This is a genomic window from Klebsiella sp. GB_Kp056 (assembly GCF_040064755.1).
Lineage (GTDB): Bacteria > Pseudomonadota > Gammaproteobacteria > Enterobacterales > Enterobacteriaceae > Klebsiella > Klebsiella quasipneumoniae.
This window is the reverse complement of the sequence record NZ_JBEAJA010000071.1, coordinates 1-56,318: the sequence shown is the minus strand read 5'-3', so window position 1 is coordinate 56,318 and position 56,318 is coordinate 1. Positions and strand designations below refer to the sequence as shown.

Annotated in this window: 51 protein-coding genes, 1 other RNA gene and 2 pseudogenes (1 of these 54 running past the window's edge); 38 read left to right on the top strand and 16 right to left on the bottom strand. The window is 61.9% G+C overall.

Annotation, left to right across the window (positions count from 1 at the left end; genetic code table 11):
• A protein-coding gene (ppsA, locus tag ABLV52_RS24395; protein ID WP_004203115.1) for a phosphoenolpyruvate synthase crosses the window boundary here: on the top strand, positions 1-762 show its 3' portion. It extends 1,617 nt beyond the left edge of the window; only the last 762 of its 2,379 coding nucleotides appear in the window; the start codon falls outside the window, past its left edge; its stop codon occupies positions 760-762.
• An 86-nt stretch (positions 763-848) separates the two neighbouring features.
• Here ppsA and rprA read toward each other — a convergent pair.
• An RNA gene (gene rprA / locus ABLV52_RS24390) (antisense sRNA RprA) lies at positions 849-956 on the bottom strand.
• Between the two features lie 189 nt (positions 957-1,145).
• A complete protein-coding gene (gene ydiK / locus ABLV52_RS24385; protein WP_023290101.1) occupies positions 1,146-2,258 on the bottom strand; it encodes an AI-2E family transporter YdiK in 1,113 nt (370 codons plus the stop codon).
• Between the two features lie 218 nt (positions 2,259-2,476).
• Between ydiK and ABLV52_RS24380 the strand changes: the two genes are divergently transcribed.
• The 3 genes from ABLV52_RS24380 (at position 2,477) to ABLV52_RS24370 (ending at position 6,392) form a co-directional block, all read left to right on the top strand.
• The gene (locus tag ABLV52_RS24380; protein ID WP_348891033.1) at positions 2,477-5,533 is read left to right on the top strand and encodes an FAD-binding and (Fe-S)-binding domain-containing protein; all 3,057 of its coding nucleotides are present in this window, start codon (positions 2,477-2,479) and stop codon (positions 5,531-5,533) included.
• The gene (gene menI / locus ABLV52_RS24375) at positions 5,530-5,940 is read left to right on the top strand and encodes a 1,4-dihydroxy-2-naphthoyl-CoA hydrolase (RefSeq protein ID WP_023290099.1); all 411 of its coding nucleotides are present in this window, start codon (positions 5,530-5,532) and stop codon (positions 5,938-5,940) included. The genes ABLV52_RS24380 and menI overlap by 4 nt, the downstream gene beginning before the upstream one ends.
• A gap of 203 nt (positions 5,941-6,143) precedes the next feature.
• A complete protein-coding gene (locus ABLV52_RS24370; RefSeq protein WP_004203110.1) occupies positions 6,144-6,392 on the top strand; it encodes a GlsB/YeaQ/YmgE family stress response membrane protein in 249 nt (82 codons plus the stop codon).
• Positions 6,393-6,490: 98 nt separating this feature from the next.
• Here the strand turns inward: ABLV52_RS24370 and ABLV52_RS24365 are convergent, their stop codons facing one another.
• On the bottom strand, positions 6,491-6,811 hold the full coding sequence (locus tag ABLV52_RS24365; protein ID WP_064154444.1) for a hypothetical protein: 321 nt from the start codon (positions 6,809-6,811) through the stop codon (positions 6,491-6,493).
• Positions 6,812-7,409: 598 nt separating this feature from the next.
• Between ABLV52_RS24365 and ABLV52_RS24360 the strand changes: the two genes are divergently transcribed.
• Entirely contained in the window at positions 7,410-8,387 is a 978-nt protein-coding gene (locus tag ABLV52_RS24360; protein WP_348891025.1) for a DUF1852 domain-containing protein, read from the top strand.
• A gap of 23 nt (positions 8,388-8,410) precedes the next feature.
• A complete protein-coding gene (locus ABLV52_RS24355) occupies positions 8,411-9,442 on the top strand; it encodes a methionine synthase (RefSeq protein WP_023290096.1) in 1,032 nt (343 codons plus the stop codon).
• Positions 9,443-9,506: 64 nt separating this feature from the next.
• On the opposite strand, the gene ABLV52_RS24350 is transcribed toward ABLV52_RS24355, so the two are convergent.
• The 5 genes from ABLV52_RS24350 to ABLV52_RS24330 form a co-directional block, all read right to left on the bottom strand.
• Positions 9,507-10,739: an MFS transporter gene (locus ABLV52_RS24350; RefSeq protein ID WP_023290095.1), complete on the bottom strand. Its 1,233-nt coding sequence runs from the start codon at positions 10,737-10,739 to the stop codon at positions 9,507-9,509.
• An 11-nt stretch (positions 10,740-10,750) separates the two neighbouring features.
• Positions 10,751-11,512: an ABC transporter ATP-binding protein gene (locus ABLV52_RS24345; RefSeq protein ID WP_023290094.1), complete on the bottom strand. Its 762-nt coding sequence runs from the start codon at positions 11,510-11,512 to the stop codon at positions 10,751-10,753.
• On the bottom strand, positions 11,512-12,549 hold the full coding sequence (locus tag ABLV52_RS24340; protein WP_261902315.1) for an iron ABC transporter permease: 1,038 nt from the start codon (positions 12,547-12,549) through the stop codon (positions 11,512-11,514). The genes ABLV52_RS24345 and ABLV52_RS24340 overlap by 1 nt, the downstream gene beginning before the upstream one ends.
• Positions 12,549-13,547, bottom strand: a complete 999-nt coding sequence (locus tag ABLV52_RS24335) for an ABC transporter substrate-binding protein (RefSeq protein ID WP_032453249.1) — start codon at positions 13,545-13,547, stop codon at positions 12,549-12,551. The genes ABLV52_RS24340 and ABLV52_RS24335 overlap by 1 nt, the downstream gene beginning before the upstream one ends.
• Before the next feature lie 157 nt (positions 13,548-13,704).
• Positions 13,705-14,616, bottom strand: a complete 912-nt coding sequence (locus tag ABLV52_RS24330; RefSeq protein WP_023290091.1) for a LysR family transcriptional regulator — start codon at positions 14,614-14,616, stop codon at positions 13,705-13,707.
• 96 nt (positions 14,617-14,712) lie between these two features.
• Here ABLV52_RS24330 and ABLV52_RS24325 point away from each other — a divergent pair, with 96 nt between their 5' ends.
• From ABLV52_RS24325 to ABLV52_RS24310, 4 genes are all read left to right on the top strand, one after another.
• The gene (locus ABLV52_RS24325; RefSeq protein ID WP_348891024.1) at positions 14,713-15,708 is read left to right on the top strand and encodes an NAD-dependent epimerase/dehydratase family protein; all 996 of its coding nucleotides are present in this window, start codon (positions 14,713-14,715) and stop codon (positions 15,706-15,708) included.
• A gap of 97 nt (positions 15,709-15,805) precedes the next feature.
• Entirely contained in the window at positions 15,806-16,420 is a 615-nt protein-coding gene (locus tag ABLV52_RS24320) for a TetR/AcrR family transcriptional regulator (protein ID WP_032453245.1), read from the top strand.
• Between the two features lie 74 nt (positions 16,421-16,494).
• Positions 16,495-17,604 (top strand): efflux RND transporter periplasmic adaptor subunit, encoded by a 1,110-nt coding sequence (locus ABLV52_RS24315; protein WP_087775599.1) that lies wholly within the window; start codon positions 16,495-16,497, stop codon positions 17,602-17,604.
• Positions 17,601-20,702 (top strand): efflux RND transporter permease subunit, encoded by a 3,102-nt coding sequence (locus tag ABLV52_RS24310; protein WP_348891023.1) that lies wholly within the window; start codon positions 17,601-17,603, stop codon positions 20,700-20,702. Before ABLV52_RS24315 ends, ABLV52_RS24310 begins: the two co-directional genes overlap by 4 nt.
• A gap of 49 nt (positions 20,703-20,751) precedes the next feature.
• Here the strand turns inward: ABLV52_RS24310 and lldD are convergent, their stop codons facing one another.
• Positions 20,752-21,936, bottom strand: coding sequence for an FMN-dependent L-lactate dehydrogenase LldD (lldD, locus tag ABLV52_RS24305; RefSeq protein ID WP_048297731.1), 1,185 nt, complete (start codon positions 21,934-21,936; stop codon positions 20,752-20,754).
• A gap of 290 nt (positions 21,937-22,226) precedes the next feature.
• Positions 22,227-22,316, bottom strand: a pseudogene (locus ABLV52_RS24300) (hypothetical protein); the annotation flags it as partial.
• Here ABLV52_RS24300 and ABLV52_RS24295 point away from each other — a divergent pair.
• The 8 genes from ABLV52_RS24295 (at position 22,315) to ABLV52_RS24260 (ending at position 29,603) form a co-directional block, all read left to right on the top strand.
• Entirely contained in the window at positions 22,315-22,512 is a 198-nt protein-coding gene (locus ABLV52_RS24295) for a hypothetical protein (RefSeq protein WP_004203090.1), read from the top strand. The pseudogene ABLV52_RS24300 and the gene ABLV52_RS24295 sit on opposite strands and share 2 nt — an antisense overlap.
• A 480-nt stretch (positions 22,513-22,992) precedes the next feature.
• Entirely contained in the window at positions 22,993-23,370 is a 378-nt protein-coding gene (sufA, locus tag ABLV52_RS24290; RefSeq protein ID WP_004143232.1) for a Fe-S cluster assembly scaffold SufA, read from the top strand.
• 2 nt (positions 23,371-23,372) lie between these two features.
• Positions 23,373-24,860: a Fe-S cluster assembly protein SufB gene (gene sufB / locus ABLV52_RS24285; protein WP_348891022.1), complete on the top strand. Its 1,488-nt coding sequence runs from the start codon at positions 23,373-23,375 to the stop codon at positions 24,858-24,860.
• 16 nt (positions 24,861-24,876) lie between these two features.
• Positions 24,877-25,623: a Fe-S cluster assembly ATPase SufC gene (sufC, locus tag ABLV52_RS24280; RefSeq protein WP_032453238.1), complete on the top strand. Its 747-nt coding sequence runs from the start codon at positions 24,877-24,879 to the stop codon at positions 25,621-25,623.
• Positions 25,598-26,872, top strand: coding sequence for a Fe-S cluster assembly protein SufD (sufD, locus tag ABLV52_RS24275; RefSeq protein ID WP_101861722.1), 1,275 nt, complete (start codon positions 25,598-25,600; stop codon positions 26,870-26,872). The genes sufC and sufD overlap by 26 nt, the downstream gene beginning before the upstream one ends.
• Positions 26,869-28,089 carry a cysteine desulfurase SufS gene (gene sufS / locus ABLV52_RS24270; protein WP_348891021.1) on the top strand — a complete coding sequence of 407 codons (1,221 nt, stop codon included), beginning with the start codon at positions 26,869-26,871 and terminating at the stop codon, positions 28,087-28,089. Before sufD ends, sufS begins: the two co-directional genes overlap by 4 nt.
• Positions 28,090-28,100: 11 nt before the next feature.
• Positions 28,101-28,517, top strand: a complete 417-nt coding sequence (sufE, locus tag ABLV52_RS24265; RefSeq protein WP_023290073.1) for a cysteine desulfuration protein SufE — start codon at positions 28,101-28,103, stop codon at positions 28,515-28,517.
• Between the two features lie 99 nt (positions 28,518-28,616).
• The gene (locus ABLV52_RS24260; protein ID WP_023290072.1) at positions 28,617-29,603 is read left to right on the top strand and encodes a L,D-transpeptidase family protein; all 987 of its coding nucleotides are present in this window, start codon (positions 28,617-28,619) and stop codon (positions 29,601-29,603) included.
• Positions 29,604-29,664: 61 nt separating this feature from the next.
• Here ABLV52_RS24260 and ABLV52_RS24255 read toward each other — a convergent pair whose 3' ends face one another.
• The gene (locus tag ABLV52_RS24255; RefSeq protein WP_002908860.1) at positions 29,665-29,901 is read right to left on the bottom strand and encodes a major outer membrane lipoprotein; all 237 of its coding nucleotides are present in this window, start codon (positions 29,899-29,901) and stop codon (positions 29,665-29,667) included.
• Positions 29,902-30,214: 313 nt separating this feature from the next.
• Positions 30,215-31,627 (bottom strand): pyruvate kinase PykF, encoded by a 1,413-nt coding sequence (gene pykF, locus ABLV52_RS24250; RefSeq protein WP_023290071.1) that lies wholly within the window; start codon positions 31,625-31,627, stop codon positions 30,215-30,217.
• Positions 31,628-31,764: 137 nt separating this feature from the next.
• On the opposite strand from pykF, the gene ABLV52_RS24245 reads away from it, so the two are divergent.
• Together ABLV52_RS24245 and fumD are read left to right on the top strand one after the other, a co-directional pair.
• On the top strand, positions 31,765-31,896 hold the full coding sequence (locus ABLV52_RS24245) for a hypothetical protein (RefSeq protein ID WP_032428887.1): 132 nt from the start codon (positions 31,765-31,767) through the stop codon (positions 31,894-31,896).
• Positions 31,897-32,132: 236 nt separating this feature from the next.
• Positions 32,133-32,345, top strand: coding sequence for a fumarate hydratase FumD (fumD, locus tag ABLV52_RS24240; RefSeq protein ID WP_004203074.1), 213 nt, complete (start codon positions 32,133-32,135; stop codon positions 32,343-32,345).
• 17 nt (positions 32,346-32,362) lie between these two features.
• Here fumD and ABLV52_RS24235 read toward each other — a convergent pair whose 3' ends face one another.
• Positions 32,363-33,001, bottom strand: coding sequence for a TetR/AcrR family transcriptional regulator (locus tag ABLV52_RS24235; protein WP_023290070.1), 639 nt, complete (start codon positions 32,999-33,001; stop codon positions 32,363-32,365).
• Positions 33,002-33,127: 126 nt separating this feature from the next.
• On the opposite strand from ABLV52_RS24235, the gene ABLV52_RS24230 reads away from it, so the two are divergent.
• From ABLV52_RS24230 to ABLV52_RS24220, 3 genes are all read left to right on the top strand, one after another.
• Entirely contained in the window at positions 33,128-34,981 is a 1,854-nt protein-coding gene (locus tag ABLV52_RS24230; protein ID WP_348891020.1) for a TIM barrel protein, read from the top strand.
• A 71-nt stretch (positions 34,982-35,052) separates the two neighbouring features.
• Positions 35,053-36,375: an MFS transporter gene (locus tag ABLV52_RS24225; protein WP_023290068.1), complete on the top strand. Its 1,323-nt coding sequence runs from the start codon at positions 35,053-35,055 to the stop codon at positions 36,373-36,375.
• A 15-nt stretch (positions 36,376-36,390) separates the two neighbouring features.
• Entirely contained in the window at positions 36,391-37,227 is an 837-nt protein-coding gene (locus ABLV52_RS24220; protein ID WP_117145466.1) for a shikimate dehydrogenase, read from the top strand.
• An 87-nt stretch (positions 37,228-37,314) separates the two neighbouring features.
• Here ABLV52_RS24220 and ABLV52_RS24215 read toward each other — a convergent pair whose 3' ends face one another.
• Complete coding sequence (locus ABLV52_RS24215) at positions 37,315-38,127, bottom strand: DNA-binding transcriptional regulator (RefSeq protein WP_348891019.1); 813 nt, start codon at positions 38,125-38,127, stop codon at positions 37,315-37,317.
• A gap of 177 nt (positions 38,128-38,304) precedes the next feature.
• Here ABLV52_RS24215 and ABLV52_RS24210 point away from each other — a divergent pair, with 177 nt between their 5' ends.
• From ABLV52_RS24210 to ABLV52_RS24175, 8 genes are all read left to right on the top strand, one after another.
• A complete protein-coding gene (locus tag ABLV52_RS24210; protein WP_049014417.1) occupies positions 38,305-39,969 on the top strand; it encodes a bifunctional 3-(3-hydroxy-phenyl)propionate/3-hydroxycinnamic acid hydroxylase in 1,665 nt (554 codons plus the stop codon).
• Position 39,970: 1 nt separating this feature from the next.
• Positions 39,971-40,915 carry a 2,3-dihydroxyphenylpropionate/2,3-dihydroxicinnamic acid 1,2-dioxygenase gene (gene mhpB, locus ABLV52_RS24205; protein WP_023290064.1) on the top strand — a complete coding sequence of 315 codons (945 nt, stop codon included), beginning with the start codon at positions 39,971-39,973 and terminating at the stop codon, positions 40,913-40,915.
• Between the two features lie 17 nt (positions 40,916-40,932).
• Positions 40,933-41,799 (top strand): 2-hydroxy-6-oxonona-2,4-dienedioate hydrolase, encoded by an 867-nt coding sequence (gene mhpC / locus ABLV52_RS24200; RefSeq protein ID WP_348891018.1) that lies wholly within the window; start codon positions 40,933-40,935, stop codon positions 41,797-41,799.
• Between the two features lie 9 nt (positions 41,800-41,808).
• A complete protein-coding gene (mhpD, locus tag ABLV52_RS24195) occupies positions 41,809-42,615 on the top strand; it encodes a 2-keto-4-pentenoate hydratase (protein ID WP_348891017.1) in 807 nt (268 codons plus the stop codon).
• Positions 42,608-43,558, top strand: a complete 951-nt coding sequence (gene mhpF / locus ABLV52_RS24190; protein ID WP_032453227.1) for an acetaldehyde dehydrogenase — start codon at positions 42,608-42,610, stop codon at positions 43,556-43,558. The genes mhpD and mhpF overlap by 8 nt, the downstream gene beginning before the upstream one ends.
• On the top strand, positions 43,555-44,571 hold the full coding sequence (mhpE, locus tag ABLV52_RS24185) for a 4-hydroxy-2-oxovalerate aldolase (RefSeq protein WP_348891016.1): 1,017 nt from the start codon (positions 43,555-43,557) through the stop codon (positions 44,569-44,571). The genes mhpF and mhpE overlap by 4 nt, the downstream gene beginning before the upstream one ends.
• A gap of 71 nt (positions 44,572-44,642) precedes the next feature.
• The gene (gene mhpT, locus ABLV52_RS24180) at positions 44,643-45,839 is read left to right on the top strand and encodes a 3-(3-hydroxy-phenyl)propionate transporter MhpT (RefSeq protein WP_048297717.1); all 1,197 of its coding nucleotides are present in this window, start codon (positions 44,643-44,645) and stop codon (positions 45,837-45,839) included.
• Positions 45,840-45,941: 102 nt separating this feature from the next.
• On the top strand, positions 45,942-46,667 hold the full coding sequence (locus ABLV52_RS24175) for a polyphenol oxidase family protein (RefSeq protein WP_023290058.1): 726 nt from the start codon (positions 45,942-45,944) through the stop codon (positions 46,665-46,667).
• A 12-nt stretch (positions 46,668-46,679) separates the two neighbouring features.
• Here ABLV52_RS24175 and ABLV52_RS24170 read toward each other — a convergent pair whose 3' ends face one another.
• The gene (locus ABLV52_RS24170; protein WP_348891015.1) at positions 46,680-48,260 is read right to left on the bottom strand and encodes a rhodanese homology domain-containing protein; all 1,581 of its coding nucleotides are present in this window, start codon (positions 48,258-48,260) and stop codon (positions 46,680-46,682) included.
• A gap of 5 nt (positions 48,261-48,265) precedes the next feature.
• On the bottom strand, positions 48,266-48,868 hold the full coding sequence (locus ABLV52_RS24165; protein WP_348891014.1) for a cysteine dioxygenase: 603 nt from the start codon (positions 48,866-48,868) through the stop codon (positions 48,266-48,268).
• A 106-nt stretch (positions 48,869-48,974) separates the two neighbouring features.
• On the opposite strand from ABLV52_RS24165, the gene ABLV52_RS24160 reads away from it, so the two are divergent.
• The 7 genes and pseudogenes from ABLV52_RS24160 to ABLV52_RS24130 all read left to right on the top strand — a co-directional run bounded on the left by ABLV52_RS24160 (position 48,975) and on the right by ABLV52_RS24130 (position 56,018).
• On the top strand, positions 48,975-49,868 hold the full coding sequence (locus ABLV52_RS24160) for a LysR family transcriptional regulator (RefSeq protein ID WP_131095977.1): 894 nt from the start codon (positions 48,975-48,977) through the stop codon (positions 49,866-49,868).
• A 144-nt stretch (positions 49,869-50,012) separates the two neighbouring features.
• Positions 50,013-51,108 (top strand): annotated as a pseudogene (locus ABLV52_RS24155) (LLM class flavin-dependent oxidoreductase).
• Positions 51,095-52,246, top strand: coding sequence for an acyl-CoA dehydrogenase family protein (locus ABLV52_RS24150; protein WP_348891013.1), 1,152 nt, complete (start codon positions 51,095-51,097; stop codon positions 52,244-52,246). The pseudogene ABLV52_RS24155 and the gene ABLV52_RS24150 overlap by 14 nt, the downstream one beginning before the upstream one ends.
• A gap of 5 nt (positions 52,247-52,251) precedes the next feature.
• Positions 52,252-53,226: an ABC transporter substrate-binding protein gene (locus ABLV52_RS24145; protein ID WP_032453217.1), complete on the top strand. Its 975-nt coding sequence runs from the start codon at positions 52,252-52,254 to the stop codon at positions 53,224-53,226.
• On the top strand, positions 53,223-54,260 hold the full coding sequence (locus tag ABLV52_RS24140; protein WP_348891012.1) for an ABC transporter substrate-binding protein: 1,038 nt from the start codon (positions 53,223-53,225) through the stop codon (positions 54,258-54,260). Before ABLV52_RS24145 ends, ABLV52_RS24140 begins: the two co-directional genes overlap by 4 nt.
• A complete protein-coding gene (locus ABLV52_RS24135; protein WP_348891011.1) occupies positions 54,241-55,236 on the top strand; it encodes an ABC transporter permease subunit in 996 nt (331 codons plus the stop codon). Before ABLV52_RS24140 ends, ABLV52_RS24135 begins: the two co-directional genes overlap by 20 nt.
• Positions 55,230-56,018 carry an ATP-binding cassette domain-containing protein gene (locus ABLV52_RS24130; RefSeq protein WP_065881373.1) on the top strand — a complete coding sequence of 263 codons (789 nt, stop codon included), beginning with the start codon at positions 55,230-55,232 and terminating at the stop codon, positions 56,016-56,018. The genes ABLV52_RS24135 and ABLV52_RS24130 overlap by 7 nt, the downstream gene beginning before the upstream one ends.
• Positions 56,019-56,318: the final 300 nt, after the last annotated feature.

The following is a 56,318-nucleotide window of genomic DNA, read 5'->3' as shown; positions in this document are numbered from 1 at the left end:
GAAATCCGCGAGCTGATGAAAGGCTACGATTCGCCGAGAGAGTTCTACGTTGGCCGCCTGACCGAAGGGATCGCCACCCTTGGCGCCGCTTTCTATCCGAAACGGGTGATTGTGCGCCTCTCTGACTTCAAGTCGAACGAATACGCCAACCTGGTGGGCGGCGAGCGCTATGAGCCGGAAGAAGAGAACCCAATGCTCGGCTTCCGCGGCGCCGGACGCTACGTTTCCGAAAGCTTCCGCGACTGCTTCGCGCTGGAATGTGAAGCGATGAAGCGCGTGCGTAACGACATGGGGCTGACCAACGTCGAAGTGATGGTGCCGTTCGTCCGTACCGTCGCCCAGGCGAAAGCGGTGGTCGAAGAGCTGGAGCGTCAGGGGCTGAAGCGCGGCGAGAACGGGCTGAAGATCATCATGATGTGCGAGATCCCGTCGAACGCGTTGCTGGCCGAGCAGTTCCTCGAGTACTTCGACGGCTTCTCCATCGGCTCGAACGACATGACCCAGCTGGCGCTCGGTCTGGACCGCGACTCCGGCGTGGTCTCTGAGCTGTTTGATGAACGCAACGACGCGGTGAAAGCGCTGCTGTCGATGGCGATCCGCGCGGCGAAGCAGCAGGGTAAATACGTCGGCATCTGCGGCCAGGGGCCGTCTGACCATGAAGATTTCGCCGCCTGGCTGATGGAGGAGGGGATTGATAGCCTGTCCCTCAACCCGGATACCGTGGTGCAAACCTGGTTAGGTCTGGCGGAACTGAATAAATAAGTTCGCCCTGACAGTACAGATCCCCGGCAGCGATGCCGGGGATTTTTTTTGTCGGTGTCAGGCCGCCCGGCGTCGCGATGCGCAGGACAAAAAAAAGCCCATCGTGGGAGATGGGCAAAGACTACACACAGCAATTCGTTGTTTCACTCAGGGGATTTCCATGCTTATAAATCAAGGTGTTGATTTATAACCGTGAGCTAATAGTAGGCAGCGGGGCCTTTGCCGTCGATCAGATTCCTCTCAATAGTTAAATTGTTGTGAAGGACCGGGAGGGTAAAAGCGGGTGAGGGGCGTACAAGGCTGGCGTTTTGCCGCCGATCAATAAATTTTGCTTAACAATTGTCCAGGGGGGAGACAGGCGGGTCCCCCCGCCTGACAGGGCATTACTTGCGCCCGGCCTCCAGCTCGCTGAGCTCTTCGAGCACGACATCGGGGTCTTTCGGCGGCGGCGGCACTTCGTGCACCCAGGCGTCATACAGGCGCCAGGAGACGGCCAGCAGCACCGGACCGATAAACAGGCCGATCATGCCGAAGGCGATCAGGCCGCCAATGACGCCGGTAAGAATGAGGATCATCGGCAGGTCGGCGCCCATACGGATAAGCACCGGACGGATAACGTTGTCCATGGTGCCGACCACGCAGCTCCACACCAGCAGCACGGTGCCCCAGGTGGTGTCCCCGCTCCAGTAAAGCCAGATAATCGACGGCACCAGAACCAGCAAAGGCCCGAGCTGGACCAGACAGGTAAAGATCATCACCACGGTCAGCAGGGCGGCGTAGGGCACGCCGGAGATGGCAAGGCCGATCCCGCCCAGCACCGCCTGAGTGAGGGCCGTCACCACCACGCCCAGCGCCACGGCGCGCACGGCCTGGCCGGCCAGCAGCACGGCGGCGTCACCGCGTTTAGCCGCCAGGCGCGTGGCGAAATAGCGAAAACCGTAGGCTACCTGCTCGCCGCGCCAGTAAAGCAGCGCGCTGAACAACAGCATCAGGCCGCAGTAGACCAGCAGCTTGCCGATGTGCGCCGCCTGACCGACAAACCAGCTGGTGGTGGTGCCAATGTAGGGGCGAACCTTGGCCATAATCGCCGAGCCGCCCATATCCAGCAGGCCATGCCAGGCGGCGTAGAGCTTATCGCCGACCAGCGGCACGCTGTTGAGCCAGGCGAAATCCGGCAGCGTCACATTTCCGCTGCTGATGAGTTTGATCAGCGGAACGCTGTTATCCACCAGGCTGTTGACCAGCAGAGCGATAGGAATCACGAATAGCAAAAACAGCAGCAGGGTCATCGCCAGCACCGCCAGCATCCGTTTGCCGAACAGCACGCGCTGCAGACGCAGCAGCACCGGCCAGGTGGCGATCACCACGGTGCCGGCCCAGGCGAAGGACAGAATAAACGGCTGCACAACCCACAGGCAGGATATGATAATCAGGGCCAGGAACAGCACCGACAGCAGTATTTGCGGTATGTCCCGAGGCTGATGGGGGTTAATCATAGAGAATTTTTACCTTTCCAGTCGCGCCAAAAAGCTGGCGCCGCGTAAATCCATGTACTGATAATAATATCAATAATTTTGCCGGGCTGATTTTGCACAGAAAACACGTGGGCGCATATGAAAAAAATGTGATAAAAAGTTGAATGCGCTACGCAAACGTTTAGTTAGCACCAACACAATATTTTCAAACACAACATAGTCAGGCAGGGTCAAGTGTGATGATCCCACAAATTTCTCAGGCGCCAGGGGTAGTTCAACTGGTGCTGAATTTTTTGCAGGTACTGGAGCAACAGGGTTTTACCGGCGATACCGCCACCAGCTATGCCGACAGGCTGACGATGGCCACCGACAACAGCGTCTATCAGCTGTTGCCGGATGCGGTCCTGTTTCCACGTTCCACGGCAGACGTAGCGTTACTGGCGCGGGTCGCCGCCGAACCACGCTTTAAATCGCTGATCTTCACCCCGCGCGGCGGCGGCACCGGCACCAACGGCCAGGCGCTGAACGGCGGAATTATCGTCGATATGTCCCGCTATATGAACCGCATTATTGAAATCAACCCCGAAGAGGGTTGGGTGCGCGTCGAAGCCGGCGTCATCAAAGATCAGCTGAACCAGTTTCTTAAACCCTATGGTTACTTCTTTGCGCCTGAGCTCTCCACCAGCAACCGCGCCACCCTGGGCGGGATGATAAACACCGACGCCTCCGGTCAGGGATCGCTGGTGTATGGTAAAACGTCGGATCACGTGCTTGGCCTGCGGGCGGTGCTGATGGGCGGGGATATCCTCGATACCCAGGCGGTGCCGGTGGCGCTGGCGGAGACGCTTGGCAATACGCCCTCGACGATAGGGCGGATTTACAACACGGTCTACCAGCGCTGCAAGGCGCAGCGCGAGCTAATCATTGATAAGTTTCCCAAACTCAACCGCTTCCTCACCGGATACGATCTGCGCCACGTCTTTAACGATGAGATGAGCGAGTTCGACCTGACGCGTATTTTAACCGGTTCGGAAGGGACGTTGGCGTTTATCACCGAAGCGCGGCTGGATATTACCCGCCTGCCGAAGGTGCGCCGGCTGGTCAACGTCAAATATGACTCCTTTGACTCTGCGCTGCGAAATGCGCCCTTTATGGTGGAGGCCAAGGCCCTGTCGGTGGAGACCGTCGACTCTAAAGTTCTCAATCTGGCGCGCGAGGATATCGTCTGGCACTCGGTGAACGAACTGATCACCGACGTACCGGATAAAGAGATGCTCGGGCTCAATATCGTCGAATTCGCCGGGGATGACGCGGCGCTGATTGACCAGCAGGTCACCACCCTGTGCCAGCGTCTGGACGAGCTGATGGCCCGCAGCGAGGCGGGGGTCATCGGCTGGCAGGTCTGTCACGATCTTGATGGCGTGGAGCGCATCTACGCCATGCGCAAGAAGGCGGTAGGCCTGTTGGGCCATGCCAAAGGCGCCGCCAAGCCGATCCCCTTTGCCGAGGATACCTGCGTCCCGCCCGAACACCTGGCGGATTATATCGTGGAGTTTCGCGCGCTGCTCGACAGCCACGGCCTGAGCTACGGCATGTTTGGCCACGTCGACGCCGGGGTGCTGCACGTGCGCCCGGCGCTGGACATGTGCGATCCGCAGCAGGAGGTGCTGATGAAGCAGATCTCCGACGATGTGGTAGCGCTGACGGCGAAGTATGGCGGTCTGCTGTGGGGGGAACATGGCAAAGGCTTTCGCGCCGAGTACAGCCCGGCATTCTTTGGCGAGGCGCTGTACGGCGAGCTGCGGAAGATCAAAGCGGTCTTCGATCCGGATAACCGCCTGAACCCGGGGAAAATTTGTCCGCCGGAAGGGATTGACGCGCCGATGATGAAAGTCGACGCGGTGAAGCGCGGCACCTGGGATCGGCAGATCCCTATCGCGGTGCGCAGCGCCTGGCGCGGGGCGATGGAGTGTAATGGCAACGGGCTGTGCTTCAACTTTGACGTAAAAAGCCCGATGTGTCCGTCGATGAAGGTGAGCAACCAGCGCATCCACTCGCCGAAAGGGCGGGCGACGCTGGTCCGCGAATGGCTGCGTCTGCTGGCGGATCGCGGCGTCGATCCCAATCAGCTGGAGAAGGCGCTGCCGGAGCAGGGCGTTAGCCTGCGCTCGCTGGTGGCGCGCACGCGCAACAGCTGGCATGCGCGCAAAGGGGAATATGATTTCTCTCACGAGGTCAAAGAGGCGATGTCCGGCTGTCTGGCCTGCAAAGCCTGTTCGACCCAGTGCCCGATCAAAATCGATGTCCCGGAGTTCCGCTCACGCTTCCTGCAGCTGTACCACAGCCGCTATCTGCGGCCGGTACGCGATCATCTGGTGGCGTCGGTGGAGTCCTATGCGCCGCTGATGGCCCAGGCGCCGAAGACTTTTAACTTCTTCATGAACCAGCCGTGGCTGAAAAAGCTGTCGGAGAAGCATATCGGGATGGTCGATCTGCCGCTGCTCTCGGCGCCGTCGCTGAAGCAGCAGATGGCCGGCCACCGCTCCGCCAACATGACCCTTGAGCAGCTCGAAGCGCTGAGCGCCGAGCAGAAAGCGAAGATGGTGCTGGTGGTACAGGATCCCTTTACCAGCTATTACGACGCCCAGGTGGTGGCTGACTTTATCCGTCTGGTTGAGGCCTTAGGCTATCAGCCGGTGCTGCTGCCGTTCTCGCCAAACGGCAAGGCGCAGCATATTAAAGGATTCCTGACCCGCTTCGCGCGCACCGCGCAGAAAACGGCAGACTTCCTTAACCGCGTGGCGCAGCTGGGTATGCCGCTGGTCGGCGTCGATCCGGCGCTGGTGCTCTGTTACCGCGATGAATATAAGCAAACGCTTGGCGACAAGCGCGGCGATTTTCAGGTGCTGTTAGTCCATGAGTGGTTGCCGAAGGTCCTGACCGCCGACGCCCGTCCCGATCCGGGCGGCGAGCCCTGGTACCTGTTCGGTCACTGTACGGAAGTGACCGCGCTGCCGGCGGCGACGAAGCAGTGGGCAGAGATTTTTGCCCACTTCGGCGCGAAGCTGGAAAACGTCAGCGTCGGGTGCTGCGGGATGGCAGGCACCTATGGTCATGAAGTGAAAAACCATGCCAACTCGCTGGCCATTTACGCGCTCTCCTGGCAGCAGGCGATGCAGCGGCTGCCGCGTAACCGCTGTCTGGTGACGGGCTACTCCTGCCGCAGCCAGGTGAAGCGCATTGAAGGCAGCGGCGTTCGCCACCCGCTGCAGGCGTTACTGGAGATAATCGGATGATTTGGAAACGTCAGGCCACGCTGGAGCAGCTCAACCGGCTCGGTGAGGGAAACATGGTAGGGCTGTTGGATATTCGTTTTGAGACCTTTACCGACGATACGCTGGAGGCCACCATGCCGGTGGATGGCCGTACACAGCAGCCGTTTGGCCTGCTGCACGGCGGGGCGTCGGTGGTGCTGGCGGAGACGCTGGGGTCGGTGGCGGGTTATCTGTGCAGCGAAGGCGAACAGAAGGTGGTGGGGCTGGAGGTTAACGCCAACCACATTCGTTCAGCGCGCGGGGGCCGGGTGCGGGGCGTGTGCAAAGCGCTGCACGTCGGGACTCGCCACCAGGTCTGGCAAATTGAAATCTTCGACGAACAGTCGCGATTATGCTGTTCATCGCGGCTAACCACCGCGGTAATATAAGTCATGACCGGGAGGCGAATAGCCTCCCTTTTTTCAGGGGAATAAGCGGGGTCGGGTCCGCCAGCGCGAAACATCAGGCCAGCTGCGCTACCGCGCGGCGGCAAGAAATTATCTAATAAATAGATTATTACCGATCCAATCTCGTTATATATGCTACTCTTTTCAATACGAAATGCTTAAAGGTAACAAGAGGACGGTTAACCATGGGTATTCTTTCCTGGATCATTTTTGGACTTATTGCCGGTATTTTAGCCAAGTGGATTATGCCGGGGAAAGACGGCGGCGGGTTTATTGTAACCATTATTCTGGGGATCATCGGCGCCGTGGTCGGCGGCTGGATCAGTACCTTCTTTGGTTTTGGCAAAGTCGACGGGTTTAATTTCGGCAGCTTCGTGGTGGCGGTAATCGGTGCGCTGGTCGTGCTGTTTATCTACCGTAAAGTGCGCAGCTAATTTTCAGCATTCTGTTTTATTCAAGCTAACAAAAGCTGCCGCGATAAGCGGCAGCTTTTTTATTATCGCAGGGCTCAGGCAGAGCGCCCACGTCAGGGCTATTTCCCGTCGGCATCCTCCGCAACCGGCACCACCTCAACGTGAACTTCGTAGTGCTTCGCCTGACCGGTGGGGATCAGGGCGGTCAGTTTGTTAATGGTTTCCGCCGGCGTATCGGTCGCGACCGTTGCTGAAAACAGCACCGGCTTGCGCGGCGGAAACGGTGGCGGGAACGGCGGTTGGGGGCCATGACCCATCTCCAGCGGAGGACGACCGCCGTTGTCGACAACGGGCGTCGGGGCGTCGGTTTTATCGGCGGCAAACGCGCTGGCGGCGGCCACGGCGGCGATAGCGAACAGGGCAAGGAGAGCTTTTTTCATCTGGTATTCCTCGATTAACAAGTACCAAAAGAGTAGAGGGCGGCGGCAGGCGGGACAATCCCGTGCGGCGCGAATCCTCTGAATCTCCTTTATTCCTCGCGAATGTGAAGGTCAGATGAGAGCGGGTGTCATTGTGTTCGGGAGCCTCTTAATTCAGCAGTACGCTCATAATCAGCAGCACGGCCATGCACATCGACATAATACTGATATCAACAATCATTCTGTACGACAAAAGCTCCAGCTAAACGGGTACGACGGCTATGTTAAAGCACGTATTATAGTGGTTAAAGATTGTACCCTGGCATACATTCACACCACAAACGTTTATTAGCCTGACGTGGCCTGAACTGCCGCCCCTGACCATGGCATCATGACGATACCTCGAGCACACCTGGCGCTTAGCGGAGCAACATGAGGATAGCTCATGTTGCAATGAATTTAAGTCGCTTTCCCTCCATCACCGACTCTGGCAAAAATAGACCCATTAACGAATCAACAACATTTACCGGTTGAAGCGCGCCAGGTCTGACTCTGCGTCGCCTGTGGAAAATACTCCGCTTATTCCGCTTTATGCCCGACACCAGGATGGACAATCGCCATGAATAACGAATTTACCTATACGATTAAGCGCAGCCGGTTTGATGAAAATTATAACCCTGCGGAAAATACGCGTATTACCACCAACTTTGCCAATTTGGCCAGAGGGGAGAGCCGTCAGGACAATCTGCGCAATACGTTAATCATGATGAATAACCGGTTTAATACCCTGGCGCACTGGGATAATCCCTACAACGATCGCTATGCGGTGGAACTGGATATTATTTCTGTCGAGATGAATATTGCTGATGCCGCCAGTTTTCCGGTGATAGAGATCCTGCAAACGCATATTGTCGATAAAAAAACCGGTGAGCGCCATGCCGGTATCGTCGGCAATAACTTCTCTTCGTATGTGCGGGATTATGATTTTAGCGTGCTGCTGCTGGAGCATAATAAAGACCAGAACCGCTTCAGCGTGCCCGAAAACTTTGGCGAGCTGCACGGCAATATCTTTAAGGATTTCGTGCAATCCACCGCCTATAAGACCAGCTTCAGCAAGGCGCCAGTGATTTGCCTGAGCATATCCAGCAAAGATGTTTACCGTCGCACTGGCAACGAACATCCGGTCCTCGGCATTGAATATGCCCAGGAAGGCGTCTCGCTGACCGAGCGCTATTTCAGCAAAATGGGGCTGCAGGTGCGCTATTTTATGCCAAAACATAGCGTCGCGCCGTTGGCCTTCTATTTTTCCGGCGATCTGCTCAGCGATTATACCAGCCTGGAGCTGATCGCGACCATCAGCACGATGGAGACGTTTCAGAAAATATACCGACCGGAGATCTACAACGCGAATTCTGCGGCGGGGCAATACTATCAGCCCAATCTCAATCACCTGGATCATTCCGTCACCAAAATTGTTTATGACCGGGAAGAGCGCAGCCTGTTGGCGATAGAGCAGGGTAAATTTACACAACAACATTTTATCAACCCGCACAAGACGTTGCTTGAGCAATGGTCTGCTAACTTCGCGCTTTGCTAAACCAAAATAAAAGGCTACTGATTATGAAAACATGGCTTCCGACATCGACCGCCGGCAGTTTACCGAAACCTTCCTGGCTGGCGCAGCCAGAGACCCTGTGGTCGCCCTGGAAACTGTCCAGCGAAGAATTACTGGCCGGCAAGCGCGACGCCCTGCGTTTGTCCCTCGACGACCAGCTGCGGGCCGGGATCGATATTGTCAGCGACGGCGAGCAAACGCGGCAGCACTTTGTCACCACCTTTATTGAGCACCTCAGCGGCGTTGATTTTGCCAAACGCGAGATCGTGAAAATTCGTAACCGCTATGAGGCCAGTGTTCCAACCGTGGTGGGCGCCGTAGAGCGCCAGAAACCGGTCTTCGTTGAGGACGCGCGCTATCTGCGTCAGCTCACCAGTCAGCCGATTAAATGGGCGCTGCCGGGCCCAATGACCATGATCGACACGCTGTATGACAACCACTATAAAAGCCGGGAAAAGCTGGCCTGGGAGTTCGCCAAAATCCTCAATCAGGAAGCGAAAGAGTTAGAGGCCGCCGGGGTCGATATTATTCAGTTCGATGAACCGGCCTTCAACGTCTTCTTCGATGAGGTGAACGACTGGGGGATCGCCGCGCTGGAACGAGCCACGGAAGGGCTGAAGTGCGAGACGGCGGTGCATATCTGCTACGGCTACGGCATCAAAGCCAATACCGACTGGAAAAAAACGCTGGGATCTGAGTGGCGTCAGTATGAGGAGGCCTTCCCACAGCTGCAGAAATCGTCCCTCGATATTATCTCTCTCGAGTGCCACAACTCGCGGGTGCCGATGGATCTGCTGGAACTGATCCGCGGTAAAAAGGTGATGGTCGGAGCCATCGATGTGGCCAGCCATGCTATCGAAACCCCGGAAGAGGTGGCCGCTACCCTGCGCAAGGCGCTGGCGTTCGTCGATGCCGACAAGCTCTATCCGTCCACCAACTGCGGTATGGCGCCGCTGCCGCGCCAGGTTGCGACCGGCAAACTGCACGCCTTAAGCGCCGGCGCCGAGATCGTTCGCCGCGAGCTGGCGGCACAATAAGACGGGCTGGCCTCCGTGCGCTTCTCCCGGTTAACTTCCTGAGCGGGCCGTTGCCCGCTCAGCGTCAGGTTGCCGCCAGCGGGCGGCAGATCGCCCGCAGGGCCACGGCGCTGCACAACGGAAACAGCGCCAGCAGAAGCCAGGGATAGACCGCCTGCGGCGAGGGGGTGAGCGCCTGGTCCAGCATATGGCCGAGCAGCAAATTCCCGGCTAACACCGCGCAACCCCCCGCCGTGGCGAGCGCCCCGTAGTGGGCGCCCAGCGTCGACTCCTCGGCGAAAAGCGGGATCAGGTCCTTGGCTGAGGGCACCAGCAGCATCTGGCCGAGGGTGAGCAGCGTGACAAAGCAGGCCGACGGCAATAATCGCAGCCAGCCTTCGGCGGGCGACGAGGCGGCGAATAACGCCACGCTGACAAAAGAAGCCGACAGCAGCAGAAAGCCCACCGGCAGAATGCGCAGGGCGCCAATACGTCGGGCGAAACGGGCGAGAGGAAGCTGCAGGGTAATAATCAATAGCGAGGCCAGCATAAAAAGCGGCGCCAGATCCTGCTCACGGCCGCCGGCGCGTTGGATCTCCACCGGCAGGGCGAGGTACAGCTGGTTATAGCTCAACAGCCATGAGCTGTAGGCGATAATAAACGCGACAAAGCGCGGCTGACGCAAAGGGGTCCACCACGGCACCCGGCTGCGCGTTTGTGTCCGCTGCCCGTCGGCGGGCAGACAGAAAAAGAGCACCAGCAGCGCCAGAAGAAACAGCCCCGCGCCGGCGAGGGCGATATGCCGAAAGCCGATCCCGCTCAGCAACCCTCCGGCCACCGGGCCGATAACCGCCCCCAGTTCACCGCACACTGCAAACAGCGCAAACCACTCGGCGCGGCTGCGTTTTCCGTTGGCCTGGCTGTGGGTACCGGTCCGCGCCAGCAGGGCCTCGATCGACGGAGAAAACAGCGCTCCGCCGACGCCGGTCAGGCAGGCGCCGAGGATAATAGGCTCCAGCGTTGTGCCGCACGCCAGCAGCAGATAGCCGGCGACGCGAACCACGCAGCCGGCGAGGATGATCGCCTTAGCGCCATAGCGGTCGGCCAGCGTCCCGCCGATGATAAACATGCCCTGCTGGGAGAAGGTGCGCAGCCCGAGGATCAGGCCGATAAGCCCGCCGGAGAGCAGCATCTCGTCGCGCAGGAAGAGGGCAAGGAAAGGGACGACCGCATAAAAGCCAATATTAAAAACGAACTGGCTTCCCAGTAAAACGGGAGGCCAGAGGGTCGCCGCAGGGCGCAGGGAGAAGAGAGGCATATACGCCAAACCTAAACGATGAAATGAATGTGCTTTTTACCGTGGTACGGGGAGATCTCGATTTTGGTTTTCACCCGGAAAACGTCCCACAGCAGCGCTTCGGACAAAATCTCCTCCGGCGTCCCGCTGGCGAGGATCTGCCCCTGCTGCATCACGATCAGCGAATCGCAGAACATCGCGGCATGATTAAGATCGTGAATGGCCACAATGCTGGTCACCGGCAGCTCGCTGATCAACTGCATCAGCTGCATTTGATGGTGAATATCCAGATGGTTGGTGGGTTCATCCAGCAGGATCTCGCTCGGGTTCTGCGCCAGGGCGCGGGCGATATGCACTCGCTGCCGCTCGCCGCCGGAGAGGCTCAGCCATCCCTGGTCGCTTTTCTCCAGCATCGCCACCCGCTGCAGCGCGGCGGTGACCGCCTCGTCATCCTGAGCGCTCCAGTTTGAGAACGGCGAGTGATGCGGAATACGCCCCAGGCGCACGACGTCGCGCACCCGCATATTGGCCTCGGTCATGCCGTGTTGCTCGACGAACGCCACCCGGCGGGCGAGCTGCTTTTTCGCCATCCTGGCGATGTCCTGGCCGTCGAGGGTGACGCGACCCGCATCCGGGCGGCGCAGGCCCGCCAGAACCCGCAGCAGCGAGGATTTGCCGCAGCCGTTGGGCCCCAGCAGTCCCACCGTTTCGCCGCGCGACACCCGCAGCGAGACCGTGTTGACGATGACCTTTTTGCCTGCCTTCCAGGTGATATTTTCAGCGCAAATACTCATCACTTATTCCTTGAGCGGTAGATAATCACGGCGAAGAAAGGCACCCCAACCAGAGCGGTCACCACCCCGACCGGCAGACTTTGCGGGGCAATCAGCAGGCGCGAGGCAATGTCCGCCAGCACCATCAGGATCGCCCCCGCCAGCGCGCAGGCGATCAGCAACGTCCGGTGCAGCGGGCCAAAGAAGAAGCGCATCACGTGGGGCACCACCAGGCCGACAAAGCCGATCGAGCCGGCCATGCTGACGATGGTGGCGGTGATCACCGCCGCGGTGGTGAAGAGGATCAGGCGCACGCGCGGCACGGCAATGCCCAGCGAAGCGGCGGCATCGTCGCCGAAGGTGAATGCGTCCAGCGCCCGGGCATACCACAGGCAGACCGCCAGGCCCGCAAGAACCACCACCAGGACCAGCTGGAATTCGGGCCAGCGGACGCCGCTGAAGCTGCCCAGCAGCCAGAACATCACATCGCGCGCCTGCTGCGCGCTGGCGGAGGTGCTGATGGTGTAGGCCGTGAGAGCGTTAAATAACTGCGAGGCGGCGACGCCCGCCAGGATGGTGCGCTCATTGCCGCCGCGCGCGCCGTTGGTCAGAAAGGCGACAAAGGCGAAGGCGGCGAAGGCTCCGGCAAACGCCCCGGCGGAGAGGGAGATCGCCCCGGCGCCAAGGCCCAGCACCACGATTGATACCGCGCCGGTGGAGGCCCCGGCGGAGACGCCGAGGACGTAGGGCTCCGCGAGGGCGTTCTTCAGGAGGCTTTGCAGCACGGCGCCGCAGATAGCCAGGCCGGCGCCGCAGCAGGCGGCGACCAGGGCGCGGCTGAGGCGGAAGTCCCAGATGACGCTCTCGTAGATACGATTGAGAGGCACCGCGGTTAAGCCGGTTTTATTGCTGATAGCGTAGAAGACGTTGTGCAGCGGGATGGGCAGTTCGCCAACGCTGACGCCTACCGCTATCACCAGCGCCAGCGCGAACACTGCCACGACGCACCAGCCGGTGAGCAGCATGCTGCGGCGCGTCTGAAGCACGGCGACGCTCATCAGTTAAGCCCCATTTTTCTCAGCTGTTCGCCCACCTGTTCCGCGCCGTAGAGGGTGCGGATGGTCGGATTCATCGCCTGGCCGTCCATCACCACGATATGGCCTTTTTTCACTGCCTCCAGCTGGCTGACGGCGGGATCGCTTTTGAGGAATTTGATCTTCTCCTCGGCCTTATCCAGCGCCCAGCGGTTACGATCCAGGCTTGAGACCACGATCACGTCCGGGTTGGCGGCAATGATGCTCTCCCAGCTCACCGTGGGCCATTCGGTCTCGGCGGTAATGGCGTTATGTCCGCCCAGCACGCTGGCGATAAAGCCGGAGGCGCTGTTTTTGCCGCCGACATAGGCATCGGCCGACGGCGAGGCGCTGGAGAACCAGAAGACGAAGGAGAGATCTTTTTTGCTTTTACCGAACTCCTGACGCAGGTCGGCTTCACGTTTTTTGAAATCGGCGATCAGCGCCTGGCCACGATCTTCCACGTTGAAAATGCGGGCAAAATCGCTAATTTCCTGATACAGCCAGGTCATGTCCCACAGCTTCTGCCGGCTGCCGTACATATCGCCGGTAGCCTTTTTGGTGGCGCACATCCCTGGCGACACGTAGCTGTTCACGCCGACGGTCGCGAGATCTTCACGCTTGGCGACTTTGCTTTCCGGCCCCAGCAGCAGCGGCAACTGGGCGGGAACGAAATCGGGATTTTGCGCCAGTACGGATTCCAGGCTCGGGATTTCCACCGTCAGGGTTTTAATCTTCGCGTTTTGCTCAGCCAGCTGCGGTAATACCCTGGTCGGCCAGAAGGCGCTGGCCACCACCTGCTTTTGCAGCCCAAGCAGCAGCAGGATTTCGACCGTATTTTGCCCCAGCGCGACCACGCGCTCTGGCGGCCGGGTGAAGGTCTCCTGATAGCCACAGTTTTCAATCGTCAGGGGGTAGGTTGTTGCCAGCGCGGAACTGACGGCGGTGAACATCAAGCCTAACGCGCAGAGGACCTTCTTCATTTAACGCTATCCTTGTAAACAGGCGAGTGGATGACCAGCAAATGGAAGTAATGCAAATGAAACTCATTATTGAGGCGGGGTTTTATACAATGCCGTATTTACAGTGTCAATGAGTGACTATTTCAGCAGGGAAGGAGTTACCCGCGTGGCGGGTGGCTCAGCGCGCCAGTGGGCCGCGAATATACGCCTGCAACCCCTCGGCGAGGAAATCAAATACTCGCTTACAGGCGGGGCTATGGCGCAGGTCCTCATGCATCACCAGCCAGGTCTCGAGATACAGAGAAAAGTCGGCCGCCAGCACTCGCCGCAGGGGAATGATGCCGTCGGCAAGGGGCGCCTGGCAGATGCCGATCCCCGCCCCGGCGCGGATCAGGCTCAGCTGGGCGAGGTCGCTATCGGTGCGCATCGCGAACGCCTCGCGCTGGAAACGGGGGTAGCGCTCAAGCGCCCGGCGAACGAGGGGTGTGGCGCTGTCGAAACCAATCAGCGCGTGACCGTCAAGCTCCTCAGGCGTAGCGGGCCGACCCCGGCGGGTCAGATAGGCATCGGCGGCATGCAGCCCGAGCTCGATCCTGCCGAGACGCCGCGCGATAAGCTGCTCCTGCTGCGGAGCGACCATCCGCACCGCGATATCCGCCTCCCGGTGAAGCAGATCCTGAAACCGATTGGAGAGCATCAGTTCGATGACGATATTCGGGCACGCCTGCCTGAGCCGGGCAATCAGCGGCGGCAGCACCTCGGCGCCGACCACCTCGCTGGCGGCCACGCGCACCACGCCACGCAGATCGGTTCTGTCGCGACTAAAGTTGGCCGCCGTGCGTGCCAGCGCCCGGGCGGTGTTGGCCATCGCCTCGGCGTGCACCCGCAGCGCCAGCGCCGCGTCGGTCGCCAGCAGGCCGGTCTGCGAACGGGTAAATAAGGCCTGGCCGAGGGCGGCTTCCAGCCCGGCGATATGGCGCCCCGCCGTCGGCTGGGTGATGTTCAAAGTGCGCGATGCGCCCGATAAAGAGCCTTCCTGCAGGACGGCGAGAAAGGTTCGGTACCACTCCCAGGGAATAGAGGTATTCATACAAAAATGTATAGCCGCTCGATGATGATATGCAATTTCATTTGATATGAGCTGCAGGTAGGCTGTCAAGCATCCATTAGCGAACGGGGAAAGACGATGAACAGCAGCGGCAAGGTCCTTATTCTGGGAGCAAGCGGGGGCATAGGCGGGGAAGTGGCCCGCCGGCTGGCGGCGGACAACTGGCAGGTTCGGGCGCTGAAGCGCGGCGCCCAGGTGCGCGATCCCGGAGAGGGGATGCAGTGGATAGTCGGCGACGCGCTGGATGCCGGGCAGGTGGCGGCGGCGGCTGCCGGTTGCGACGTGATCGTTCATGCGGTCAATCCGCCGGGCTACAGGCACTGGCGGCAGCAGGTACTGCCTATGCTGCGCAACACCCTGCAGGCCGCCGAACAGCAGCGGGCGTTAGTTGTCCTGCCCGGCACGGTCTATAACTATGGACCGGATGCCTTTCCGCTGATTGCGGAAGAGGCCGCACAACAGCCGGTGACCCGCAAAGGCGCCATCCGGGTGGAGATGGAGCAGGCGCTGGAGGATTATGTGCAGCGCGGCGGCCGGGCGTTGATTGTCCGGGCGGGGGATTTTTTTGGTCCGCGCGCCGGGAATAGCTGGTTTTCCCAGGGGCTGATCAGGCCCGGTCAGCTTCCCGGCGTCATTCGCCGCCCGGGGTCGATCGGCGTGGGGCATCAGTGGGCCTGGCTGCCCGACGTCGCCGCCACCATCGCCGCGCTGCTGGCCCGCAGGCATGAGCTTGAGCCGTTTGCCCGCTTCCATATGCAGGGCCACTGGGACCCGGACGGCAGCGAAATGAGCCAGGCGATCCAGCGGGTGGTCGCCCGCTATGGCGGCAGGGCGGTAGTGAAGTCCTTTCCCTGGTGGCTGGTGAAGCTGGCGGCGCCCTTCAACGCCACCCTGCGCGAAATGGTCGAGATGCACTATCTCTGGCGTCTGCCGGTACGTCTGCGCAACGATAAGCTGGTGGCCTTTTTAGGCGCGGAGCCGCATACCCCGCTCGATCGTGCCGTACATATGACGCTGCAAGGCCTGGGCTGTCTGCCCGCCGGCGCGATAAATAATGAGGCGCGTGAGGCGTAACGCGGCGAGAGAGAGGATCAGATCGGGGCGTTATTGTGACCAAATCATAATAACGTCACTCGTTGTCAAACGATAGCGATCGCATTAAGCTAAACGGATGACGAAAAATACCCCCACCCCAGCAAGCCGTGGCCCCCTTGACCACAGCGTTCGCGACCAGATTCTTGACGCGGCCATGGCGCACTTTAGTCGCTATGGCTATGAAAAGACCACGGTCACCGATCTCGCCAAAGCAATAGGCTTTTCCAAAGCCTATATCTACAAGTTTTTCGACTCCAAGCAGGCGATTGGCGAGGCAATCTGCGCCAGCCGGCTGGAGAAGATCATGGTGGCCGTCAGCGAGGCCATCGCCGATGCGCCCTCCGCCAGCGAAAAGCTGCGCCGCCTCTTCCGGGCGCTGACCGAGGCCGGCAGTGAACTGTTTTTCGAGGATCGCAAACTGTACGACATCGCCGCCGTCGCGGCGCGCGATAAATGGCCCTCAACGGAGCAGTATGCCGGTCATCTGCAGCAGCTGATTGGTCAAATTCTTGTCGAAGGCCGCCAGGCGGGCGAGTTCGAGCGCAAAACTCCGCTGGATGAGGCGACCCTGGCGGTCTATATGGTGATGTGTCCTTTCATCAACCCGGTGCAGCTGCAATACAATCTCGACACCGCGCCTACCGCGGCGGTGCTGCTTGCCTCCCTCATCCTGAGAAGTCTCTCCCCCTGATTAGTGACTATTGACTTTATTGGTCACTCGTCTGAGAATGCGCTCACCAATTGGTCTTTTCATTAAGGTGACCCATGCTCAGGCTCAACGCCGTCCATTTTGCCGTCTGCCTCCTGCCGTTGGCCCTCACGGGCTGCGGCGAACCTGCCGACCATGACGATCCCCGCACGCGGCCGCCGCTGGTGCGGGTGGCCACCGTCGAGCGCGCGGAGGCCAGCTCGCGGGCCTTTACCGGCGTGGTGGTGGCTCGTACCCAAAGCGACCTCGGCTTCAGGGTGGCGGGAAAAGTCCTTGAACGGCTGGTAGAGACCGGGCAGAGCGTCCGGCGCGGTCAACTGCTGTTGCGCCTGGATCCGGCTGATCTTGCCCTGCAGGCGCAGTCCCAACAGCGGGCGGTCGACGCCGCGCGGGCACGAGCCAAAAAGGCGGCTAACGATCTGGCCCGCTATCGCGGCCTGGTGGCCAGCGGCGCCGTCTCGGCGGCGGAGTTCGATCAGATCAACGCGGCGGCAGAGGCGGCGAGAGCCGACCTCAGCGCGGCCCAGGCGCAGGCAAACGTGGCGCAAAACGCCACCGGCTATGCCGGACTGCTGGCGGACGCTGACGGCGTGGTAGTGGAAACGCTCGCCGAGCCGGGGCAAGTGGTCAGCGCCGGGCAGGTGGTGATCCGCCTGGCGCGGGCGGGGCAGCGCGAAGCGCGGGTGCAGCTTCCGGAGACGCTGCGCCCGGCGGTCGGCAGCGAGGCGCTGGCGACACGCTATGGCAGCGAATCTCAGCCGGTCACCGCAACCCTGCGCCTGCTTTCGGACGCAGCTGACGCCGCCACCCGCACCTTTGAAGCGCGCTATGTGCTGAACGGGGCGCTGGCGAACGCCCCGCTGGGGTCTACCGTAACCCTGCGCATCGGCAACGACCAGGGGCCAGGCGAGGTGCTGGAGGTGCCCCTGGCGTCGGTTTACGATCCGGGCAACGGCCCTGGCGTCTGGCGCGTTGCCTCCCGCCCGGCCACCGTCTCCTGGCAACCGGTGACGGTGATCGGCCTGAATGATGAAACGGCGCGGGTGACCGGTCCGCTGAAGCCCGGGGAGCCGATCGTCGCTCTGGGCGCCCATCTTCTGCACCAGGGCGAGACGGTGCGGCTGGCGGAACGACGCGAGCATACTGCCGCCGGGAGCCAGCCATGAGCGACGGACGTTTTAATCTCTCCGCGCTGGCCGTCCGCGAGCGGTCGGTGACCCTGTTTTTGATTATCCTTATTTCGGTCGCCGGGCTGGTGGCGTTCTTCGGGCTCGGGCGGGCGGAAGATCCGCCCTTCACGGTCAAGCAAATGACGGTCATTACCGTCTGGCCGGGCGCCACCGCGCAGGAGATGCAGGATCAGGTCGCCGAGCCGCTGGAAAAACGGCTCCAGGAGCTGAAGTGGTACGATCGCACCGAGACCTATACCCGCCCCGGGATGGCGTTAATCACCTTATCGCTGCAGGATCAGACCCCGCCTTCCGAGGTGCCGGAGCAGTTTTATCAGGCGCGCAAGAAGCTGGGCGATGAGGCGAAAAACCTGCCTGCCGGCGTCTCCGGTCCGATGATGAATGACGAATTCGCCGATGTCACCTTTGCCCTTTTTGCGCTGAAGGCGCGGGGAGAGCCGCCCCGGCAGCTGGTGCGTGACGCCGAAACCCTGCGCCAGCAGCTGCTGCATGTTCCCGGGGTGAAAAAAGTGAATATTCTCGGCGAACAGGCGGAGCGCATTTATCTCGCGTTTTCTCATGACCGTCTCGCCACCCTGGGGCTCTCGCCGGAGGCGATTTTTGCCGCGCTGAACAATCAGAATGTGCTGACCGCGGCCGGGGCTATCGAGACCCGCGGCGGGCAGATCTTTATCCGCCTCGACGGGGCGTTCGACCGCCTGCAGCAGATCCGCGACACGCCGATAATTGCCGGGGGCAGAACGCTGAAGCTCGCCGATGTCGCCACGGTTGAGCGGGGGTATGAAGATCCCGCCACCTTCCTGATCCGCAATCAGGGCGAACCGGCGCTGCTGCTCGGCGTGGTGATGCGCGAGGGCTGGAATGGCCTGGCGCTGGGGAAAGCACTGGACGCCGAAACGGCCAGCATCAATCAGAGCCTGCCGCTCGGCATGTCGTTGACGAAAGTGACCGATCAGTCGGTGAATATCAGCGCCGCGGTCGATGAGTTCATGATCAAATTCTTTGTCGCCCTGCTGGTGGTGATGGCGGTGTGCTTTGTCAGCATGGGATGGCGCGTGGGGGTGGTGGTCGCGGCGGCGGTGCCGCTCACCCTGGCCGTAGTGTTTGTGGTGATGGCGGCCACCGGCAAAAACTTCGACCGCATCACACTCGGGTCGCTGATCCTCGCCCTGGGGCTGCTGGTGGATGATGCCATTATCGCCATCGAAATGATGGTGGTCAAAATGGAGGAGGGGTACGACCGCCTCAAAGCCTCGGCTTATGCCTGGAGCCATACCGCGGCGCCGATGCTGGCCGGCACCCTGGTGACGGCGGTGGGCTTTATGCCCAACGGGTTTGCGCAATCCACCGCCGGGGAGTATGCCAGCAATGTGTTCTGGATCGTCGGTATCGCGCTGATTGCCTCCTGGATTGTGGCGGTGATTTTTACCCCCTGGCTGGGCGTGCACCTGCTGCCGGAGAGGAAGTCCGCGGCGGCGGGCCACGCCGCGCTGTATGACACCCCACGCTATCAGCGCTTTCGCCGGCTGCTGACCCGGGTTATCGCCCGCAAATGGCGCGTGGCCGCCGGGGTGGTGGTGCTGTTTATGGTGGCGTTACTGGGAATGAGCGTGGTGAAAAAGCAGTTTTTCCCCACCTCCGATCGCCCGGAAGTGCTGGTTGAGGTGCAGATGCCTTACGGGTCGACGATTATTCAGACCAGCGCCGCGACGGCGAATATTGAGCGCTGGCTGCAGCAGCAGCCGGAGGCGAAGATTGTCACCAGCTATATCGGCCAGGGCGCGCCGCGCTTTTACCTGGCGATGGCTCCGGAGTTGCCGGACCCCTCCTTTGCCAAACTGGTGGTATTGACCGACGGCCCGGCCTCTCGCGAGGCGCTTAAGCTGCGGCTGCGGGAGGCGGTGGCTAATGGCCTGGCGCCGCAGGCGCGGGTGCGCGTCACGCAGCTGGTTTTTGGTCCTTATTCGCCGTATCCGGTCGCCTGGCGGGTGATGGGGCCCGATCCGCATACCCTGCGCGACATCGCCGATCGGGTGAAATCGGTGCTGCAGGCCAGTCCGCTGATGCGCACCGTCAATAGCGACTGGGGTTCGCGCGTGCCGGTGATGCATTTCAGCCTCAATCAGGACCGGCTGCAGGCGAGTGGGCTCAGCTCCCAGGCCGTCGCCCGGCAGCTACAGTTCCTGCTGTCAGGGATCCCCATCACCACCGTCCGGGAAGATATTCGCGCCGTGCAGGTCATCGGCCGCGCGGCGGGGGATATCCGTCTGGATCCGGCGAAAATCGCCGATTTCACCCTGGTGGGCAGCGACGGGCAGCGAGTTCCCTTGTCGCAGATCGGTGAAGTCGAGATCAGGATGGAAGAACCCCTGCTCCGTCGTCGCGACCGCACGCCAACCATTACCGTCCGGGGCGATGTCGCGGATAACCTGCAGCCGCCGGATGTCTCCACCGCGCTGATGACGTCGCTGCAGCCCATTATCGACTCCCTGCCGCCGGGGTATCGCATCGAGACGGCGGGGTCAATCGAGGAGTCCGGCAAAGCCACCCGGGCGATGGTGCCGTTATTTCCGATCATGATCGCCCTCACGCTGCTGATCATTATCCTGCAGGTGCGCTCCCTGTCGGCGATGGTCATGGTCTTCCTGACCGTCCCGCTGGGGCTGATTGGCGTGGTGCCGACGCTGCTGCTGTTCAATCAGCCGTTTGGCATCAATGCCCTTGTGGGCCTGATCGCCCTGTCGGGGATCCTGATGCGAAATACGCTGATCCTGATTGGTCAAATCCACCATAACCAGCAGGCGGGGCTCGATCCGTTCCACGCGGTGGTGGAGGCGACGGTGCAGCGAGCCCGCCCGGTTCTGCTGACCGCGCTGGCGGCGATCCTGGCGTTCATTCCGCTGACGCATTCGGTTTTCTGGGGGACGCTCGCCTATACGCTGATTGGCGGGACGCTGGGGGGAACCATCATGACCCTTATCTTCCTGCCTGCCATGTATGCGATCTGGTTCCGCATCCGCCCGGAGCGCCCGGCTGACGCAGCGCAACGGCCGGCGCTGGACCCGCAGGGGTAATTTCGGTTGCCGGGCCAAGGCACGCGGTCAGGCCCGGCCCCGGGCTGCGTCAGGCAGATAAGGATACCGGGACCGCACGGCTGCGCTGTTGATCTTTTTCCAGCCGGTCGAGGCAATCGAGGCTGATGGCCGAGGGGGAGGTGGCGCCGGTGAGGGTCATGGTGACCTTCATATCCTCGGCAAATAAGCGCAGCAGGTGCGCCACGCCCGCTTCGCCCGCGGCGGCCAGGGCATAAATATAGGCCCGACCAAGCAGGACCCCCTTCGCGCCGAGGGCGAGCAGGCGAATAACGTCCACGCCGGAGCGCACTCCGGAGTCGGCAAGGACCGTCAGATCGTCGCCGACTGCCTCCGCCACCCGCGGCAGCGCCCGGGCGGTGGGGATGGCGCCATCGAGCTGTCTGCCGCCGTGATTGGAGACCACAATGCCGTCGGCGCCCAGCCGCACGGCATTGCGCGCATCCTCGGCATCAAGGATCCCTTTGATGATCAGCTTTCCTGGCCAGCTGTCGCGGATCCACTCCAGATCGTGCCAGGCGATGGACGGGTCGAAGTTGTTGCTGATGAACCCCATATAGTCGTCCATGGTCATTTTGTGGCCGGTATAGGCTTCGATATTACCGAACGACAGAGGCCTGCCCGCCAGGCCGACGTTCATTGCCCAGCGCGGGTGGGTGCAGGCCTGAAGATACTGTCGCAAGGTGGCGTGCGGCCCGGACATTCCTGAGCGGTTGTCCCGATACCGTGAGCCGGGGATCGGCATATCGACAGTGAATACCAGGGTTTTCATGCCGGCAGCCCAGGCGCGCTCCAGCGCGTTACGCATGTAGCCGCGATCTTTCAGGACGTACAGCTGGGACCAGAGCGCGCCGCTGGCGTGGCTCGCCACCTCCTCAATGGAGCAGACCGACACGGTGGACAGCGTGTAAGGGATCCCGGCGCGGGAGGCGGCGCGGGCCGCCTGGACTTCGCCGCGGCGGGCATACATGCCGGTGGCGCCGACCGGCCCCAGCGCCACGGGCATCGCCCATGGGGCATCAAGGATGGTGGTGGCCAGCGTCGGTTCACCCGCCCCGCACAGCACGCGCTGGCGAAGGGCGACCGAGGCAAGCTCGGCGGCATTGGCGTTCATGGTATTTTCCGCCACCGCGCCACCGTCAATATAGTCAAAAAGGAAACGGGGCAGACGGCGACGAGCGGCTTCGCGATAATCGCTGGGGGCTGAAACAATCATAATTATATCCTTATGTCTTTTAACCTAAGTGGATGTTCTGCAGGCAAAAAAACTATAGGCTTCTTAAAATCGTTGGGGAAATGAAATATTAGCATCTCAGCCATTCCCTAATGGAATAATCTGGATTCGTCGCTTAAAGGGTTATTTCTTTTTTTTGCCTCAGGCACGCGCGTTATTTTTATTTATTTCCGCGACGCGTGAATTCGGCCAAATAAAAGACCCGACGTGGTGCGACAGCGTTATGCGCTATCGCCATAGCAAGGAAGCGTGGTCAATTCGGCGCCTGCCTTTTCCAGCAGGCGTAAAGAAAGTGAATTTGAAATGGAGCAGTGGCTATCTTTTGCTAGCCTTTCTGAGGAGGACAGACGGAGCGACACCATGAAAGATAAAGATGAACAAACGGCATTGATTGGCATGGCTATCGGCGCGGCGGTCATTAGCTTAGTGGCGACCCAAAAGCAGATTAATCAGGGGAGTATCGTGGATGAGCTGGTGCGGCTGGGCAGACAGAAGGGGGATGGGGTGGAGGATGAGGTCTTTGTCCAGGCCGCCCGCCTGGTGAGAAAAGGGACCTAGCCAACCGATAGCCTTCCTGACTACCTGTTTCATCGCGGTTTACATCCCCCCCGATCGCGGCCACGTCCCCGCCAGGCCGCGACCGCCCCTGCCGAAAGCGTCGCGCCTTGACGCTTTCTTCTCACGCTTTCTCATTCCGCAGGCCAGCGCCTGTTCAGCGCGCATGGCCGCTTAGTGACGCCGTCACTTTTTCCGTTTCTGCGCCAGGGTGAATCAGGAAGGTGGTCTGCTGCTATCGCATAAATCGGTATTTTCGATACATCTTTGCCATTGCGTGCGGTAACAGAACAATATCAGAATAACATATTATAAATCATATGATTAGGTTCCACTTGCGTACCCTGATAATCCCCGGGCAAGGGTCTATGCTTATAAAAAGCGCTAAATGAGGCAATACCCCTGCTGGAGAAGGGTTGAAGTGATAATCATTATCACTAACATGGCGGTATGCCTTGATGGCGCCAACCTGGAGGTCTATCGATGGAAGTACAAGCAGGAACCTTTAATCCCGCCGATTTCAGCTGGCAGGGACTGACCATGACGCCGGCCGCTGCCGCGCATATTCGCGATCTGATGCGTAAGCAGCCGGATAAAAAGGGGCTACGGCTGGGTATCAAAACCAGCGGCTGCGCCGGTTTTGGCTATGTGCTCGAAATGATTGCCGAGCCGGCGCCAGACGATCTGCTCTTTGAATCTGACGGGGCGAAGCTGTTTGCGCCGCTGCAGGCGATGCCGTTCATTGACGGCACGGAGCTGGATTACGTCCGGGAAGGTTTAAATGAAATCTTTAAATTTCATAACCCGAAAGCGCAGCACGAGTGCGGCTGCGGCGAAAGTTTTGGGGTGCAGGCGGAGTAACTATGTCGCGTAATACTGAAGCAACAGACGATGTCAAAACCTGGACCGGCGGCCCGCTCAATTATAAAGAGGGCTTTTTCACTCGCCTGCAGACCGATGAGCTGGCCAAAGGCATTAATGAAGAGGTGGTTCGCGCCATCTCCGCCCGCCGCAATGAGCCGCAGTGGATGCTGGAGTTCCGGCTCAATGCCTACCGGGCGTGGCTGGAGATGGAAGAGCCGCACTGGCTGAAGGCGCATTACGATAAGCTGAATTATCAGGATTACAGCTACTATTCCGCCCCCTCCTGCGGCAACTGCGATGAGACCTGCGCCTCCGAGCCCGGCGCGGTGCAGCAGACCGGGGCCCACACCTTCCTGACCAGCGAGGTGGAAGAAGCCTTTAACCAGCTGGGCGTGCCGGTGCGCGAAGGGCGCGAGGTGGCGGTGGACGCGATATTCGACTCGGTGTCGGTGGCGACCACCTACCGTGAAAAGCTGGCGGAGCAGGGGATCATCTTCTGCTCTTTCGGCGAGGCGATCCACGACCATCCGGAACTGGTGAAAAAGTATCTGGGGACCGTGGTGCCGGGCAATGACAACTTCTTTGCCGCGCTGAACGCCGCGGTGGCTTCGGATGGCACCTTTATCTATGTGCCGAAGGGCGTCCGCTGTCCGATGGAGCTGTCGACCTATTTCCGCATCAACGCCGAAAAGACCGGCCAGTTCGAACGTACCATTCTGGTGGCCGATGAAGGCAGCTACGTCAGCTACATTGAAGGCTGCTCGGCGCCGGTGCGCGACAGCTATCAGCTGCACGCCGCGGTGGTGGAAGTCATCATCCATAAAGACGCGGAAGTGAAATACTCCACGGTGCAGAACTGGTTCCCGGGGGATAACAACACCGGCGGGATCCTCAACTTTGTCACCAAACGCGCCCTGTGCGAAGGGGAGAACAGCAAAATGTCATGGACCCAGTCGGAAACCGGCTCGGCCATCACCTGGAAATACCCCAGCTGCATCCTGCGCGGCGATAACTCGATCGGCGAATTCTTTTCGGTGGCGCTGACCAGCGGCCATCAGCAGGCGGACACCGGCACCAAAATGATCCATATCGGCAAGAACACCCGCTCGACCATCATCTCGAAAGGGATCTCCGCCGGACACAGCCAGAACAGCTATCGCGGGCTGGTCAAAATCATGCCGACCGCGACCAACGCCCGCAACTTCACCCAGTGCGATTCGATGCTGATCGGCCCGGACTGCGGGGCGCATACCTTCCCGTATGTGGAATGTCGCAACAACAGCGCCCAGCTGGAGCACGAAGCGACCACCTCGCGGATCGGTGAGGACCAGCTGTTCTACTGCCTGCAGCGCGGGATCAGCGAAGACGATGCCATCTCGATGATCGTCAACGGCTTCTGTAAAGACGTCTTCTCCGAACTGCCGCTGGAGTTCGCCGTCGAAGCGCAAAAATTGCTGGCCATTAGCCTTGAGCATAGCGTCGGCTGATAATTAAGGAAAAAAGATGTTAAGTATTCAAGATTTACACGTCGCCGTCGAAGATAAAGCGATCCTGCGCGGGCTGAACCTTGAGGTGCGTCCGGGGGAGGTCCACGCCATTATGGGGCCGAACGGCTCGGGGAAAAGTACGCTTTCGGCCACCCTGGCCGGGCGCGAAGATTACGAGGTCACCGGCGGCAGCGTCGAATTTAAGGGCAAAAACCTGCTGGAGCTCGCCCCGGAAGATCGCGCCGGGGAAGGCATCTTTATGGCCTTCCAGTATCCGGTGGAGATCCCCGGCGTCAGCAACCAGTTCTTCCTGCAGACCGCGCTGAATGCCGTGCGCAGCTATCGCGGCCAGGAGCCGCTGGATCGCTTCGACTTTCAGGATTTAATGGAAGAGAAAATCAGGTTGCTGCAGATGCCGGAAGATCTGCTGACCCGTTCGGTGAACGTGGGTTTCTCCGGCGGCGAGAAAAAGCGCAACGACATTCTGCAGATGGCGGTGCTTGAGCCGGAGTTGTGCATTCTCGATGAATCGGATTCCGGGCTCGACATCGATGCCCTGAAAATCGTCTCCCAGGGCGTGAACGCGCTGCGCGACGGCAAACGCGCCTTCATCATCGTCACTCACTATCAGCGCATCCTTGACTATATCAAGCCGGACTATGTCCATGTGCTGTATCAGGGGCGGATTGTGAAGTCGGGGGATTTCACTCTCGTCAAACAGCTGGAGGAGCAGGGCTATGGCTGGCTTACCGAACAGCAGTAATGCGCTGCAGCAGTGGCACCATCTGTTTGAAGCGCAGGGCGACCAGCGTACGCCGGAGGCCAGCCAGCATCTGCAGCAGCTGTTGCGCCTGGGTCTGCCGACGCGCAAGCAGGAGGACTGGAAATACACCCCGCTGGACGCGCTGATTAACGGCCGCTTCGTCGCCGATGAGGGAGCGTCGATCAGCGCCGAACAGCGTGACGCGCTGGCGCTGCCGCTGGACGCCTGGCGACTGGTGTTTATCGACGGTCGCTATCATCCTGAGCTGAGCGACGATCTCGCCGCCAGCGGCGTGGAGGTCAGTGTCGATAACCAGCGCCAGCATCTGCCGGATGCCCTCCAGCCGGAGGTGTTTCTCCATCTGACCGAAAGCCTGGCGCAGACGGTGACCCGCCTGCGCGTGCCGCGCAACCGCCGCCTGGATAAGCCGCTGCTGCTGATGCATATCACCCGCGGCCTGGCCGGCGATGCGCTGAATACCGCTCACTATCGTCACCACCTGGCGCTGGAGAGCGGGGCGGAGGCGACGATTATCGAGCACTATCTTAGCCTTGATGAGCAACCGCACTTCACCGGCGGGCGGCTGACCATGACGGTGGCGGACAACGCGCGCCTGCAGCACATCAAGCTGGCGTTCGAGAACGCGCACAGCTACCACTTCGCCCATAACGACCTGCTGCTGGGCCGCGACGCCTCGGCTTTCAGCAGCAGTTTCCTGCTTGGCGGTCAGGTGCTGCGTCATCACACCAGCACGCGTCTGGGCGGCGAAAACAGCGACCTGCGTCTTAACTCGCTGGCGATGCCGGTGAAAAATGAGGTCTGCGACAGCCGCACCTGGCTGGACCACCAGGTGGGGTACTGCACCAGCCGCCAGCTGCATAAAACCATTGTCAGCGATAAGGGCCGGGCGGTGTTTAACGGGCTGATCAACGTCGCGCCGCATGCGCTGAAAACCGACGGCCAGATGACCAACAACAATCTGCTGCTCGGGCGGCTGGCGGAGGTCGACACCAAACCGCAGCTGGAGATTTACGCCGATGACGTGAAATGCAGCCACGGGGCGACGGTAGGGCGCATTGACGAAGAACAGCTGTTCTATCTGCGCTCGCGCGGGATTGAACAGCAGGCGGCGCAGCAGATGATCCTCTACGCCTTCGCCGCCGAGCTTACCGAAGCTATCCGCAGCGACGCGCTCAGAGAGCAGGTGCTGGCGCGGATTGGAGAGCGTTTGCCGGGAGGCACAGCATGACATTTTCAGTAGAACGGGTTCGCGCCGATTTTCCGGTACTGAGCCGGGAGGTCAACGGCCAGCCGCTGGTCTATCTTGACAGCGCCGCCAGCGCCCAGAAACCGGAGGCAGTGATTGGCGCCGAAGCGGAATTCTATCGCCACGGCTACGCGGCGGTGCATCGTGGGATCCATACCCTCAGCGCGGAAGCCACCGCGCGGATGGAGGCAGTGCGCCAGCAGGCGGCCATCTTCCTTAACGCCGGCTCGGCGGAGGAGCTGGTATTCGTGCGCGGCACCACCGAGGGCATTAACCTGGTGGCCAACAGCTGGGGAAACGCCAACGTCGGCGCCGGGGATAACATCATCATCAGCGAGATGGAGCACCACGCCAACATCGTACCGTGGCAGATGCTCTGCGCCAGGGTAGGGGCTGAGCTGCGGGTAATCCCCCTCAACCCGGACGGCACCCTGCAGCTGGACGTGGTTCCCGGGCTGTTTGACCAGCGTACCCGCCTGCTGGCGATAACCGAAGTCTCCAACGTGCTGGGGACGGAAAACCCGCTGTCGGCGCTGATTGCCCTTGCGCATCAGCATGGCGCGAAAGTGCTGGTGGACGGCGCCCAGGCGGTGATGCACCACCCGGTGGACGTTCAGGCGCTGGGCTGCGATTTTTATGTCTTCTCCGGCCATAAACTGTACGGCCCGACCGGGATCGGCGTGCTCTACGCCCGGGCCGAGCTGCTGCAGACAATGGCGCCATGGGAAGGGGGCGGGTCGATGATCGCCACCGTCAGCCTGACGGAGGGCACCACCTGGAACCTGGCGCCGTGGCGCTTTGAGGCCGGCACGCCGAATACCGGGGGGATCATTGGCCTCGGCGCGGCGCTGAGCTATGTCAGCCAGCTGGGACTGACCCAGATCGCCGAATACGAGCAGACGCTGATGCGCTACGCGCGGGAGGCCCTGCGCGCGGTGCCGGATCTGATCCTCTATGGTCCGGCGCAGCGTAAAGGGGTGATTGCCTTTAACCTCGGCCAGCATCACGCCTATGACGTCGGCAGCTTCCTCGATAACTACGGGATCGCCGTGCGGACCGGGCATCACTGCGCCATGCCGCTGATGGCCCGCTATCAGGTACCGGCCATGTGTCGGGCGTCGCTGGCGATGTACAATACCACGGAAGAGGTGGACCGCCTGGTGGCCGGCCTCCAGCGGATCCGCAAACTATTAGGGTAAAGGACGTGACGATGGCGGCATTACCGGACAAAGACAAACTGTTGCGCAATTTTAGCCGTTGCGCCAACTGGGAAGAGAAGTATCTCTATATCATTGAGCTGGGCCAGCGGCTGCCGCCGCTGAGCGCCGAGGAGCACAGCCCGCAGAACATTATTCAGGGCTGTCAAAGCCAGGTGTGGATCGTGATGGCGCAGGATCCTTCCGGCGTTGTCACCCTGCGCGGCGACAGCGATGCGGCGATTGTCAAAGGGCTGATTGCGGTGGTATTTATCCTTTATGACCGGATGACCGCCCAGGACATCACCGAGTTTGACGTCCGCCCATGGTTTGAAAAAATGGCCCTCACCCAGCATCTTACCCCCTCCCGCTCGCAGGGCCTCGAAGCCATGATCCGCGCGATACGCGCGAAAGCCGCAAATATTAGCTAGAATAAACAGGTAGATTTCATTCTGTTACGTCCGGCAGGGCGCTGACCCTGCCGCCGTTCAGTCTCCTGGCGTTTTATCAGCGAAAGAAGGAATCTCAGTATGAAACGCAAAACGATGATCGCTTTAGCCCTTCTCGGCGCCCTTGGCGCCACCCCGGCCGCCTGGGCCGTCGATTACCCGCTGCCTCCGGCCAACAGCCGGCTGATTGGCCAGAACCAGTACTGGACGGTTCAGGAGAGCGATCGCAACCTGCAGGCGATTGCCCGCCATTTCGATACCGCGGCGATGCTGATCCTTGAAGCCAACGATACCATCGCGCCGGTGCAGCCGAAGCCCGGGACCCAGGTGCTGATCCCTTCTCAGATGCTGCTGCCCGACGTGCCGCGGGAGGGGATTGTCGTCAACCTCGCGGAGCTGCGGCTGTACTACTTCCCGCCGGGAGAGAATCAGGTCCAGGTTTATCCCCTGGGCATCGGCCAGTTAGGGCTGGAAACGCCGGAGATGACCACCCGCGTCGGGCAGAAGATCCCTAACCCGACCTGGACACCGACCGCCGGCATCCGCGCGCGCTCGCTGGAGAAAGGGGTGACGCTCCCGGCGGTGGTGCCGGCCGGTCCGAATAACCCGCTGGGCCGCTATGCGCTGCGTCTGGCCTACGGTAACGGCGAATATCTCATCCACGGGACTAACGCGCCGGACAGCGTTGGGCTGCGCGTCAGCTCGGGCTGTATGCGGATGAACGCCGATGACATCAAGGCGCTGTTCAGTCAGGTGAAAACCGGGACGCCGGTGCGGATCATCAATCAGCCGGTGAAGTTTGCCGTCGAGCCGGATGGTAAACGTTATGTAGAGGTCCACAGGCCGCTGTCGCAAACGGAAGGGGAAAACACCCGGACCATCGCTTACACGCTGCCAGCGGCGTTTCACGCCTTCGCAGAGGATAAAGCGGTGGATGACCTGCAGCTGAAAAAAGCGATGTCGAGAAGGGCGGGCTATCCGGTGGTGGTATCGACGGGGGCGGGTAGCGCGGCGACGTCGCTGTCGGCGCAGAACAGTTCGTCTGACAACGGCCTGCTCACCCAGTAGCCCTCAGCGCGAGGGCAAAAAAAATGGCGCACAGAGTGCGCCATTTTTATTACCAGAACTCTTACTTACGGTAAGAGTGAGCCTGGTTGTCCAGACGCTGGTTAGCGCGAGCTGCGTCGTCTTTAGCAGCCTGAACGTCGGAACGCATTGCGTTCACGTCGTTGCTCAGCTGGTCAACTTTAGCGTTCAGAGTCTGAACGTCAGAAGACAGCTGATCGATTTTAGCATTGCTGGAGCAACCAGCCAGCAGAGTAGAACCCAGGATTACCGCGCCCAGTACCAGTTTAGTACGATTCATTATTAATACCCTCTAGATTGAGTTAATCTCCATGTAGCGTTACAAGTATTACACAAACTTTTTTGGGATGAGAATATTTTTTTTACCTGAACGCACTTATTTTTGATCGTTCGCTCAAAGAAGCATCGAATTGGTCAAAATCGCTGAAAAAGGCGAGTGAAAACAGCACGCTTCCATCGGATTCATCTTAGATAATCTCTTATTAAATAGTAAATTCCGATTTGCATTTTTAATAGGAAGAGCTAGTCGATGAATAAAAAAAAGCGCCCCGAGAGGCGCTTTATTAAAAAAAAACCAATTAACCTGTAAATTATTACAGCACGTGCACGGAAGCGGTATTAGTGGTGCCGCTCGGGACTAATGCGCCAGAGACCATCACCACCACGTCGCCTTTGCGCGCGAGGCCGCTCTTCAGCGCCAGATCTTTACCCAGGTGATAGAAATCATCCGTAGAGGCAATCTCTTCCACCAGCTGCGGCACAACGCCCTTGCTCAGCACCAGCTGGCGAGCAGTGGTTTCGTTGGTGGTCAGCGCCAGGATGGTGGCATCCGGGAAGTATTTGCGCACAGCGCGTGCGGATTTACCGCCCTGGGTGGCGACCACGATCAGCGGCGCTTCCAGTTTCTCAGCGGTTTCTACCGCGCCGCGGCACACCGCTTCGGTGATGCGCAGTTTACGGTTGTCGTTGTTGAAATCCAGACGGCTGGTCATGACGCGGTCGGTACGTTCGCAGATGGTCGCCATGATGGTGACCGCTTCCAGCGGGTATTTACCTTTCGCCGATTCGCCGGACAGCATTACCGCATCGGTGCCGTCGAGGATGGCGTTGGCCACGTCGCCGGCTTCAGCGCGGGTCGGACGTGGGTTTTTGATCATGGAGTCCAGCATCTGGGTCGCGGTGATAACCACTTTGCGCGCGCGGATACATTTTTCGATGATCATTTTCTGCGCGAAGATAACTTCTTCAACCGGGATCTCAACGCCCATGTCGCCACGAGCAACCATGATGCCGTCAGAGGCTTCGAGGATTTCGTCGAAGTTGTTCAGGCCTTCCTGGTTTTCGATTTTGGAGATGATCTGGATGTTTTCGCCGCCGTGGGCTTTCAGGTGCTCACGGATCTCGACGACGTCGGAACGCTTACGGATGAAGGAGGCCGCGACGAAGTCCACGCCCTGTTCGCAACCGAAGATCAGGTCCTGTTTGTCTTTTTCCGCCAGCGCCGGCAGGGCGATAGAGACGCCCGGCAGGTTCACGCCTTTGTTCTCGCCAAGGTCGCCGTTGTTTAGCACTTTACAGATAACTTTGTTGCCTTCGATAGCGGTCACTTCCATGCCGATCAGGCCATCGTCCACCAGAACGGTGTTGCCGACGCTCAGGTCAGAGGTGAAGCCTTCATAGGTTACCGCAACGATTTCGCTGTTGCCGATGACCGATTTATCGGTGGTGAAGGTGAAAGTCTGGCCCGCTTTCAGGGAGACGTCGTTGCCGCCTTCCAGCTTGATGGTACGAATTTCCGGTCCTTTGGTGTCCAGCAGAATAGCGGCTTTCTTACCGGTTTTGCTCATCACATTGCGCAGGTTCTGGATGCGCTGACCGTGTTCCGCATAGTCACCGTGGGAGAAGTTCAGACGCATCACGTTCATGCCGGCTTCCAGCATTTTGGTCAGCATCTCTTCAGATTCGGTTTTCGGACCGATGGTGCAAACAATTTTGGTCTTTTTCATGACAGTTTTAGTCTTTAAGTTGTGAAGGATATGGAATTCTCGCTCCGCGGGCGCACTGCCGGGGAGCCAAACCTGTATTACGAAAGTTGCTAAGCCACGCCCTAAGGATAGGTGACAACCCCGAAGCGTGCAGAAGAATGTGTGCTGGCGGTTCAGCCCATGAAATGTGGCAAGGTGTTATGCGTTTTATCATGCAGTCCAATGCGCTGAAACCATTCAAGAAAGAATCGAAGCGCATTATACGCTGGCGAAATCAAAAAGGAAAATAAAAACCTCGTTTCAAATTATGGACAAAACGCGTAACAAAACCGGCACGTTATGCATAAAACTATGCAACACATTTTTTCAACAGGCGGGATGAAAAGGGGCGGCGGAAAGGGAATTTTCTCCCGTCATCAGGCGGTAAAATGCGCCATTGACCCGGTAACGGGAGGATGATTTGCGTTGCCGGAAAAATCTATCAATAATGGTTTGATTGATAATGAGAAAATGCGAGCCAGACTCAATGGGAAATAAAGCGAAAGACGACGAGTTGTACCAGGAAATGTGCCGCGTGGTGGGCAAAGTGGTGCTGGAGATGCGTGACCTTGGCCAGGAGCCGAAACACATTGTCATCGCCGGCGTGCTGCGCACCTCGCTGGCGAACAGCAAAATCCAGCGTTCACCGCTCACCGAGGAGGCAATGGCGAAGGTCATTCACGCCCTCTCCGGACACTGACGCCTTTCGCCGGCGGGTCAGGAAATCACGAAGCGGACCACCGCCCGGACGGCAATGTCGCAGTGGTGGGCCACCATCGCTTCATCGTCAATGGCGGGCAGAGGATCGTCAAGGTACAGACTGCTGAAGGTGTAGAAATTCGACACCTGATAAAAGCTAAAGCTGCTGATTAACCGGTGCACATCGCGCGCTTCCAGCCCCGCCTGAAAGACCCCCTGCTGCTGGCCGCGCTGCAAAATGTCTTCCAGAATCGACAGGGCGGTACGATTCAGCGGCTTCAGCTCTCCCGAGGTCTTCAGCCACTTGCCGCGCTGCATGTTCTCCATGCAAATCACCCGCATATAGTCCGCGTGGGTGGCGTGATAGCGCACGCTCCAGCGCACCAGCCGCACCAGCGCCTCTACCGGCGGCACATTCTCCAGCCCCAGCTGCTGCTCGGTTTCGCGGATCCGCGCATACACATGCTGCAGCACCTCCTGATAGAGCTGCTCTTTGCTTTTGAAGTAGTAGACCACCATGCGCTTGGTGGTCTGCGCCTCGGTGGCGATCTGCTCCATGCGGGCGCCTGACAGCCCGTGTTCGGCAAAGACGGCGATAGCGGCGCTGAAGATCCGCTCCTTCAGAGATTGTGCTTCATCATGAGCAACGGCGGTCATGGCAACTCCTTTTTCTTGGGTGACAAAAAATACACATAATGATCACAATTTAGCAACCTGGTATGGCGCAAATGAACCAAATGATACATATTCAAGGCTCACGTCAGCTGTTGACCCGAGGACCTTATGCTGCGCTCTATCGCCACCGTTTCGATTTCCGGCACCCTGCCAGAGAAGCTGCACGCTATTGCGGCGGCGGGGTATCAGGGTGTGGAAATTTTCGAGAACGATCTGCTCTATTATACGGGGACGCCGGCGGAAATCCGCCAGCTGGCCGCCGATTTAGGGTTAAAAATCACGCTTTTTCAACCCTTTCGCGATTTTGAAGGCGCCAGCCGGGCGCAGTTTGCGGCCAATATGGCCCGCGCCAGACGCAAATTTGCGCTGATGCGCGAGCTGGGCTGCGACACGCTGCTGCTGTGCAGCAATGTGCAGCCGGACTGCTCGGCGGATAGCGAACTGCAGGTGGCGGACCTGCGGGCGCTGGCCACGCTGGCGGAAGAGGAGGGGATCGCTATCGGCTATGAGGCGTTGGCCTGGGGAACCCATGTGAACCGCTGGCAGCAGGCCTGGGAGCGGGTGCAGCGGGTGGACAGCCCGGCGCTGGGCCTGGTGCTCGACAGCTTCCATATCCTGGCCCGGGGCGACACCCTCGACGCGCTGCCATCGGTGCCGGTGGAGAAAATCACCTTCGTTCAGCTCGCCGATGCGCCGTATATGAAAATGGATCTCCTGGAGTGGAGTCGCCATTTCCGCTGCTTCCCCGGGCAGGGGGAGCTGCCGCTGGAGGCGTTTGCCGAGCAGATCACCCGCTGCGGCTATCGCGGCCCCTGGTCGCTGGAGATCTTTAATGACGGTTTTCGCGCCTCGCCGAACGGCGCGACGGCCAAAGATGGCTATCGTTCGCTGCTGTGGCTGGAGGAGCAGACTCGTCGCCGGCTCCCGGCGTGCGATGCCGATCTGTTTTCACCGCCGCCACCGCCAGTCTGTCACGGGCTGGAGTTTATCGAATTCGCCGCCAGCGTCGCCGAGGCGCAGCGCCTGGGGCAGCACCTGCAGGCGCTGGGTTTTCAGCACGAGGGAAGCCACCGCTCCAAACAGGTCACGCTGTGGCGCAACGGCGGGGCGCGGATCGTGATTAACCATCAGCCGCACAGCTGGGCCGATCACTTTTATCAACGCCACGGGGTATCGCTCTGCGCGATGGCGCTGCGGGTCGACAGCAGCGCGCCGATTGTCGCTCGCGCCCGCGCGCTGGGGTATGCCACCTGGCAGGGCGACGCCGGGCCGAACGAAACGCCGATCCCGGCGATCTGCGCCCCTGACGGCAGCCTGGTCTATCTCATCGATGCCGGGGAGGCGATCTACGAGCGCGACTTTCTCCTGCGCGATGGCGTGACGGTGCGCGAAGATTACCTCGGCATCGACCATCTGGCGCTGGGGATGGAAGCCGACAGCCGCGACAACTGGGTGATGTTCTTCCGCACGGTGTTTGGTTTTACGCTCGAACATGAGCAGACGCTGCCGGATCCCTATGGGCTGGTGCGTAGTCTGGCGGTGCGCAGCCCGCAGGGGGAGATCCGCCTGGCGCTGAATATCTCCCAGAGCCGGGCGACGCAGATCGCCCGCTCGGTCGCCTGCTACCAGGGGGCGGGGCTGCAGCATGCCGCCTTTGCCTGCCGCGATCTGCCGGCCACCTGCGACCAGCTCGCCGCGGTTGCCGATCATGCGCTGCCAATCCCGGCCAATTACTATGACGATCTGCTGGCGCGCTTTGGCGGCGAGCTGGACGTCGGGCAGCTCCAGCGGCGGCAGCTCCTCTACGACCGCGATCCGCAGGGCGGAGCGTTCCTGCATCTGTATATCCGGCCCTTCATCGCCGGGCGCTTCTTCTTTGAATTAACCGAACGACGGGCAGGCTACGCGCTCTATGGCGCGGCGAATGCGGCCGTTCGTCTGGCGGCGATGCAGTATTGTTAGCCTGAATCAAATGGTTCATTATGCCTGAAACACAATAACAACACCCTCTGTACCCGAGACAGGAACCGACTATGAGCTCATATAGCCCTAACCCGACGGCCGCCGCCCAGCCAGCCGTCACCGCGCGCCGCTCCCGGCGGCGCATCGGCATTCTTGCGCTGCTGGCCATCGGCACCATGATCAACTACCTCGATCGCACCGTGCTGGGGATCGCCGCCCCAAAGCTGACCGGTGAGCTGGGGATCGACCCTGCGCTCATGGGGATCCTCTTCTCCGCTTTCGCCTGGACCTACGCTCTGGCGCAGATCCCCGGCGGACTGTTTCTCGACCGTTTTGGCAACAAAGTGACCTATTTTCTGTCGCTGACCCTGTGGTCGCTGTTTACCCTGTTCCACGGCATGGCGGTGGGGCTGAAGACGCTGCTGCTGTGCCGTTTCGGGCTTGGCGTCAGCGAAGCGCCGTGCTTTCCGGTGAACAGTCGGGTGGTCAGCGCCTGGTTCCCGCAGCAGGAGCGCGCGAAGGCCACGGCGGTGTACACCGTGGGGGAATACCTCGGGCTGGCCTGCTTTGCCCCGCTGCTGTTCTGGATCATGGACGGCTTCGGCTGGCGGGTGCTGTTCGTCAGCGTCGGCGTGGTCGGCATTCTTTTCGCCCTGGTGTGGTGGCGCTGCTACCGCGAACCGCATGAAGACCCTCGTCTCAGCCAGCAGGAGCGCGAGCATATCGAAAACGGCGGCGGCCTGAGCGCCCCAGCCGACCAGCAGGTGGCGTTCAGCTGGCCGCTGGTCCGCCAGCTGCTGAGCAAACGTCAGATCATCGGCGCCAGTATCGGCCAGTTTGCCGGCAATACGGTGCTGGTGTTCTTTCTCACCTGGTTTCCCACCTGGCTGGCCACCGAACGCCATATGCCGTGGCTGAAGGTCGGTTTCTTTTCCATCCTGCCGTTTGTCGCCGCCGCCGGCGGGGTGATGTTTGGCGGCTGGATCTCCGACAAGCTGCTCAAAGCCACCGGGTCGGCCAACCTGGGGCGTAAGCTGCCGATCGTCGCCGGCCTGCTGATGGCCAGCTGCATCATCTCCGCCAACTGGCTGCAGAGCGACCTGGCGGTGATCCTGGTGATGTCGTTTGCCTTTTTTGGCCAGGGGATGGTGGGCCTCGGCTGGACGCTGATCTCCGACATCGCCCCGAAGGGGCTGGGCGGGCTCACCGGCGGCCTGTTCAACTTTTGCGCCAACCTCGCGGGGATCCTCACCCCGCTGGTGATCGGCTTTATCGTCGCCGGGTTCGGCAATTTCTTCTACGCGTTGATCTACATCGGCGGCGCCGCGCTGCTGGGCGTGGCGGCCTATCTGTTTATCCTCGGCGACGTCAAACGTATCGAGTTATCGCAGTAAGCAAAGGAGCAAGGCATGGTGATTAGTGGGAATACGCGGCTGATAGCGCATCTTGGCTATCCGACCGCCAGTTTTAAGGCGCCGATGATCTACAACCCGTGGTTTGTCGACCAGCAGGTGGACGTGAAGGTGGTGCCAATGGGCGTCAGGCCGGAGGACTATGCCGCGTTTATTCCGCCGCTGTTTACGATGACCAATATCATCGGCGCGCTGGTGACGATGCCGCATAAAATCGCCACCTGCGATCTGGTGCAACGCCTGAGCCCGACGGCGGCTATCGCCGGCGCCTGCAACGCCATCCGTCGCGAGGCGGACGGCAGCCTCTCCGGGGACATGTTCGATGGCGACGGCTTTGTGCTGGGCCTGCGCCGTAAGGGATTTCAGCCTGTGGGGACGCGGGCGCTGGTGGTCGGCAGCGGCGGGGTGGGGTCGGCTATCGCCGCCTCCCTTGCGGCTGCAGGGGTCAGCGCCCTGACCCTGTACGATACCCGTCCCGAGGTGGCGCACGCTCTCGCTGGACGGCTGCATCAGCACTATCCCCAGCTCGATATCACTCTGATGCAGCACGATCCTGCCGGACACGAGCTGGTGGTCAACGCCACGCCGCTGGGAATGAAGGTCAGCGATCCGCTGCCGCTGGACGTAGACCGTCTGGCGCCAGGCACCTGGGTGGGGGAGGTGGTGATGACCCAGGAGTATACTCCGTTGCTGAGAGCCGCCCAGGCGCGACAGTGCCACATCCAGCGCGGGACCGACATGCTGTTTGAAATGATCCCTGCCTATCTGCGCTTTTTCGACCTGCCGGTAGCCACCCCCGAACAGCTGCGGGCGCTGGCGGAAATTCGCTACTGACGCGACGCCCATCCGGCCGCACCGCGCAGTGTGGCCGGCTTTATCATCACGTTATCTGCAGGCGGTTTCTCACACGCCAGCGGACGTTCAGGGCATTTCGTACCACACTTCTTCATCCTCCATGCGGGCTTCTATCTGGCCCGCCACCCTCTGCAGCGCGGAGAGATGCTTCTGCGCCGCCTGCTCAATGGTCATGGCGCTGGCGATATAGACCAGGTTGAGGCAGCCGATGACCCGCTGCTGGCTGCAGACCGGCACGGCGATAGAGGCGATTTTCTCCTCCTGCCGCCAGCCGCGGAAATTTTCGCCATAGCCGTTCTGGCGGGTGCGGGCGAGGATCGCCGCCAGCCGTTCCGGTTCGCGAGCCAGCTGATATTCCGCTTCCGGACGGGCGGCCAGCATGCTGAGTATGGCGTCGCGCTCCGCGTCGGGGGCAAAGGCCAGCCACGTCAGACCGGAGGCGGTGAGCAGCAGCGGCAGCCGCCGTCCGACCATCGCCCGGTGAAACGACAGCCGACTGAAGCGGTGGGTGGTTTCGCGCACCACCATGGCGTCGACGTCGAGGGTGGTGATATCCGTCGGCCACTGGACCTCGCGCAGCAGCTCCCCGAGCAGCGGCGTGGCGAGGGCAGAAATCCAATGTTCGTCACGAAATCCGTCGCTCAGCTGGCGGACGTTAATGGTCAGACGAAAGCTGTCATCGGAGCGGCTGCGGCGGACAAAACCTTCCTCCTGCAGCGTCTCCAGCAGCCGGCGCACGGTGGTGCGATGCAGGCCGCTAAACTCCGCCAGCAGGCCGGGCGTCGCGCCGCCGTCGAATTTATTTAACAATTTTAATAACAATAAACCCCGGCTTAATCCGCGCACCGTTTTGTACTCAGTGGCCCCATCACCACGCATAAATCCTTCCTTAAAACGCTTTATAAACAGAGATGTGCACCTGGTGCACATTCAGCGATGTTTTGATTGTAGCCGAAAACACCCGCCCTATACTCAGCCCATTATAAAAATACGTTTACACATGATTAACAAATTGCCTGTCAGCCGGGCAGTTTCCGAGTCGTGAGGTCGCTAAGAATGACAACATCTACACCCGATATTCAACCCGCCGTGCAGCATACCGCCCAGGTCGCCATTGCCGGCGCCGGTCCGGTAGGCCTGATGATGGCCAACTACCTTGGCCAGATGGGCATCAGCGTGCTGCTGGTGGAAAAGCTCGACAAACTGATCGATTACCCGCGGGCCATCGGTATTGACGATGAATCGCTGCGGGCGATGCAGGCGGTGGGGCTGGTGGATGACGTGCTGCCGCACACCACGCCGTGGCACGCCATGCGCTTTCTGACCCCGAAGGGCCGCTGCTTTGCCGACATCCAGCCGATGACCGATGAGTTTGGCTGGTCGCGGCGCAATGCCTTTATTCAGCCGCAGGTGGATGCGGTGATGTATCACGGCCTGCAGCGTTTCCCGCAGGTCCGTTGCCTCTTCTCCCGCGAGGTGGAAGCCTTTAGCCAGAGCAGTGACGGTGTCACGTTAAATATTAAAGGACCGGACGGCGAGCGGGAGACAGTGCGCGCTGACTGGCTGGTGGCCTGCGACGGCGGCGCCAGCTTTATTCGCCGCACGCTGAACGTCCCTTTCGAAGGCAAGACCGCGCCGAACCAGTGGATCGTCATCGATATCGCCAACGATCCGCTGGCCACCCCGCACGTCTACCTGTGCTGCGACCCGGTGCGGCCCTACGTTTCCGCCGCGCTGCCCCACGGCGTGCGCCGCTTTGAATTTATGGTGATGCCCGGGGAAACCGAAGCCCAGCTCAGCGAGCCGCACAATATGCGCCGTCTGCTGAGCAAAGTGCTGCCGGACCCGGATCGCGTCGAGCTGATCCGCCAGCGGGTCTACACCCATAACGCGCGCCTTGCCGAGCGCTTTCGCATTGACCGGGTGCTGCTGGCCGGCGACGCCGCGCACATCATGCCGGTCTGGCAGGGCCAGGGATACAACAGCGGCATGCGTGACGCCTTCAACCTGGCGTGGAAGCTGGCGCTGGTGGTCAACGGCAAAGCGGGAGAGGCGCTGCTTGACAGCTACCAGCAGGAGCGTCGCGACCACGCGAAGGCGATGATTGATCTGTCGGTCACCGCCGGTCACGTGCTGGCGCCGCCGAAGCGCTGGCAGGGCGCGGCGCGCGATGGCCTCTCCTGGCTGCTGAACTACCTGCCGCCGGTGAAACGTTACTTCCTCGAAATGCGTTTTAAGCCGATGCCGCAGTATCGCGAAGGGGCGCTGCTGACCGACGGCGCAGGCAAAGCCTCGCCGGTGGGCAAAATGTTTATTCAACCCCAGGTGACGCTGGAGAACGGCGAGAGTCTCCTGCTCGATGAGGTTATCGGGGCGAATTTCGCCATTATCGGCTGGGGCTGCAACCCGCAGTGGGGGCTCGACGCCGGGCAGATCGCCCGCTGGCGCGCGATAGGGGTGCGCTTTATCCAGGTCGTGCCGGAGGTGCAGATCCATCGCGAGCAGGATAACGTCCCGGGCACGCTGCGGGTGGGGGATAAGCAAAACCGTCTGAAGAGCTGGTTTGCGCAACATAACACCGCCATCGCCGTGGTCAGGCCGGACCGCTTTGTCGCCGCCCTCGCTATCCCGCAAACCCTCGGCGCGCAGCTGACCGCCCTGGCGGAAAAAATGACCCTTGCGGCCGGGGATACCGGCCACGCTGAAGAGAAGGTGGCCTGATATGCATGCCTATTTACACTGCCTGTCGCACACCCCGCTGGTGGGATTCGTTGACCCGGAGCAGGCGGTCCTCGATGAGGTGAACGGGGTGATTGCCGACGCCCGGCGGCGGATCGCTGAATTCGATCCCGAGCTGGTGGTGCTCTTCGCCCCCGATCACTACAACGGTTTTTTCTATGACGTGATGCCGCCGTTCTGCCTGGGCGTCGGCGCCACCGCCATCGGCGACTTCGCCAGCGCCGCCGGCGACCTGCCGGTGCCCACCGAGCTGGCGGAAGCCTGCGCCCACGCCGTGATCAACAGCGGTATCGACCTGGCGGTGTCGTACAACATGCAGGTGGACCATGGCTTCGCCCAGCCGCTGGAGTTTTTGCTGGGTGGGCTGGATCGCCTGCCGGTGCTGCCGGTGTTTATTAACGGCGTCGCCGCGCCGCTGCCGGGGTTTCAACGCACCCGGCTGCTGGGCGAGGCGATGGGCCGCTTCCTCAACACCCTCAATAAGCGGGTGCTGATCCTCGGCTCTGGCGGGCTTTCGCACCAGCCGCCGGTGCCGGAGCTGGCGAAGGCGGACGCCCATCTGCGCGACCGCCTGCTCGGCAGCGGCAAACAGCTGCCGCCGGACGAACGCGAGCTGCGCCAGCAGCGGGTGATCAGCGCCGCCCGGCGGTTTACCGAAGACCAGCGCTCGCTCCATCCCCTCAACCCGGTCTGGGACAACCGCTTTATGAGCCTGCTGGAGCAGGGGCGGCTGAGCGAACTGGACGCGATCGGCAACGACGAGCTGTCGGCGATGGCCGGCAAATCGACGCACGAAATTAAGACCTGGGTGGCCGCCTTTGCCGCGCTATCCGCTTTTGGCCGCTGGCGCAGCGAAGGCCGCTATTACCGGCCGATCCCCGAGTGGATCGCCGGATTCGGCTCGCTGAGCGCCACCACCGAGATTTGATTAACCGGGAGACTAACATGAGCTATCAACCGCAAACCCAAGACGCCACCAGCCGATTCCTCAACGTCGACGAGGGAGGCCGCACGCTGCGCATCCATATCAATGACTGCGGCGACGGGGAAGAGACCGTGGTGATGCTGCACGGCTCCGGGCCGGGGGCCACCGGCTGGGCCAACTTCAGCCGCAACATTGACCCGCTGGTCGAGGCGGGCTATCGCGTGCTGCTCCTGGACTGTCCGGGGTGGGGGAAGAGCGATTCGATCGTCAACAGCGGTTCGCGTTCGGATCTCAACGCCCGCATTTTGAAAAGCGTGGTCGATCAGCTGGGGATCGATAAAGTCCATCTGCTGGGCAACTCGATGGGCGGTCACAGCGCGGTGGCCTTCACCCTGAGCTGGCCGGAGCGGGTGGCGAAGCTGGTGCTGATGGGCGGGGGAACCGGCGGCATGAGCCTGTTCACGCCGATGCCGACGGAAGGCATCAAACTGCTGAACGCCCTGTACCGCGAGCCGACCATTGAAAACCTGAAGAAGATGATGAGCATTTTCGTCTTCGACACCCGTGACCTCACCGACGCGCTGTTCGAGGCGCGGCTGAACAATATTCTGTCGCGCCGCGACCATCTGGACAACTTCGTCAAGAGCCTCGAAGCCAACCCGAAACAATTCCCTGACTTTGGCCCGCGGCTCGGCGAGATCGCTGCGCAAACTCTCATCGTCTGGGGACGCAATGACCGCTTCGTGCCGATGGACGCCGGACTACGCCTGCTCGCCGGGATCGCCGGCTCTGAGCTGCATATTTACCGCGACTGCGGCCACTGGGCGCAGTGGGAACATGCCGACAGTTTTAATCAGCTGGTGCTCAATTTCCTCGCACGGGCTTAAGGAGTGATGATGACTATTTCTCTTGACGCGCTGGCGCAGCAGTTGCGCGACGCCGAACGAACCGGCCAGGCGATCGCCCCGCTGCGCGATATCCTCGGCGTCGACAACGCCGACGCCGCCTACGCTATCCAGCGCATGAACGTTCAGCACCACGTGGCCCATGGCCGACGGGTGGTGGGCCGCAAGGTGGGCCTGACCCATCCCAAAGTGCAGCAGCAGTTGGGGGTCAACCAGCCGGATTTCGGCACCCTGTTTGCCGACATGTGCTACGGCGACAACGCCGATGTGCCGTTTGGCCGCGTGCTGCAGCCCAAGGTGGAGGCCGAGATCGCCCTGGTGCTGAAACATGATCTACCCCATGCCGATACCACTTTTGATGAGCTGTATAACGCCATCGAATGGGTGCTGCCGGCGCTGGAGGTGGTGGGCAGCCGCATTCGCGACTGGTCAATCGGCTTTGTCGACACCGTCGCCGATAACGCCTCTTGCGGCCTGTACGTCATCGGCGGCCCGGCGCAGCGACCGGCGGGTCTGGATCTGAAAGCGTGCGCCATGCAGATGACCCGCAACCAGGAGCTGGTCTCCAGCGGCCGGGGCAGCGAGTGCCTGGGGCATCCGCTGAACGCCGCGGTGTGGCTGGCGCGCAAGATGGCCAGCCTCGGCGAACCGCTGCGGGCGGGGGATATCGTGCTGACCGGGGCGTTAGGCCCGATGGTGGCGATTAACGAGGGGGACAGCTTTGTCGCCCATATTGAAGGTATTGGCTCAGTCGCGGCACGCTTCGTCGCCGCCGGAGAAGGACATCGTGATGCGTAAACGTAAAGTCGCCATTATCGGCTCCGGGAATATCGGCACCGATTTAATGATTAAAATTCTGCGCCACGGCCAGCAACTGGAGATGGCGGTGATGGTCGGCATCGATCCGCAGTCGGATGGCCTGGCCCGCGCCCGGCGCATGGGCGTCGCGACCACCCACGAAGGGGTGGGCGGCCTGATGCAGATGGCGGAGTTTGCCGATATCGACTTTGTCTTCGACGCCACCAGCGCCGGCGCGCACGTCAAAAACGATGCCGCGCTGCGCGAAGCGAAGCCAGGGATCCGCGTCATCGACCTGACGCCGGCGGCGATTGGCCCGTACTGCGTGCCGGTGGTCAACCTTGAGGCCAATCTCCACCAGGGCAACGTCAATATGGTGACCTGCGGCGGGCAGGCCACCATCCCGATGGTCGCCGCGGTCTCGCGGGTGGCGAAGGTGCATTACGCGGAGATCGTGGCCTCCATCGCCAGTCAATCCGCCGGGCCGGGGACGCGAGCGAATATTGACGAATTCACTGAAACCACCTCGCAGGCGATTGAAAAGGTCGGCGGCGCGGGCAAGGGCAAGGCGATTATCGTGCTGAACCCGGCGGAGCCGCCGCTGATGATGCGCGATACCGTGTATGTGCTGAGCGAGATGGCGTCCCAGGAGGCGATTGCCGCCTCGATCGCCGAGATGGCGGCGGCGGTGCAGGCTTACGTGCCTGGCTACCGGCTGAAGCAGCAGGTGCAGTTTGAGGTTATCCCCGAGGATAATCCGGTCAACCTGCCCGGCGTGGGCCGTTTTTCCGGACTGAAAACCGCGGTTTACCTCGAAGTGGAAGGGGCGGCGCACTATCTGCCGGCGTACGCCGGCAACCTCGATATTATGACCTCGGCGGCGCTGGCGACGGCGGAGAAAATGGCCGGGGCAATGAACAGCGCGGCGGGAGCGACAGCATGAACGGTAAAAAACTCTACATTTCGGATGTGACGCTGCGCGATGGTATGCATGCGATTCGTCACCAGTATTCCCTGGCGCAGGTGCAGCAGATTGCCGGCGCGCTGGATAAGGCGGGGGTGGACTCTATCGAAGTCGCCCACGGCGATGGCCTACAGGGATCGAGCTTCAACTACGGCTTTGGCGCCCACAGCGATATCGCCTGGATTGAAGCGGCGGCGGAGGCGGTCAGCCAGGCGAAAATCGCCACCTTGCTGCTGCCGGGCATCGGCACCCTACACGACCTGAAAGCCGCATATCAGGCCGGGGCGCGGGTGGTGCGGGTCGCCACCCACTGCAGCGAAGCGGACGTCGCGGCGCAGCATATTGCCTTTGCCCGCGAGCTGGGGATGGACACCGTCGGTTTTCTGATGATGAGCCATATGATCTCCCCGCAGGCGCTGGCGCAGCAGGCGCTGAAGATGGAATCCTATGGGGCGACCTGCATCTACGTGGTGGATTCCGGCGGGGCGATGAACATGAACGACATTCGCGATCGCTTCCGCGCGCTGAAGGCGGTGCTGAAGCCGGAGACCGCCACCGGGATGCATGCCCACCATAACCTGAGCCTCGGGGTGGCTAACTCTATCGCCGCGGTGGAAGAGGGCTGCGACCGGATCGACGCCAGCCTGGCCGGGATGGGGGCGGGGGCGGGCAATGCGCCGCTGGAGGTGTTTATTGCCGCCGCCGACAAGCTCGGCTGGCGGCATGGCACCGACCTCTACGCGCTGATGAATGCCGCCGACGAGCTGGTGCGGCCGCTGCAGGACCGCCCGGTGCGCGTCGACCGCGAAACGCTGGCGCTGGGCTACGCCGGGGTTTACTCCAGCTTCCTGCGCCACAGCGAAGCGGCGGCGGCGCGCTATGGCCTCAGCGCGGTGGATATTCTCGTCGAGCTGGGCAAACGGCGTATGGTCGGCGGCCAGGAGGATATGATCGTCGACGTCGCGCTGGATCTGCTTAAACGCCAAAAATAACAACGGGCGGCTGACCATGCATCAGCCGCCCATCACCTGCTCCGTTTGTCCGGCTATCGCAAAGGTACCCTATGACCAAGATAACGACCGCAAACTCCTCGCGCCTGGTGGTCACCATCGGGCTCTGTTTTATGGTGGCCCTGATGGAGGGGCTGGATCTGCAGGCGGCGGGGATCGCCGCCGTCGGCATGGCGCAGGCCTTCGCGCTGGATAAAATGCAGATGGGCTGGATCTTCAGCGCCGGGATCCTCGGCCTGCTGCCCGGCGCGCTGGTGGGCGGCATGCTGGCGGACCGCCACGGGCGCAAACGCATCCTGCTGGGCTCGGTGCTGCTGTTTGGCCTGTTCTCGCTGGCCACCGCGGTGGCCTGGAGCTTCCCGACGCTGCTGCTGGCGCGCCTGCTCACCGGCGTCGGGCTGGGGGCGGCATTGCCGAACCTGATTGCCTTAACCTCGGAAGCCGCTGGCCCCCGTTTTCGCGGCCGGGCGGTGAGCCTGATGTACTGCGGGGTGCCCATTGGCGCCGCGCTGGCGGCGGCGCTGGGGTTCTCTGGCCTTGCCGCGGCCTGGCAGACCATCTTCTGGATTGGCGGCGTGGTTCCGCTGCTGCTGATCCCGCTGCTGATGCGCTGGCTGCCGGAATCGCAGGCGTTTCAACGCGTGGAGACCAGCGTGCCGCTGCGCACCCTGTTTGCCCCGGGGCATGCCGCCGCCACGCTGCTGCTGTGGCTGGGCTATTTCTTCACTCTGCTGGTGGTTTATATGCTGATCAACTGGCTGCCGATGCTGCTGGTAGGCCAGGGATTCAGCGCCAGCCAGGCGGCGGGGGTGATGTTCTCTCTGCAGATCGGCGCCGCCTGCGGCACCCTGCTGCTGGGGGCGCTGATGGATAAGCTTACTCCGTTGCGCATGTCGCTGCTGATATACAGCGGCATTCTGGCGTCGCTGCTGGCGCTGGGCAGCGCGTCGTCGCTGAGCGGGATGCTGCTGGCGGGGTTTGTCGCCGGGCTGTTCGCCACCGGCGGCCAGAGCGTGCTCTACGCGCTGGCGCCGCTCTTCTATCCCGCGGCGATCCGCGCCACCGGGGTCGGCACCGCCGTGGCGGTGGGACGCCTCGGGGCGATGAGCGGTCCGCTGCTGGCCGGCAAGATGCTGGCCCTCGGCACCGGCACCGTCGGGGTGATGGCGGCCTCAGCGCCGGGCATTGTGCTGGCCGGCGTGGCGGTATTCTGGCTGATGCATCGCCAGCAGCGCGCGGCCATTGTCTGAAGCCTGTCCGGCGGTCCGGCGAAAAAATGCCGGGCCGCCGCCTTGCCTCTGCGCGTGCCCTGGCCTAAGGTAAGACATCATTCTCTGTCGCTTATCGTCTCTATGGCTTACCGCTCCCGCTTGCTCGACGCTATCCCTGGCATCCGCCACGCGTTTCTCGATGTCCACGAAACCGCCGCCTTTCCCTATGCCGAAATGGCGCCGGTGAAGCTGGTCCATGGCAATGAGGTTCATCATTATCAGCAGCCGCTGCCGACGCGCCCGCATGCCGACGCGGTGTTTACCGCCGTCGCCGGGCAAAAGGTGGGGGTGGTAACCGCCGACTGCCTGCCGATACTGATCGCCTCGCGCGACGGTCGCTTCATCTGCAGCGTGCATGCCGGCTGGCAGGGGCTGGCCAGCGGCATTATCGACAACAGTCTGGCGACTTTTCGCCAGCAGGGGGCGGCGCTGGCCGATCTGGTCATCGCCGTGGGGCCGCATATTCACCCTTGCTGTTACGAAGTCTCCGCCGGATTTTATCAGCAACTGCTGGACCAGCCCGGCGGTGACCGGGTGGCCCGGCACCGCCAGCGGCTGTTCCATTCCCGTTCTGGCCCGGTCAGCGATCCGCTCAAAGCCGCGGCGCGCGGCAGCGATAATCTGTGGTTTGATCTGCGCGCTTTCGCTGAAGCGATCTTCGCAGAGGCGGGGGTGGCGTCAACGAGCGTTGAATGGCTGGGGAGCTGCACCTATTGCACGCCGCAGTCGCTGGGCTCCTACCGGCGCCGGACCCATTTTCCGGCGCCGAAGAGCTTTCAGTACTCGTGGATCATGCGTGAGGCCTGAGTCGCGCTGGCGTTAGATCACCCGAAAACCATGGGTGCCGTCGCGGGCCAGCTGATCCACCAGGCCGTACTCCCACTCCAGATAGGCCTGCATGGCCTCTGCGGAATTATCGGTCCCTTCATAGGGTCGGCGATAGCGATCCCGGCGCTCGACAGCGAGGCCGGCGTCGCCATGGGCCAGCGGCAGACCGGCGGCGATCCACGCCAGCGTCCCGCCGCGCAATACCTGTACCGGCTTACCGGTTAAGGCCGCCACCTCGGGCGCCGCGTAGCGGGCCAGCAGGCTGCTGCCGCAGGTCACCACGTAACGTTGAGCGGGAGGGATCGCTTCCAGGGCCTGGCGCAGCTGCGAGCGCGTCAGCCACCACGCGCCGGGGATATGGCGGGCGACAAAGTTGGCGCTGGTGGTGAAATCGAGCACCACCGTACCGGGGTCGTCCAGCTGTTGCGCCAGCTGCGCCGGGCTTATCTCCTCCGCCTGCGGGGCGGGGGGCACTTCGGCGGCTGGTACCCCGCGCTCGCTCAGCTGGCTGGCCGACAGGGCGTTCAGCCGCGCCGTCTCCCAGCCCATCTGCGCCAGCCACGAGCCGGTTATCGCCGCCCGGACGCCATCGTCATCCAGCAGCACCATTCGCGCCCCTCGTACGCTGGCGAAGTGATCGGTCTCCTGCACCAGCTGGCCGCCTGGCGCGCTCAGGCTGCCAGGATAGTGGCCCGCCGCGTACTCCTCAGGGCTGCGCACATCAAACAGGAAGGTGGTGCGGTCGCTCTGCTGCAGCCAGCGTTGCAGGGTCGCCTCATCAATGACCGCCACCCCGGCCCGTTCGGCGAGATGCGCCACCTCGGCGGCCCGGGCGCCAGAGGCGCGGGCGGAGGGATCGTATTGCCGCTGCTGCTGGTGCGCCAGCGCCTGGCCGGCCAGCGTCCAGCCGATAGTGCCATTGCGCAGGGCATGGACCGGGTTCGGCACGCCGGCGTTGATCAGCGACTGGGTGCCGATGATGCTGCGGGTGCGTCCGGCGCAGTTGACGATCACCGGCGTTTGCGGGGAGGGCGTCAGGCTCTCCACCCGCAGGGCCAGCTCGCCGCCGGGCACGCTGATGCTGCCGGGGATGCTCATGGTCTGGTACTCATCGAAGCGCCGGGCGTCGACGATCACCACCTCCTGTCGGCTGTCGATGAGCGCCTGAACTTCCCGGGCGCTGAGCGACGGCGTGTGACGCACGCTTTCCACCAGCTCGCCAAAGGCTTTACTGGCGGAGTTGACGTCCTGAAACAGCTCGCCGCCGCTGCGGCGCCAGCCGGCGAGACCCTCGGCCAGAAGGGCCACATCCTGATAGCCCCAGGTCCGCAGCCGTTCGACGGCGATCTCCGCCAGCCCTTCGCCATTGTCGTAGACGGTGATCGGGGTGGTGAAGCGCGGTATCCGCCGGCGCACCTCCAGCTCCAGTTTGCTGAGCGGCAGATTGACGGCAAACAGCGGATGAGCGGTGGCGAAATCGGCCTCTTCACGGACGTCGATGAGCGCCAGTTCACGACGGTCGAGCAGCGCCTGGCGGATCCCGGCGGCCTGTCGGTAAGCGTAAGTGGACATAATGGTTATCCTTGGTGTTCGCGGGAGGGATCCCAGATGTTGGGCACATGGCGGTTGGCGTAGCCGGAGATAAACGGTTTTTGCTGGCCTTCCGGGGTATACACCGCGCGCTTCACCGCGCCGATGTTGCCGCCGTAAACATGAATGCTGATGGAGACGCGATCCGCCAGCGCATTGCTGACGCGATGAATATCGCCATCGTCAACGGAGACTTTCTCCACCTGGCCTGCCTGCAGGAGCGTGGCGGCGCCCAGCGGCCGCGGTATGCCGTCTGCATCCAGCTGGTAGCGTTGATTCTCCTCCGCGCCGCGCAGCATACCCATGGCCCCCCATATCCGGTGGTCATGGATCGGCGTCGCCTGTCCCGGCCCCCAGACGAAGCTGACGATCGAGAAGCGCTCCCCGGAGTCGGCATGCAGCAGATACTGCTGGTAATGGTGCGGGTGCGGCAGGGTGTACTCTTCCGGCAGCCAGTCGTCGTGACGTACCAGCGCCGCCAGCCGTTGGGCCACGGCGTCAAGCAGCGGCGCGGTCTGGTGGTGTTCACGGTGCAGGCGATCAACCTCATGAATAAAATGGCGTAATTTTTCCAGTCGTGGTCCAGTCATGTGCGGTTCCTGTCAGAGGGACTGGTCAAAACGCTAACAGAGGCGTTAATATTATTTAAATGCAATTTACGCATATATTAATATGCAAATTACACATAAGGATCCTATGCGCATCGACGATATTGACGCTCTGCTGGCCACGGTGCAGTTTTCTTCCCTTAATCAGGCGGCGGACTATCTGGGGATCACCCAGTCGGCTATCACCCGGCGCCTGCAGCGTCTGGAGCAGGAGCTGAACGTCACGCTGTTGGCGCGTCAGACCCGCCCGCTGACCCTGACCGCCGCCGGTCAGCGGGTGTACGAGCAGTGCCTGAGCATTAAGCGCGAGACGAAAAAGCTCTACAGCCTGTTGGATCCGCAAGGCGAGCCGCGCGGCGCGCTGCGTCTCGGCGTACCGCAGAGTATCAGCGAGATCGCGCTGCCGGCGGCGCTGGCGGCGCTGAGCCAGCAGTTTCCCGCACTGTCCCCACAGGTCGCCTGCGGCTGGAGCGGAGAGCTGCAGCGTCGGCTGGAAAACGGCGAACTGGACGGCATGCTGGCGATGGGCCCCGCCCAGCAGACCCTCGCCGAGGGCTACAGCGGGCGGCTGCTGTGTCCCCTGGAGGTGGTGCCGATTGCCGCCCGGCGTCTGAATCTGCGGGCGTCGTCGCTGCGGGAGTGCGTCGAACAGGGCTGGATCCTTAACCCCGACGGCTGTGGACTGCGCGCCGGGCTCATCCGCGAGCTGCAAAGCCAGGGGCTGCGCCTGAAGCTTAACGTCGAGAGCGCGGGGGCCCAGCTGCAGATGGCGCTGGTGGCGCAGGGACTGGGGCTGGGTCTGGTGCCGCGGGCGGCGCTGGCGGCCAGCCCGTGGCGTGACGAGCTCGAGGTCGTCAACCTCAGCGACTTTCAGCCTGCGGTGTCGCTGTGGCTGATCCACGCCCGGTATCTGGCAAACCTGCAGTCGCCGCTGACCTTTTTCGCCAGCAAAGTGGTGCAGCAGCTGACAGTATCCGATTGAAAACACTATGTATTTTTGTTTAATGCCAGTCTTGCATATTAAGATATGATAAAAATGCATTTTGTTCATTAACACACCCTGTATAGGGTAATGACCAGCGCCGCCGTCGCGGCCACTCCATTACCCTGACGCAAGGAGTTGTTCATGAGCATTCAGTTTCTCGGCATGATTGGCCATCGCCTCTCTTCCGAAACGATTGCCCCGGTGGGGCCGATCTTTGACCGCGACTATATCGTTCGCTTTGCGCAAACCCATGAAGCCGCCGGGTTCGATCGCCTGCTGGTGGGTCACTGGTCCGATCAACCCGACGGCTTTCTGGTGACCGCCCTGGCCGGACTGTCGACGCAGAAAATTCAGTACCTGCTGGCCCATCGCCCCGGTTTTGTCTCGCCGACCCTTGCCGCGCGCAAATTCGCCACCCTTGAGCATCTGCTGGGGGGCCGACTGGCGGTGCATATCATCAGCGGCGGCAATGACGCCGAGCAGCGCCGGGACGGCGATTACCTCGACCACGACCAGCGCTATGCCCGCACCGACGCCTTCCTTGACGTCGTACGCCAGGTGTGGACCAGTGAGCAGCCGGTAGATATTCACAACGATTTTTATCAGGCCGAACAGGCCTGGTCAGCCATTCGTCCGCTGCAAAAGCCGCATCTTCCCATCTACTTCGGCGGTTCGTCGGAAGCGGCCATCGCTGTCGCTGGCAAACACGCTGACGTCTTCGCCCTGTGGGGCGAGTCGCTGGCGCAAACCGGCGAGACCATCCAGCGCGTGCGCGCCGAAGCGGCGAAACACCAGCGTGATATTGGCTTCAGCGTCTCGTTCCGGCCGATTATCGCCGACAGCGAAGCCGAGGCCTGGGAGAAAGCCGAGCATATCCTGCACGTCGCCACCGAGCAGGCGGCGCAGCGCGGGAGCGGGTTCAAGGCCAAACCGGACAGCATCGGCGCCCAGCGGCTGCGGGCCACCGCCGCGCAGGGCAGAGTGGTGGACAAACGCCTGTGGACCGGCATCGCCCAGCTGGTGGGCGGCGGGCATAACTCCACCGCGCTGGTAGGCACCCCGGAGCAGGTGGCCGATGCGCTGCTCGACTACTACGACCTCGGGGTGCGCAACTTCCTGATCCGCGGATTCGACCCGCTGAACGATGCGGCAGACTACGGCCGGGCGCTGCTGCCGATCGCTCGTGAAAAAGCCGCGCGGCGTGCGGTGGCGGAGCGCGCATCGTGATCCATCCTGAGCGCGACGACTGGGCGCAGCAGCTGACGGCGGTACGCCAACAGATGGCGGAGCAGGCGGCCAGTCTTGACGCCAGCGGCGACTTTCCCTGGCGCAATATCGACCCGCTGCGCGCGGGGGGCTGGTTAAGCCTCGCCGTGCCGCGTGCTTACGGCGGCGCGGGCGCCAGCCTGGCCCAGCTGCAGCAGGCCATCGCCGCCATCGCCTGGGGTGAGCCGGCGACGGCGCTGATCGTCTGCATGCAGTATCTGCACCATTTGCGGCTGGCGGAAAACGACGCTTGGCACGCGCCGCTGCGCCAGCAGGTTTTTCATGATGCCGTCGAACACGGCGGCCTGATCAACAGTCTGCGCGTTGAGCCGGATCTGGGCTCCCCGGCGCGGGGGGGGGGGGCGGGCCCCCGGGCGCGCCGCCGCGCGGACGGCTGGGACATCAACGGCCATAAAATCTATACCACCGGCATTGAAGGGCTGCGCTGGCTGGCGGTTTGGGCGAGAAGCGATGAGAACCCGCCGCGGGTGGGCACCTGGCTGGTGCCTGGCGACAGCCCGGGGATTAGCGTGGTGAAAAGCTGGGATCACGCCGGGATGCGGGCTACCGGCAGCCATGAGGTGATTTTTCGCCACGTGCGGGTGGCGGCAGAGCATGCGGTGGATGTCTGGCCGGTCGATGCGCCACCCGCCGCCCAGGCGGAACCGTTGCGCCTGTTCGCCAACCGACAGACGGCATTGCTGGCGGCGATCTATGACAGCATCGCCCGCGCCGCTCACGACTGGCTGGTGGGGTGGCTGGCGGGGCGGGTGCCCGCTGGTCTCGGCCATCCGCTTTCCCGCCTGCCGCGGGTGCAGGAGAAGGTCGGGCAGATCGCCGAACTGCTGTTGGTTAACCGCAGTCTGCTGGAGCAGGCCGCCGCGCTGCGCTTTTCCGCCATCGAGGCCAACCTGGCGAAAGTCACCATCACCGACAACGCCATTCAGGCGGTGAATATCGCGCTCGAGCTGACCGGCAATCATGGCCTCAGCCGACAAAACCCGCTGGAACGCCACTACCGCAATGTGCTCTGCGGCCGGGTGCATACCCCGCAGAGCGACAGCGCCTGGCTGGCAGCCGGCCACTTCGTCTTTCAATCACAAGGATAATCACGATGCGTCTATCATTCTCAGGCCGGGTGGCGGCAGCGCTGATGCTGCTGGCGCTGGGCGGTTACGCGACGGCGCAGGAGCGGCTTACCCTGCGCATCGCCGATCAAAAAGGCGGCATGCGTTCGCAGCTGGAGGCGGCCAACGCCCTGCAAAACCTCCCCTACGACATTAAGTGGGCCGAATTTCCGGCCGCCGCGCCGCTGGCGGAAGCCCTTAACGCTGGCGCGGTGGACGCGGGGATCATCGGCGATGCGCCGCTGCTCTTCGCCCTGGCTAACGGCGCGCCGGTAAAAGCGATCGCCGTGGACAAAAGCAACCCGGCGGGGACCGCGGTGCTGGTTTCTCCCGGCAGCGCGATAAAAACCGCCGCCGGGTTAAAAGGCAAGCGCATTGCCACCGGCAAAGGGTCGATTGGCCATTTCGTGGCGCTGAAAGCCCTCGAGCAGGCGGGGATTTCACCGAAGGAGGTGCAGTGGGTGTTCCTCGGTCCGGTGGACGCCAAAGTGGCGTTGCTTAACGGTTCGGTGGACGCCTGGGCGACCTGGGAGCCCTACACCACCCAGATGGTGAAGACCAACGAGGGGCAGATCCTGGTGAGCGGCAAAGGGTTGCTGCCGGGGAATACCTTCCTTGCGGCAACGGATTCAGCGCTTAACGACCCGAAAAAGCGCGCCGCGCTGCAGGATTATCTCCAGCGCCTGGCCGGCGCCGAGCGCTGGGCCTACGCCAATCTCGACAGCTACGGCAAAACGCTGGGGGAGATCATCCGCTTCCCGGCGGAGATCGCCCGCGCGCAGTTTGCCAACCGCCAGTCGCAGTGGCAGCCGCTGGCGGAGGAAACGGTGACCCAGCAGCAGGCGACGGCGGACTTTTATCTCGCCAACGGCCTGATCCGCACCCGGCTGGACGTGAAGCCGACCTTTGACCCCAGCTTTAGCGTGCCCGCCGGGCCGGCCCACGCGGAGGTAACGCCATGACCCCGTCCGCTTTTTCCCGTCGTCGTTTTTTACAGCTCAGCGGTGGCCTGGCGCTGGCCGGGGTTTCCCTGCCGCTGTGGGCTCACGATATGGCGGAGATGGCCAGCGGCGATGCTCATCCGCCGCTGCGCCTGCCGCAGCCGTACAAGATCAAGCTGGCGATCAACAAAAGCGCGGTTTGCCTCGCGCCGGTCGCCGTCGCCGAGCAGCAGAAGATTTTCAGTAAATATAACCTCGACGTTGAGTTTGTTAACTTCGGCAACTCCACCGATGTGCTGCTTGAGGCGATCGCTACCGGCAAGGCCGACGCCGGGGTGGGGATGGCGCTGCGCTGGCTGAAGGCGCTGGAGCAGGGCTTTGACGTCAAGCTCACCGCCGGGACCCATGGCGGCTGTCTGAACCTGCTGACGGCCAAAGCGTCGCCGTTCAACGGCCTTGAGAGCCTGAAAGGGCAAACCATCGGCGTCACCGACATGGCCGGGCCGGATAAAAACTTCTTCGCCATCCTGCTTAAGCGCCACGGTATCGATCCGATAAGCGACGTGCAGTGGAAAGTCTACCCGGCGGATCTGCTCAGCGTGGCGCTGGATAAGCGCGAGATCGCCGCCATCAGCGGCAGCGAGCCGTTCAGCTATCGGCTGCTGGAGACCGGCAAGTATCAGCTGATCGCCAGCAATATGACCGGGGACTATGCCAATCTGAGCTGCTGCGTGCTGGGGGTGAGCGGGAGCCTGGCGCGGGACCATAAACCGGCCGCCGCGGCGCTCACCCAGGCAATCCTTGAAGCGCACAGCTATGCCGCCGAACATCCGGAAAGCGTGGCGCAATCTTTCCTCGCCCATGCGCTCAACACCAGTGAAGCGGAGGTAAGCGGCATTCTGCACGGACAGGGGCACGGCCACCACGCGGTGGGGGAGGCGTTCGTGAAAGAGCTGACGCAGTATGCGGTCGACCTGCAGCGGGTGCAGGTGATCAAACCGGGCACCGATCCCCATCAGTTTGCGGAGAGTATCTATGCCAACGTATTCGCCTGAGCAGGCGCTGGCGCGCCCAACCGGCCGCGCGCCGCTGTGGGGAGAAGGGCTGCTGGCCGCCGCGCTGTGGCTGCTGGGCGGTCTGTTCACCCTGACCTGGCCCGATGCCGGGCGGCGCTGGCCGTTTAGCGAGGGCTGGGCGCTGGCGCAGTTCGCCTTCGGCGGCGGCTTGCTACTGCTGGCGCTGAGCTATCGCTACTGGCGAGCGCGCGGCGCGCGCGTGCTGCATGCCGGCAAGTGGCTGGCGCTGCTGCCGGTGCTGTTCGCTGCCTGGGAAGGGCTGACCGCCAAGAGCGGCGTGCTGCCGGTGCCGTTTTTCGCGCCGCCGCAGGCGCTGATCGAGGTGCTGCACGACGACTGGCCGCGTCTGCTCGACAGCCTGCTGCACTCCCTGGGGCTGCTGGGGCTTGGGGTGCTGCTCGGCACCAGCAGCGGGTTCGTCACCGGTCTGGCCATTGGCTGGTCGCAACGGATAGGCTACTGGGTCCATCCGGTGTTACGCCTGCTGGGGCCGGTGCCGTCCACCGCGCTGCTGCCGCTGTGCCTGTTTATCTTTCCGTCAAGCTTCGGCGCCAGTGTGTTTTTGATTGCGCTGAGCACCTGGTTCCCGGTCACGGTGCTGACCTGGTCCGGGGTCATCGGCATTGACAAGGCGTGGTACGACGTGGCGCGGACGCTCGGCGCCAGCCAGCGTTTCCTGATCCTGCGGGTAGCGATCCCCGCCGCGCTGCCGAACGTCTTTGTCGGCCTGTTTATGGGGCTTGGCGCGTCGTTTTCGGTGCTGATTGTGGCTGAAATGGTCGGGGTGAAGTCGGGGATCGGCTTCTACCTCCAGTGGGCCCAGGGCTGGGCGGCCTATCCCAATATGTACGCCGCGCTGCTGGTGATGGCCTTGCTGTGCTCCGGCCTGATCAGCGGATTATTTATGCTGCGCGATAAGCTGCTGAGCTGGCAGCGGGGAGGGATGCAATGGTAACCGCGACGTCAGGTTCGCAGACGATAGCGCGCGGCGCGGCGGTATCGATAAGCCATCTTCATCACGCGTTTACGCTCGGCAAACAGGCGGTGCCGGTGCTGGAGAATATCAGCCTGCAGCTGCGGCCAGGGGAAAGCGTGGCGCTGCTGGGCCCTTCCGGCTGCGGTAAATCCACCCTGCTGCGGCTGCTGGCCGGGCTGGAAGCCCCGCAGAGCGGACAGATGCAGTTCGACGGCGCGCCGCTCGGCGCTCCGGGGCCGGAGCGCATACTGGTGTTTCAGGACCCGACGCTCTATCCGTGGCTGACGGTGCGGCAGAACGTGCTGCTGGGCCCGCAGGCGCAGGGCAAAAGGGGGCTGGAAGCAAAGGCCGACGCGCTGATTGACCGCATCGGTCTGCAGGCCTTCAGCGAAGCGTGGCCGCGGCAGCTGTCAGGGGGGATGGCGCAGCGCGCCGCGCTGGCGCGCGCGCTGTTGAACGAGCCGCGCCTGCTGCTGCTCGACGAGCCGCTGGGCAAGCTGGACTCGCTGACCCGCATCAGCATGCAGCGGGAGCTGATCGCCCTCTGGCAGCAGCAGGGGTATACCAGCCTGCTGGTGACTCACGATATCGAAGAGGCGCTGCTGCTGTGCGAGCGGGTGCTGGTGATGTCGCCGCGTCCGGGGCGGATTATCGCCGAGTTCGCGCTGCCGCTGGCCTTTCCCCGCCACCGCGATAACCCGCAGCTGCTGCAGCATCGTCAGGATATATTGCGCATCCTCGGCCAGGAGGCGGACTGGTAGGGTAAACGCACTCCCCGGTGGCGGCTGCGCCTTACCGGGCCTGGGAACTCGAGAGGAAGGGGGAAGACCGCAGGCCGGTGCAAGCGCAGCGCCGCCCGGCAATGAACATCCGGTGCCAGACGCCTGTTTTTGCCCGGTGGCGGCTGCGCCTTACCGGGCCTACGAACTGCGACAAATGTCACGGAAACGTAGGCCGGAGCAAGCGCAGCGCCGCCCGGCAATGGGCATCCGGCGCCAGGCGCCTGTTTTGCCCGGTGGCGGCTGCGCCTTACCGGGCCTACGAACTGCGACAAATGTCAC

Bases quoted from the DNA above. Each gene is read 5' to 3' on its own strand.
- ABLV52_RS24230 (WP_348891020.1), top strand. From the start codon at position 33,128: ATGCTGCGCTCTATCGCCACCGTTTCGATTTCCGGCACCCTGCCAGAG.
- ABLV52_RS24170 (WP_348891015.1), bottom strand. From the start codon at position 48,260: ATGTCCACTTACGCTTACCGACAGGCCGCCGGGATCCGCCAGGCGCTG.
- ABLV52_RS24220 (WP_117145466.1), top strand. From the start codon at position 36,391: ATGGTGATTAGTGGGAATACGCGGCTGATAGCGCATCTTGGCTATCCG.
- ABLV52_RS24335 (WP_032453249.1), bottom strand. From the start codon at position 13,547: ATGAAGAAGGTCCTCTGCGCGTTAGGCTTGATGTTCACCGCCGTCAGT.
- menI (WP_023290099.1), top strand. From the start codon at position 5,530: ATGATTTGGAAACGTCAGGCCACGCTGGAGCAGCTCAACCGGCTCGGT.
- ABLV52_RS24350 (WP_023290095.1), bottom strand. From the start codon at position 10,739: ATGCCTCTCTTCTCCCTGCGCCCTGCGGCGACCCTCTGGCCTCCCGTT.
- ydiK (WP_023290101.1), bottom strand. From the start codon at position 2,258: ATGATTAACCCCCATCAGCCTCGGGACATACCGCAAATACTGCTGTCG.
- ABLV52_RS24140 (WP_348891012.1), top strand. From the start codon at position 53,223: ATGACCCCGTCCGCTTTTTCCCGTCGTCGTTTTTTACAGCTCAGCGGT.
- ABLV52_RS24135 (WP_348891011.1), top strand. From the start codon at position 54,241: ATGCCAACGTATTCGCCTGAGCAGGCGCTGGCGCGCCCAACCGGCCGC.
- ABLV52_RS24210 (WP_049014417.1), top strand. From the start codon at position 38,305: ATGACAACATCTACACCCGATATTCAACCCGCCGTGCAGCATACCGCC.
- mhpB (WP_023290064.1), top strand. From the start codon at position 39,971: ATGCATGCCTATTTACACTGCCTGTCGCACACCCCGCTGGTGGGATTC.
- ABLV52_RS24175 (WP_023290058.1), top strand. From the start codon at position 45,942: ATGGCTTACCGCTCCCGCTTGCTCGACGCTATCCCTGGCATCCGCCAC.
- sufB (WP_348891022.1), top strand. From the start codon at position 23,373: ATGTCGCGTAATACTGAAGCAACAGACGATGTCAAAACCTGGACCGGC.
- ABLV52_RS24160 (WP_131095977.1), top strand. From the start codon at position 48,975: ATGCGCATCGACGATATTGACGCTCTGCTGGCCACGGTGCAGTTTTCT.
- ABLV52_RS24365 (WP_064154444.1), bottom strand. From the start codon at position 6,811: ATGAAAAAAGCTCTCCTTGCCCTGTTCGCTATCGCCGCCGTGGCCGCC.
- ABLV52_RS24320 (WP_032453245.1), top strand. From the start codon at position 15,806: ATGACGAAAAATACCCCCACCCCAGCAAGCCGTGGCCCCCTTGACCAC.
- ABLV52_RS24370 (WP_004203110.1), top strand. From the start codon at position 6,144: ATGGGTATTCTTTCCTGGATCATTTTTGGACTTATTGCCGGTATTTTA.
- ABLV52_RS24225 (WP_023290068.1), top strand. From the start codon at position 35,053: ATGAGCTCATATAGCCCTAACCCGACGGCCGCCGCCCAGCCAGCCGTC.
- ABLV52_RS24345 (WP_023290094.1), bottom strand. From the start codon at position 11,512: ATGAGTATTTGCGCTGAAAATATCACCTGGAAGGCAGGCAAAAAGGTC.
- sufA (WP_004143232.1), top strand. From the start codon at position 22,993: ATGGAAGTACAAGCAGGAACCTTTAATCCCGCCGATTTCAGCTGGCAG.
- ABLV52_RS24145 (WP_032453217.1), top strand. From the start codon at position 52,252: ATGCGTCTATCATTCTCAGGCCGGGTGGCGGCAGCGCTGATGCTGCTG.
- sufE (WP_023290073.1), top strand. From the start codon at position 28,101: ATGGCGGCATTACCGGACAAAGACAAACTGTTGCGCAATTTTAGCCGT.
- mhpE (WP_348891016.1), top strand. From the start codon at position 43,555: ATGAACGGTAAAAAACTCTACATTTCGGATGTGACGCTGCGCGATGGT.
- ABLV52_RS24310 (WP_348891023.1), top strand. From the start codon at position 17,601: ATGAGCGACGGACGTTTTAATCTCTCCGCGCTGGCCGTCCGCGAGCGG.
- ABLV52_RS24215 (WP_348891019.1), bottom strand. From the start codon at position 38,127: ATGCGTGGTGATGGGGCCACTGAGTACAAAACGGTGCGCGGATTAAGC.
- sufC (WP_032453238.1), top strand. From the start codon at position 24,877: ATGTTAAGTATTCAAGATTTACACGTCGCCGTCGAAGATAAAGCGATC.
- mhpT (WP_048297717.1), top strand. From the start codon at position 44,643: ATGACCAAGATAACGACCGCAAACTCCTCGCGCCTGGTGGTCACCATC.
- lldD (WP_048297731.1), bottom strand. From the start codon at position 21,936: ATGATTGTTTCAGCCCCCAGCGATTATCGCGAAGCCGCTCGTCGCCGT.
- ABLV52_RS24330 (WP_023290091.1), bottom strand. From the start codon at position 14,616: ATGAATACCTCTATTCCCTGGGAGTGGTACCGAACCTTTCTCGCCGTC.
- mhpD (WP_348891017.1), top strand. From the start codon at position 41,809: ATGACTATTTCTCTTGACGCGCTGGCGCAGCAGTTGCGCGACGCCGAA.
- ABLV52_RS24165 (WP_348891014.1), bottom strand. From the start codon at position 48,868: ATGACTGGACCACGACTGGAAAAATTACGCCATTTTATTCATGAGGTT.
- ABLV52_RS24315 (WP_087775599.1), top strand. From the start codon at position 16,495: ATGCTCAGGCTCAACGCCGTCCATTTTGCCGTCTGCCTCCTGCCGTTG.
- ABLV52_RS24325 (WP_348891024.1), top strand. From the start codon at position 14,713: ATGAACAGCAGCGGCAAGGTCCTTATTCTGGGAGCAAGCGGGGGCATA.
- ABLV52_RS24255 (WP_002908860.1), bottom strand. From the start codon at position 29,901: ATGAATCGTACTAAACTGGTACTGGGCGCGGTAATCCTGGGTTCTACT.
- ABLV52_RS24260 (WP_023290072.1), top strand. From the start codon at position 28,617: ATGAAACGCAAAACGATGATCGCTTTAGCCCTTCTCGGCGCCCTTGGC.
- ABLV52_RS24245 (WP_032428887.1), top strand. From the start codon at position 31,765: ATGTGTGCTGGCGGTTCAGCCCATGAAATGTGGCAAGGTGTTATGCGT.
- ABLV52_RS24380 (WP_348891033.1), top strand. From the start codon at position 2,477: ATGATCCCACAAATTTCTCAGGCGCCAGGGGTAGTTCAACTGGTGCTG.
- ABLV52_RS24295 (WP_004203090.1), top strand. From the start codon at position 22,315: ATGAAAGATAAAGATGAACAAACGGCATTGATTGGCATGGCTATCGGC.
- ABLV52_RS24130 (WP_065881373.1), top strand. From the start codon at position 55,230: ATGGTAACCGCGACGTCAGGTTCGCAGACGATAGCGCGCGGCGCGGCG.
- ABLV52_RS24340 (WP_261902315.1), bottom strand. From the start codon at position 12,549: ATGAGCGTCGCCGTGCTTCAGACGCGCCGCAGCATGCTGCTCACCGGC.
- ABLV52_RS24360 (WP_348891025.1), top strand. From the start codon at position 7,410: ATGAATAACGAATTTACCTATACGATTAAGCGCAGCCGGTTTGATGAA.
- mhpC (WP_348891018.1), top strand. From the start codon at position 40,933: ATGAGCTATCAACCGCAAACCCAAGACGCCACCAGCCGATTCCTCAAC.
- mhpF (WP_032453227.1), top strand. From the start codon at position 42,608: ATGCGTAAACGTAAAGTCGCCATTATCGGCTCCGGGAATATCGGCACC.
- sufS (WP_348891021.1), top strand. From the start codon at position 26,869: ATGACATTTTCAGTAGAACGGGTTCGCGCCGATTTTCCGGTACTGAGC.
- pykF (WP_023290071.1), bottom strand. From the start codon at position 31,627: ATGAAAAAGACCAAAATTGTTTGCACCATCGGTCCGAAAACCGAATCT.
- sufD (WP_101861722.1), top strand. From the start codon at position 25,598: ATGGCTGGCTTACCGAACAGCAGTAATGCGCTGCAGCAGTGGCACCAT.
- ABLV52_RS24235 (WP_023290070.1), bottom strand. From the start codon at position 33,001: ATGACCGCCGTTGCTCATGATGAAGCACAATCTCTGAAGGAGCGGATC.
- fumD (WP_004203074.1), top strand. From the start codon at position 32,133: ATGGGAAATAAAGCGAAAGACGACGAGTTGTACCAGGAAATGTGCCGC.
- ABLV52_RS24355 (WP_023290096.1), top strand. From the start codon at position 8,411: ATGAAAACATGGCTTCCGACATCGACCGCCGGCAGTTTACCGAAACCT.